Source organism: Lysobacter soli (genome assembly GCF_003382285.1).
Classification (GTDB): domain Bacteria; phylum Pseudomonadota; class Gammaproteobacteria; order Xanthomonadales; family Xanthomonadaceae; genus Lysobacter_J; species Lysobacter_J soli.
On record NZ_QTJR01000001.1, the window covers coordinates 172,281 to 229,951 of the forward strand.

General features: G+C 67.7%; 43 protein-coding genes and 3 pseudogenes (2 of these 46 cut by a window edge). 26 read left to right on the plus strand and 20 right to left on the minus strand.

Annotated features, from left to right (window positions below; genetic code table 11):
- Together DX912_RS00760 and DX912_RS00765 are read right to left on the minus strand one after the other, a co-directional pair.
- Positions 1-3,769, minus strand: partial view of an NAD-glutamate dehydrogenase gene (locus tag DX912_RS00760; RefSeq protein ID WP_115840557.1) — the 5' portion only. Its footprint begins 1,271 nt before the window's first position; the window shows 3,769 of its 5,040 coding nt (coding positions 1-3,769); it begins with the start codon at positions 3,767-3,769; the stop codon falls past the left edge of the window.
- Between the two features lie 239 nt (positions 3,770-4,008).
- A complete protein-coding gene (locus DX912_RS00765) occupies positions 4,009-5,202 on the minus strand; it encodes an acyl-CoA dehydrogenase family protein (protein ID WP_386837508.1) in 1,194 nt (397 codons plus the stop codon).
- A 220-nt stretch (positions 5,203-5,422) separates the two neighbouring features.
- Between DX912_RS00765 and DX912_RS00770 the strand changes: the two are divergent.
- The 3 genes and pseudogenes from DX912_RS00770 to metH all read left to right on the plus strand — a co-directional run.
- Positions 5,423-6,352 (plus strand): annotated as a pseudogene (locus DX912_RS00770) (ArsR/SmtB family transcription factor); the annotation flags it as partial.
- A 26-nt stretch (positions 6,353-6,378) separates the two neighbouring features.
- Positions 6,379-7,476 (plus strand): homocysteine S-methyltransferase family protein, encoded by a 1,098-nt coding sequence (locus DX912_RS00775; protein WP_181902652.1) that lies wholly within the window; start codon positions 6,379-6,381, stop codon positions 7,474-7,476.
- 47 nt (positions 7,477-7,523) lie between these two features.
- Positions 7,524-10,223, plus strand: a complete 2,700-nt coding sequence (gene metH, locus DX912_RS00780) for a methionine synthase (RefSeq protein ID WP_425477887.1) — start codon at positions 7,524-7,526, stop codon at positions 10,221-10,223.
- 75 nt (positions 10,224-10,298) lie between these two features.
- Here metH and DX912_RS00785 read toward each other — a convergent pair whose 3' ends face one another.
- From DX912_RS00785 to DX912_RS00810, 6 genes are all read right to left on the minus strand, one after another.
- Positions 10,299-12,392, minus strand: coding sequence for an acyltransferase family protein (locus DX912_RS00785; protein WP_115840560.1), 2,094 nt, complete (start codon positions 12,390-12,392; stop codon positions 10,299-10,301).
- A 49-nt stretch (positions 12,393-12,441) separates the two neighbouring features.
- Entirely contained in the window at positions 12,442-13,128 is a 687-nt protein-coding gene (locus DX912_RS00790) for a DUF2058 family protein (RefSeq protein ID WP_115840561.1), read from the minus strand.
- A gap of 93 nt (positions 13,129-13,221) precedes the next feature.
- Positions 13,222-13,461 (minus strand): SlyX family protein, encoded by a 240-nt coding sequence (locus tag DX912_RS00795; RefSeq protein ID WP_115840562.1) that lies wholly within the window; start codon positions 13,459-13,461, stop codon positions 13,222-13,224.
- Position 13,462: 1 nt separating this feature from the next.
- Positions 13,463-14,803 (minus strand): UDP-glucose dehydrogenase family protein, encoded by a 1,341-nt coding sequence (locus tag DX912_RS00800; protein WP_115840563.1) that lies wholly within the window; start codon positions 14,801-14,803, stop codon positions 13,463-13,465.
- Positions 14,804-14,898: 95 nt separating this feature from the next.
- Positions 14,899-15,684, minus strand: a complete 786-nt coding sequence (bamJ, locus tag DX912_RS00805) for a BamJ family beta-barrel-assembly machinery protein (RefSeq protein ID WP_115840564.1) — start codon at positions 15,682-15,684, stop codon at positions 14,899-14,901.
- A gap of 172 nt (positions 15,685-15,856) precedes the next feature.
- A complete protein-coding gene (locus DX912_RS00810; protein WP_115840565.1) occupies positions 15,857-16,792 on the minus strand; it encodes an FKBP-type peptidyl-prolyl cis-trans isomerase N-terminal domain-containing protein in 936 nt (311 codons plus the stop codon).
- A gap of 404 nt (positions 16,793-17,196) precedes the next feature.
- Here DX912_RS00810 and DX912_RS00815 point away from each other — a divergent pair, with 404 nt between their 5' ends.
- The 7 genes from DX912_RS00815 to DX912_RS00845 all read left to right on the plus strand — a co-directional run bounded on the left by DX912_RS00815 (position 17,197) and on the right by DX912_RS00845 (position 22,404).
- The gene (locus DX912_RS00815; protein ID WP_115840566.1) at positions 17,197-17,604 is read left to right on the plus strand and encodes a hypothetical protein; all 408 of its coding nucleotides are present in this window, start codon (positions 17,197-17,199) and stop codon (positions 17,602-17,604) included.
- A gap of 3 nt (positions 17,605-17,607) precedes the next feature.
- Positions 17,608-17,976 carry a GntR family transcriptional regulator gene (locus tag DX912_RS00820; RefSeq protein ID WP_115840567.1) on the plus strand — a complete coding sequence of 123 codons (369 nt, stop codon included), beginning with the start codon at positions 17,608-17,610 and terminating at the stop codon, positions 17,974-17,976.
- On the plus strand, positions 17,973-18,863 hold the full coding sequence (locus DX912_RS00825) for an ABC transporter ATP-binding protein (RefSeq protein WP_115840568.1): 891 nt from the start codon (positions 17,973-17,975) through the stop codon (positions 18,861-18,863). The genes DX912_RS00820 and DX912_RS00825 overlap by 4 nt, the downstream gene beginning before the upstream one ends.
- The gene (locus DX912_RS00830; RefSeq protein ID WP_232338557.1) at positions 18,860-19,918 is read left to right on the plus strand and encodes a hypothetical protein; all 1,059 of its coding nucleotides are present in this window, start codon (positions 18,860-18,862) and stop codon (positions 19,916-19,918) included. Before DX912_RS00825 ends, DX912_RS00830 begins: the two co-directional genes overlap by 4 nt.
- 221 nt (positions 19,919-20,139) lie before the next feature.
- Positions 20,140-20,832, plus strand: coding sequence for a GDSL-type esterase/lipase family protein (locus DX912_RS00835; RefSeq protein ID WP_181902654.1), 693 nt, complete (start codon positions 20,140-20,142; stop codon positions 20,830-20,832).
- 23 nt (positions 20,833-20,855) lie between these two features.
- Positions 20,856-21,689, plus strand: a complete 834-nt coding sequence (locus DX912_RS00840; RefSeq protein WP_115840570.1) for a DUF4097 family beta strand repeat-containing protein — start codon at positions 20,856-20,858, stop codon at positions 21,687-21,689.
- Between the two features lie 28 nt (positions 21,690-21,717).
- On the plus strand, positions 21,718-22,404 hold the full coding sequence (locus tag DX912_RS00845) for a YggN family protein (RefSeq protein WP_147298533.1): 687 nt from the start codon (positions 21,718-21,720) through the stop codon (positions 22,402-22,404).
- Positions 22,405-22,606: 202 nt separating this feature from the next.
- Here the strand turns inward: DX912_RS00845 and DX912_RS00850 are convergent, their stop codons facing one another.
- A complete protein-coding gene (locus DX912_RS00850) occupies positions 22,607-24,034 on the minus strand; it encodes a class II fumarate hydratase (RefSeq protein WP_115840572.1) in 1,428 nt (475 codons plus the stop codon).
- Between the two features lie 144 nt (positions 24,035-24,178).
- Here DX912_RS00850 and purB point away from each other — a divergent pair, with 144 nt between their 5' ends.
- The 13 genes from purB to pilH all read left to right on the plus strand — a co-directional run bounded on the left by purB (position 24,179) and on the right by pilH (position 38,040).
- Positions 24,179-25,549 carry an adenylosuccinate lyase gene (gene purB / locus DX912_RS00855; RefSeq protein ID WP_115840573.1) on the plus strand — a complete coding sequence of 457 codons (1,371 nt, stop codon included), beginning with the start codon at positions 24,179-24,181 and terminating at the stop codon, positions 25,547-25,549.
- A gap of 88 nt (positions 25,550-25,637) precedes the next feature.
- The gene (locus tag DX912_RS00860) at positions 25,638-25,976 is read left to right on the plus strand and encodes a VOC family protein (RefSeq protein WP_181902655.1); all 339 of its coding nucleotides are present in this window, start codon (positions 25,638-25,640) and stop codon (positions 25,974-25,976) included.
- Positions 25,973-26,374 carry a VOC family protein gene (locus DX912_RS00865; protein WP_115840575.1) on the plus strand — a complete coding sequence of 134 codons (402 nt, stop codon included), beginning with the start codon at positions 25,973-25,975 and terminating at the stop codon, positions 26,372-26,374. Before DX912_RS00860 ends, DX912_RS00865 begins: the two co-directional genes overlap by 4 nt.
- A complete protein-coding gene (locus DX912_RS00870; RefSeq protein ID WP_115840576.1) occupies positions 26,371-27,642 on the plus strand; it encodes a cupin domain-containing protein in 1,272 nt (423 codons plus the stop codon). Before DX912_RS00865 ends, DX912_RS00870 begins: the two co-directional genes overlap by 4 nt.
- Entirely contained in the window at positions 27,639-28,547 is a 909-nt protein-coding gene (locus DX912_RS00875) for a GNAT family N-acetyltransferase (RefSeq protein WP_115840577.1), read from the plus strand. Before DX912_RS00870 ends, DX912_RS00875 begins: the two co-directional genes overlap by 4 nt.
- A gap of 256 nt (positions 28,548-28,803) precedes the next feature.
- Complete coding sequence (locus tag DX912_RS00880) at positions 28,804-31,635, plus strand: 2-oxoglutarate dehydrogenase E1 component (RefSeq protein ID WP_115840578.1); 2,832 nt, start codon at positions 28,804-28,806, stop codon at positions 31,633-31,635.
- Positions 31,636-31,701: 66 nt separating this feature from the next.
- A complete protein-coding gene (gene sucB, locus DX912_RS00885) occupies positions 31,702-32,931 on the plus strand; it encodes a dihydrolipoyllysine-residue succinyltransferase (protein ID WP_115840579.1) in 1,230 nt (409 codons plus the stop codon).
- Positions 32,932-33,107: 176 nt separating this feature from the next.
- Positions 33,108-34,550 (plus strand): dihydrolipoyl dehydrogenase, encoded by a 1,443-nt coding sequence (gene lpdA / locus DX912_RS00890; RefSeq protein ID WP_115840580.1) that lies wholly within the window; start codon positions 33,108-33,110, stop codon positions 34,548-34,550.
- A gap of 90 nt (positions 34,551-34,640) precedes the next feature.
- Positions 34,641-35,495, plus strand: coding sequence for a class I SAM-dependent methyltransferase (locus tag DX912_RS00895; protein WP_115840581.1), 855 nt, complete (start codon positions 34,641-34,643; stop codon positions 35,493-35,495).
- 29 nt (positions 35,496-35,524) lie between these two features.
- Positions 35,525-36,118 carry an LOG family protein gene (locus DX912_RS00900; RefSeq protein WP_115840582.1) on the plus strand — a complete coding sequence of 198 codons (594 nt, stop codon included), beginning with the start codon at positions 35,525-35,527 and terminating at the stop codon, positions 36,116-36,118.
- A 151-nt stretch (positions 36,119-36,269) separates the two neighbouring features.
- Positions 36,270-36,566 (plus strand): GIY-YIG nuclease family protein, encoded by a 297-nt coding sequence (locus DX912_RS00905; protein ID WP_115840583.1) that lies wholly within the window; start codon positions 36,270-36,272, stop codon positions 36,564-36,566.
- A gap of 25 nt (positions 36,567-36,591) precedes the next feature.
- Entirely contained in the window at positions 36,592-37,584 is a 993-nt protein-coding gene (locus DX912_RS00910) for a YhdH/YhfP family quinone oxidoreductase (RefSeq protein WP_115840584.1), read from the plus strand.
- Positions 37,585-37,674: 90 nt separating this feature from the next.
- A complete protein-coding gene (gene pilH / locus DX912_RS00915; protein WP_115840585.1) occupies positions 37,675-38,040 on the plus strand; it encodes a twitching motility response regulator PilH in 366 nt (121 codons plus the stop codon).
- A gap of 12 nt (positions 38,041-38,052) precedes the next feature.
- Here pilH and DX912_RS18680 read toward each other — a convergent pair whose 3' ends face one another.
- Entirely contained in the window at positions 38,053-38,175 is a 123-nt protein-coding gene (locus DX912_RS18680) for a hypothetical protein (RefSeq protein WP_267896484.1), read from the minus strand.
- A 125-nt stretch (positions 38,176-38,300) separates the two neighbouring features.
- Entirely contained in the window at positions 38,301-39,203 is a 903-nt protein-coding gene (locus DX912_RS00920) for a DnaJ C-terminal domain-containing protein (RefSeq protein ID WP_115840586.1), read from the minus strand.
- Positions 39,204-39,427: 224 nt separating this feature from the next.
- On the opposite strand from DX912_RS00920, the gene DX912_RS00925 reads away from it, so the two are divergent.
- Positions 39,428-39,913 (plus strand): peroxiredoxin, encoded by a 486-nt coding sequence (locus tag DX912_RS00925; protein ID WP_115840587.1) that lies wholly within the window; start codon positions 39,428-39,430, stop codon positions 39,911-39,913.
- Positions 39,914-39,953: 40 nt separating this feature from the next.
- Here DX912_RS00925 and pbpC read toward each other — a convergent pair whose 3' ends face one another.
- Positions 39,954-42,359: a penicillin-binding protein 1C gene (pbpC, locus tag DX912_RS00930; RefSeq protein ID WP_425477868.1), complete on the minus strand. Its 2,406-nt coding sequence runs from the start codon at positions 42,357-42,359 to the stop codon at positions 39,954-39,956.
- 187 nt (positions 42,360-42,546) lie between these two features.
- Positions 42,547-47,508: an alpha-2-macroglobulin family protein gene (locus DX912_RS00940; RefSeq protein WP_115840589.1), complete on the minus strand. Its 4,962-nt coding sequence runs from the start codon at positions 47,506-47,508 to the stop codon at positions 42,547-42,549.
- A 146-nt stretch (positions 47,509-47,654) separates the two neighbouring features.
- On the opposite strand from DX912_RS00940, the gene DX912_RS00945 reads away from it, so the two are divergent.
- Positions 47,655-48,650: a glycosyltransferase family 9 protein gene (locus DX912_RS00945; RefSeq protein ID WP_115840590.1), complete on the plus strand. Its 996-nt coding sequence runs from the start codon at positions 47,655-47,657 to the stop codon at positions 48,648-48,650.
- 60 nt (positions 48,651-48,710) lie between these two features.
- Positions 48,711-49,505, plus strand: coding sequence for an MOSC domain-containing protein (locus tag DX912_RS00950; RefSeq protein WP_115840591.1), 795 nt, complete (start codon positions 48,711-48,713; stop codon positions 49,503-49,505).
- Between the two features lie 105 nt (positions 49,506-49,610).
- Here DX912_RS00950 and gyrA read toward each other — a convergent pair whose 3' ends face one another.
- From gyrA to ligA, 7 genes and pseudogenes are all read right to left on the minus strand, one after another.
- Positions 49,611-52,298 (minus strand): DNA gyrase subunit A, encoded by a 2,688-nt coding sequence (gene gyrA, locus DX912_RS00955; RefSeq protein WP_115840592.1) that lies wholly within the window; start codon positions 52,296-52,298, stop codon positions 49,611-49,613.
- A 350-nt stretch (positions 52,299-52,648) separates the two neighbouring features.
- Positions 52,649-53,707: an S-methyl-5-thioribose-1-phosphate isomerase gene (mtnA, locus tag DX912_RS00960; RefSeq protein ID WP_115840593.1), complete on the minus strand. Its 1,059-nt coding sequence runs from the start codon at positions 53,705-53,707 to the stop codon at positions 52,649-52,651.
- Between the two features lie 80 nt (positions 53,708-53,787).
- The gene (locus tag DX912_RS00965) at positions 53,788-54,561 is read right to left on the minus strand and encodes a DUF3011 domain-containing protein (protein WP_115840594.1); all 774 of its coding nucleotides are present in this window, start codon (positions 54,559-54,561) and stop codon (positions 53,788-53,790) included.
- 90 nt (positions 54,562-54,651) lie between these two features.
- Positions 54,652-55,377, minus strand: a complete 726-nt coding sequence (locus tag DX912_RS00970) for a DUF3011 domain-containing protein (protein WP_115840595.1) — start codon at positions 55,375-55,377, stop codon at positions 54,652-54,654.
- A gap of 83 nt (positions 55,378-55,460) precedes the next feature.
- Complete coding sequence (gene epmA, locus DX912_RS00975) at positions 55,461-56,432, minus strand: EF-P lysine aminoacylase EpmA (protein ID WP_425477869.1); 972 nt, start codon at positions 56,430-56,432, stop codon at positions 55,461-55,463.
- Positions 56,433-56,436: 4 nt separating this feature from the next.
- Positions 56,437-56,682, minus strand: a pseudogene (locus DX912_RS18770) (BRCT domain-containing protein); the annotation flags it as partial.
- Positions 56,683-56,864: 182 nt separating this feature from the next.
- Positions 56,865-57,671 (minus strand): annotated as a pseudogene (gene ligA, locus DX912_RS00980) (NAD-dependent DNA ligase LigA); its annotated part runs 1,117 nt beyond the window's last position; the annotation flags it as partial.

Sequence of the window (57,671 nt, forward strand, 5' to 3'; positions counted from 1 at the left end):
TCTTCTTCTGCACCTCGCCGTTGAGCAGGATCTTGATGTTCACCTCATGGTCGGAGGTGTCCACGCCGGCGGAGTTGTCGATGAAGTCGGTGTTGAGCAGCACGCCATGCTGCGCGGCCTCGATGCGGCCAAGCTGCGTCATGCCGAGGTTGCCGCCCTCGCCCACCACCTTGCAGCGCAGCTCGCGACCGTTGACGCGCAGCGCGTTGTTGGCGCGGTCGCCGACGTCGGCGTTGGTCTCGCTCGTCGCCTTCACGTACGTGCCGATGCCGCCGTTCCACAGGAGGTCGACCGGCGCCTTGAGGATCGCGCTGAGCAGTTCCGCCGGGCTCATCGCCGACACCGTCGGATCGATGCCGAGCGCCGTCTTCGCTTCGGCGGTGAGCGGGATCGACTTGGCCGAACGCGGGTAGATGCCGCCGCCCTTGCTGATCAGCGAGCGATCGTAATCATCCCAGCTCGAACGCGGCAGCTTGAACATGCGCGCGCGTTCCTTGAACGTCGACGCGGCATCCGGGTTCGGGTCGATGAAGATGTGGCGGTGGTCGAACGCGGCGACCAGGCGGATGTGCTTGCTCAGCAGCATGCCGTTGCCGAACACGTCGCCGGACATGTCGCCGACGCCCACGACGGTGAAGTCTTCCTTCTGGCTGTCGCGTCCCATCGCGCGGAAGTGGCGCTTGACCGACTCCCACGCGCCGCGCGCGGTGATGCCCATGCCCTTGTGGTCGTAGCCGACCGAACCGCCCGAGGCGAACGCGTCGTCCAGCCAGAAGCCGTGCGCGCGCGCGATGCCGTTGGCGATGTCGGAGAACGTCGCCGTGCCCTTGTCGGCGGCGACGACCAGGTACGGATCGTCGCCGTCGTGGCGCACGACGTTCTCCGGCGGAACGACCTTGCCGCCGGCGAGGTTGTCGGTGATGTCCAGCAGGCCGTTGATGAAGCGCTTGTAGCAGGCCACGCCCTCGTTGAACCACGCGTCGCGGTTCACGGCCGGATCCGGCAGCTGCTTGGCGATGAAGCCGCCCTTCGAACCGACCGGCACGATGACGGTGTTCTTCACCATCTGCGCCTTCACCAGGCCGAGCACTTCGGTACGGAAGTCCTCGCGGCGATCCGACCAGCGCAGGCCGCCACGCGCCACCGGGCCGAAGCGCAGGTGCACGCCTTCCACGCGCGGGCCGTAGACGAAGATCTCGCGGTACGGACGCGGCTTCGGCAGGTCCGGCACCTTCGAGGAATCGAACTTGAAGCTGATGTAGTCGGCCGGGCCGCCGTCAGCGCGCAGGCCGGACCCGCCTTCACCCGGCGCGTACTGGATGTAGTAGCTCGTGCGCAGTGTGGCGTCGATCACGCCGATGAAGCTGCGCAGGATGCGGTCCTCGTCCAGGCTGGCGACGCGATCGAACAGGCCCTTCAGCGCTTCGCGCGTGGCTTCGATCTGCGCTTCGCGCTTGCCGGCGCGCGCTTCGAGCATCGGCTCCAGCGCGGCGAGCGTGGCTTCATCGCCACCGGCCAGCACCGAAAGTTGCGCGCGGAACGCTTCCACGCCGGCCTTGATCTGCGCCTTGGATTCGCTGCCGGTGATCGGATCGAACTTCGCTTCGAACAGCTCCACCAGCAGGCGCGCGAGCAGCGGGTAGCGGTTGAGCGTCTCTTCCACGTAGCTCTGCGAGAACGGTACGCCGACCTGCAGCAGGTACTTGCAGTAGCCGCGCAGCATCGCGACCTGGCGCCACGACAGGTTGCCGGTGAGGATCAGGCGGTTGAAGCCGTCGTTCTCGGCGTTGCCGCGCCAGATCTGCGCGAAGGCTTCCTCGAAGTTCTCGTCGAGGCTGGACACGTCGAGGTTCGGGTTCGAGGTCTCGACCTCGAAATCCTGCACGAACAGCGTCTGGCCGTTCGCGTTGAGGCGGTACGGGTGCTCGGAAATCACCCGCAGGCCCATGTTTTCCATCATCGGCAGCGCGTCCGACAGCGGGATGTCGTCGTTCTGGCGATAGAACTTGAAGCGCAGGCCGCCGTCGCCGTTGTGCGCGCGGTACAGGCTCAGGCGCAGGTCGTCCGGGCCGTTGAGCGCGGCCAGGTGCTCCACGTCGTCGGCGGCCACGTCGGCGCTGACGTCCTCGATGTAGCCCGCCGGCAGCGCGCGACCATAGGTGTTGGCGAGCGTGAGGCCGCGCTGTTCGCCGTGGCGCACGACCAGGCGCTCGCGCAGGTCGTCCTGCCAGTTGCGCACGAGCTTGGACAGCTCGGCTTCGATCTTCGCGCTGTCGGTCTCGATCGCCTCGCCCGTCTTCGGACGCACGATCAGGTGCACCTGCGCGAGCGGCGATTCGCCGCCCAGCGTGACCGAGGAATCGACGTGTTCGCCGTGCAGTTCGCGCTTGAGCATCGACTCGATGCGCAGGCGGACGTCGGTGTTGAAGCGGTCGCGCGGGATGTAGACCAGCACCGAGAAGAAACGGCCGTAGCGGTCGCGGCGCAGGAACAGCTTGCTGCGCACGCGCTCCTGCAGGCCGAGGATGCCGGTGGCCGTGCGCAGCAGTTCCTCTTCGCTCGACTGGAACATCTCGTCGCGCGGCAGCGACTCCAGGATGTGGCGCAGCGCCTTGCCGCTGTGGCTATCGGGCTTCAGGCCCGACTGCTGCATCACGTAGTTGTGGCGCTGGCGCACCAGCGGGATGTCCCACGGGCGACGGTTGTAGGCGCTGGAGGTGTACAGGCCGAGGAAGCGCTCCTCGCGGATCGGCTTGCCCTTCGCGTCGAAGGTCAGCACGCCGATGTAATCCATGTAGCCCGGACGATGCACCGTCGCGCGCGAGTTGGTCTTGGTCAGGATCAGCGCGTCCACCGCGCCCGACTGCGGCATGTAGTGCGCGGCGAGCGAGGTCAGAAGGCGCGGCTTGCCGACGTCCTTTCCGCGCAGCAGCCCCATGCCGCTGGACTTGACCGCGCTGAGCACTTCCTCGCCGCCCTTCTGGACGACTTCGTACTCGCGGTAACCGAGGAAGGTGAAGTGGTTGTCGGCGGCCCAGCGCAGGAACTCCTGCGCCTCGCGCTTGCCGGCTTCATCGACCGGCAGGTTCCGCTGGCCGAGTTCGTCGGCCACGGCGAGCATCTTCGCCTTCATCTGCGGCCAGTCGCGCACCGATGCGCGCACGTCGGCCAGCACGGCTTCCAGCGCCTTCTGGATCTTCGGCATCGCCTCGGCCGGCTGGCGGTCGATTTCCAGGTGCATCAGCGATTCGGGCTGGCCTTCGCCGACGGACAGGATCTTGCCGGTCTTGTCGCGATCGAACGGCACCACCGGATGGCCCAGCACGTGCACGCCGATGCCCTGCTCGGCCAGCGCCATCGTCACCGAGTCGACGAGGAACGGCATGTCGTCATTGGCGATCTGGATGACGGTGTGGGTCGATTCCCAGCCCTCGCCCTTGAGCGTCGGGTTGAACATGCGCACCAGCGCCGCACCGGGCTTGCGGGCGCGGGCGAAATCGAGGAAGTCGGTGGCCAGTTCGGCCCAGCCCTGCGCGTCGTGCTGCGGCAGCTCGTCGCTGCTCATGCGCTTGTAGAAGGCGTTGATGAACGCTTCTCCTTCGGCATGGCGCGACTTGGGCAGCTGCTTGCGCATCGCCTCGACGATGGGCTCGAGCGAAACGGTGTCGTCCTTCTGGACGTCGCGGGCGGCGCTCTTCTTCGACGGAGCGCGTTTGGCCGTCTCGACCTTGGCGGCGGGTTTGGCGGAAGCGTTACGTTTGGTGCTCATGGCAACGGAAGTTCCAATGAAAGAAGGCCCACGCTTTCACGTGGGCCGGGGGATACGGTTCAGTACGGGCGGTTCGCGGACACGATCTGGCGCGAAGCCGTTTTGGCGGCTTTGTCGCGCGGACGACGATCGCGGCCGCGATCGACAGGACAGGCGGTGGGGCGTGACGATCCGAAACGTTTCATGTCGGGTTCGTGCGGTCTTCTGTTTTGCCGAAACTGTGTCGCCCGAACGGCCTGTCACCGCAGGCCGGTTTCGTTGCGGGCGATCACCAGGCGCTGGATCTCGCTGGTGCCTTCGTAGATCTCGGTGATCTTCGCGTCGCGGAAGTAACGCTCCAGCGGCATTTCCTTCGAGTAGCCCATGCCGCCGTGGATCTGCACCGCCTGGTGGGTGATCCACATCGCGGCTTCCGACGCGGTGAGCTTGGCGATGGCCGCCTCGTTGCTGAAGCGTGCGCCGCCCTTGTCGAACTCGCCCTTCTGCCAGGCCGCACGCAGCGTGAGCAGCGTGGCCGCGTCGAGCTTGCACTTCATGTCGGCGATCTTCGCCTGCGTCATCTGGAAGGTGCCGATCGCCGCGCCGAACGCCTTGCGCTCGCGGACGTATTCCAGCGTCTTCTCATAGGCCGCGCGGGCGATACCGATGGCCTGGCTGGCGATGCCGATGCGGCCGGCGTCCAGCACGCTCATGGCGATCTTGAAGCCGTGGCCGACTTCGCCGAGCACGTCCTCGGGCTGGGCGACGTAACCGTCGAATTCGATCTCGCACGTGGCCGAGGCGCGGATGCCGAGCTTGGGCTCGGTCTTGCCGCGATGGAAGCCGGCGCGATCGCCGTCGACCATGAAGGCGGTGATGCCGCGCGCGCCCTTGTCCGGGTCGGTCATCGCGAACAGCACGAAATACTTGGCGACCGGGCCGGAGGTGATCCAGCTCTTCTTGCCGTGGATGACGTAGGTGCCGTCGGCCTGCTTCGTCGCCTTGCAGCGCATCGCGGTGGCATCGGAGCCCGACTGCGGCTCGGTCAGCGCGAAGGCGCCGATCTCGCGGCCTTCGGCGATGGCGCGCACGTACTTCTGCTTCTGCTCCTCGGTGCCGAACTTCAGGATGCCGTTGCAGAACAGCGAGTTGTTGACCGACATGATGGTCGAATGCGCGGCGTCGCCGGCGGCGATCTCGATCATCGCGAGCACGTAGCTGATCGGGTCCATGCCCGCACCGCCGTATTCGGCCGGCACTTCGATGCCCATCAGGCCGTTCTCGCCGAGGGTGCGGATGTTCTCGAGCGGGAACTCGCCCGTCTTGTCGTGGTGCTCGGCGCTGGGAGCAATCTTTTCCTGGGCGATGCGGCGGGCCACATCCTGGATCATCAGTTGCTCTTCGGTGAAGCGGAAATCCACAGAGACACCTCGTGCTTGAGTCTTTGGTTCGATGGGCAAAACAGACTGCGAATTGTAGCCGTCCCGTGCGCGATTCGCAGGGGCGCGAGCGCATCGCAGCGCCAATACGGGCGCGATTCCGCCCGTTTCCGAACAACCGGCCCGACGCGAAGCGCGAAAGCGAGCGCTATCACCACGCTTCGTGCCGCGCCGCTTGACCCTGGGTACCCCGCGGACCGAAACTTATCGCTATATCGCGATAGGTTGATGAAGCATGGATCTGGAAGGCTGGTCTTCACGGCTCAAGGTGTTCGCCGACGCGACCCGGGTGCGCCTGCTGGCGCTGCTGGAGCGCGAGGAGCTGACGGTGGCCGAGCTGTCGGGCATCACCCGGCTGGCCCAGCCGCGCGTCTCCACCCACCTGGCCAAGCTGAAGGAGGCCGGCCTGGTGCGCGACCGCCGCTCCGGCGTCTCGGCGTACTACCGCTTCGACGACGCCGCCCTCGACGGCGCACAGCGCGCCCTGTGGACCACCCTGCGTGAGGGCAGCGACGACCCGCTGCTGCGCCAGGACGCCGAGCGCGTGGCCGACGTGCTGGCCTCCCGCGCCGCGGACCAGAACTGGGCCGACACGGTGGCCGGCGACATGGAGCGCCATTACTCGCCCGGCCGCACCTGGGAAGCGATGGCTCGTTCGGCGCTGCCGCTGCTGGAACCGGGCGACGTGCTCGACGTGGCCTCCGGCGACGGCGTGCTCGCCGAACTGCTCGCCCCCCATTCGCACCGCTACGTCTGCCTGGATTCGAGCACGAAGGTCGTGCTGGCCGCGTCCGAGCGCCTGCGCAAGCTGAAGAATGTCGAGGTGCGCGAGGGCGACATGCACGCCCTGCCCTTCGAGGACGCGCATTTCGACCTGGTCGTGCTGATGCACGCACTGACCTACGCCGAGCACCCCGCGCAGGCGGTGGTCGAAGCCGCGCGCGTGCTGCGCCCGGGCGGTCGGCTGCTCCTCACCAGTCTGGCCCGACACGAGCACCGCAACGTGGTCGAGGCCTACGGCCACGTGAACCTGGGCTTCAGCGAGAAGGACCTGCTGAAGTTCGCCACCAAGGCCGGCCTGGACGTGGGCAGTTGCGAGACCGTCACGCGCGAGCGTCGCCCCCCGCATTTCGAAGTGATCGCGCTGATCGGCCGCAAGCCCGGCGATGCGCGCAAGACGAGGAAGTCCTGATGGAAACCCTGCCCTGGCTGAACCCCGAACGCGCGCAATCGCTGCAGCAACTGCTGCGCGAACGCATCCTGGTGATCGACGGCGCGATGGGCACCATGATCCAGCAGCACGAGCTGGACGAAGCCGCCTACCGCGGCGAGCGTTTCGCAAAGGGTTACGACCACGCCTACGACCACGTCGAGCACGCCCACGGCGACAACTGCGGCTGCTCGCGCGACCAGCGTGGCAACAACGACTTGCTGAGCCTGACGCAGCCGCAGATCATCCAGGGCATCCACGCGCAGTACCTCGACGCCGGCGCGGACCTGATCGAAACCAATACCTTCAACTCCACCACCGTGTCGCTCGCCGACTACGGCTTGGAGCACCTGGCGCGCGAGCTCAACGAAGCCGGCGCGCGACTGGCCCGCGAAGCCTGCGACGCGGCCGAGGCCCGCGATCCGTCGCGCCCGCGCTACGTGATCGGCGTGCTCGGCCCGACCAGCCGCACCGCGTCGCTGAGCCCGGACGTCAACCGTCCCGGCTTTCGCGCCATCACCTTCGACGAATTGCGCGTGGCCTATCGCGAAGCCGCCGACGGCCTGATCGACGGCGGCGCCGACGTGCTGATGGTCGAAACCGTGTTCGACACGCTCAACGCCAAGGCGGCGCTGTTCGCGATCGAGGAAGCGTTCGACGCACGCGGCGTGCGCCTGCCGGTGATGGTGTCGGGCACGATCACCGACGCCTCCGGCCGCACGCTTTCCGGACAGACCGCCGAAGCGTTCTGGTATTCGCTGCGCCACGCGCAGCCGCTGGCGATCGGCCTGAACTGCGCGCTCGGCGCGAAGGACCTGCGCCCGCACGTCGACGTGCTCGCGCAGGTGGCCGACGCGTACGTGAGCACGCACCCGAACGCGGGCCTGCCCAATGCGTTCGGCGGTTACGACGAAACGCCGGAAGACATGGCCGACGTGCTCGGCGAGTTCGCGCGCGCCGGCATGCTGAACCTCGTCGGCGGCTGCTGCGGCACCACGCCGGCGCACATCGCGGCGATCGCGAAGGTGGTCGAAGGCATCGCGCCGCGCACGCTGCCGTCGCTGGTCGCCGCTGCCTGATCGCCCCCCGCCCTCATTCGACTTTCCGCGCACCGCGAACGGATTCCCTGCCTGTAATGACCATGTCCCTCCCCCGCCAGACGCGCCTGAGCGGTCTCGAACCGCTGCAGATCACCCCGGAATCCAACTTCATCAACGTCGGTGAGCGCACCAACGTCACCGGCAGCGCGCAGTTCAAGAAGCTGATCCTGGAAGGCCGGCTCGACGAAGCCGTCGTAGTCGCGCGCCAGCAGGTCGAGAACGGCGCGCAGGTGATCGACGTCAACATGGACGAAGGCCTGCTCGATTCCGAGCGCGCGATGGTCGACTTCCTCAACCTCATCGCCGCCGAGCCCGACATCGCGCGCGTGCCGGTGATGGTGGACAGCTCGAAGTTCAGCGTAATCGAAGCCGGGCTGCGCTGCCTGCAGGGCAAAGGCATCGTCAATTCGATCTCGATGAAGGAAGGCGAAGCCGAGTTCCTGCGACAGGCACGTCTGGTGCGCCGCTACGGCGCCGCCGTCGTGGTGATGGCGTTCGACGAAGCCGGCCAGGCCGACACGATGGAACGCAAGGTCGAGATCTGCTCGCGCGCGTACAAGCTGCTGACCGGGACGATCGGCTTCCCGCCGGAAGACATCATCTTCGACCCGAACGTGTTCGCCATCGCGACCGGCATCGAGGAACACAACGACTACGCCGTCGCGTTCATCGAGGCGACGCGCGAACTCAAGCGGCGGTTCCCGTTCAGCCACATCTCCGGCGGCGTGTCGAACGTGTCGTTCTCCTTCCGCGGCAACGAACCGGTGCGGCAGGCGATCCACGTCGTGTTCCTGTACCACGCCATCAGGGCCGGCATGGACATGGGCATCGTCAATGCCGGTGCCTTGCCGCTGTACGACGACCTGGACGCCGAGCTGCGCGAGCGCGTGGAAGACGTCGTGCTCAATCGCCGCAGCGACGCAACCGAGCGCCTGCTGGAAATCGCCGACCGCTACAAGGGCAAGAAGGGCGAGAAGAAGGTCGAGGACCTCGCGTGGCGCGAGAAGCCCGTGCGAGAGCGCCTGTCGCATTCGCTGGTGCACGGCATCGACCAGTACATCGAAGCCGACACCGAGGAAGCGCGCGCGCAGGCGACGCGTCCGCTGGACGTGATCGAAGGCGCGCTGATGGACGGCATGAACGTCGTCGGCGACCTGTTCGGGGCGGGCAAGATGTTCCTGCCGCAGGTGGTGAAGTCCGCGCGCGTGATGAAGAAGGCCGTCGCGTACCTGCTGCCGTTCATCGAAGCCGAAAAGCTGCGCACCGGTGACGTCGGCAAGTCCAACGGCAAGATCGTGATGGCGACCGTCAAGGGCGACGTGCACGACATCGGCAAGAACATCGTCGGCGTCGTGCTCGCGTGCAACAACTTCGAGGTGATCGACCTGGGCGTGATGGTGCCGGCGCAGGTGATCCTCGATCGCGCGAAGGCCGAGAACGCCGACCTGGTCGGCTTGTCCGGCCTGATCACGCCATCGCTGGAGGAAATGAGCCATGTCGCGCGCGAGATGCAGCGACAGGGCTTCGAGATGCCGCTGCTCATCGGCGGCGCGACGACCTCGCGCGCGCACACGGCGCTGAAGATCGATCCGCACTACAAGGCACCGACCGTGTGGGTGAAGGACGCCTCGCGCGCGGTAGGTGTCGCGCAATCGCTGATCAGCCCCGACCTGCGCGGCAACTTCGTCGCCGCCAACGACACCGACTACGCCGAGATCCGCCAGCGCCACAGGCAGCGCGGCGACGGCAAGCGCCTGGTGTCGCTGGAGAAGGCGCGCGCGCAGCGCTTCGACGGCGGCTGGACCGACTACGTCCCGCCCGCGCCGAACCAGCCGGGCCTGCATGTGTTCGACGACTACCCCCTCTCTGAACTCGTCGAGTACATCGACTGGACGCCGTTCTTCAACACGTGGGAGCTCGCGGGCAAGTACCCGGCGATCCTGACCGACGAGGTCGTCGGTGCGCAGGCGAGCGAGCTGTATCGCGATGCGCAGGCGATGCTCAGGCGCATCGTCGACGAGCGCTGGCTGACCGCGAAGGCGGTGTTCGCGCTGTGGCCGGCGAACGCGATCGGCGATGACGTCGTCGTCGATGCGAACGGCACTCCCACCACCCTGCACTTCCTGCGCCAGCAGGTCGACAAGCCGATTGATCGCCCGGACTTCTGTCTGGCTGATTTCATCGCTCCGAAGGAGAGCGGCCGGCAGGACTGGATCGGCAGTTTCGCGGTGACGGCGGGCATCGGCATCGAGGAACACGTCGCGCGATTCGAGGCCGACCACGACGACTACAACGCGATCCTGCTCAAGGCGCTGGCGGACCGCTTCGCCGAAGCGCTCGCCGAGCGGTTGCACGAGCGCGTGCGCAAGGAGTTCTGGGGCTACGCGGCGACCGAAGCGCTCCGCAACGATGCGTTGATCGACGAAGCCTACGTCGGCATCCGTCCGGCCCCGGGTTATCCGGCTTGCCCCGAGCATAGCGAGAAGGCGACGCTGTTCCGCCTGCTCGATGCGGAGACCAACGCCGGCGTGCGCCTGACGGAAAGCTTCGCGATGTATCCTGCCGCGGCCGTGTCCGGCTATTACTTCAGCCATCCGCGCAGCCAGTACTTCGTCGTCGGTCGCGTGTCGAAGGAACAGGTCGAGGATTACGCGCGACGCAAGGGCGTCAGCCTCGCGCAGGCCGAACGCTGGCTCGCATCGAACCTGGATTACGATCCGGAGTGACGACAGGTGGGGCGTCTTCGTCGGCCCCCCGTCCTCACAGCTGCACCAACACGAAGGCCGCCTGCGCGGCCTTCGTCATTCCTGACGTGCGTTCCCCGACCCAGCGGATGGCGTCGCCGAAAGATGCGCCATGAAACCAGGCAACAGCTTGCGGTTCGCGTACCCGCTGATGTGGTCGGCATCGAAATACAGCGGACGGCCGTTGTCCTCGACGACGCAGGTCGCATCGGGACAGAGGATCGGGAACGGATCCCATACGCTTGCCCCCGGCAACTGCGCGGCCATTCTGGCCAGGGAGTCCAGGACCGGCTTGCGCAACGCTTCCAGTTCGCCACGCGGCATCGTCAGGCCATCGCGGCACGCGGGATTTCCGCGGCTGAACCAGTCGGCGCATCGGTACGGCGTCGAGCGGAACACCGGCTTGGGCGCTTCGAACACGATGGCGACCCCACGTTCGGCCAGCGGCTTGAGCATGTCGAGCGCCACCTGCTCCGCCTCGTGCCGGCTGGCGATGGCCTCGGGCCCGAACATCGCGAGATTCACTTCCTGCGGAGCGACGCCACCCCACTGATCGGAATAGCGCGGCAAGCGCAGCGCTGCCAGGAACAACACATCGCCCGGCTTCGCGCGCGACTGCACGTCGGCAAGCGCCGCATCGCCGAACTGCCGGCAGTGCGGAGCCTTGTAGTCGCGCGACGGCTGCAGGCTTGCGAACGAGCAGCCCGCGCGCGTGTACAGGTAAACGTCGCGCCCGGAGTCCACCGCCAGCCTCGCGTAGAGGCCCATGTAAGCGGCGGCGTGCGAATCGCCGATGACGAACATCCGTCCGGCGGCGGGCGGCAAGGTGCAGGAGGACTTGGAGTAGATGCGAAGGTCGGCACCGGCGACGGTTTCCAGATGCCCCGAGGCGGCGCAATCGGGATAGACCGGTCGCGTTTCGCGGCCCATCGGATACCAGTCGTCGGCGTGCTGCGCGGTGACGCTCAGCGAGAGGTCCGGCTGCATCCGCCCGACTTTCCGGTACACGCCCATGAAGGCGAAGATCGCGATCACGCCGACGCCGATCACCGCGAGCTTGTGTGCGTTGCGGAACACCGCGGCGCGACGGAACGGCGTCTCGACGAAGTAATACGAAAACGCGGCAAGGCCAAACGTCACGAGCAGCGCCGCAATCTGCGTCGGCAGCGACTCCAATCCGACCGTCCAGCGCATCAGCACGAACACCGGCCAATGCCACAGGTAGAGGGAATACGACAGTCGCCCGATCCAGCGCACACCGCCGTTCTCCAGCAGGACGCGCAACGGTCCGCCTGCGTCGGAGCGATGAAGGAAGCCGAGCAAACCGAGCGTACCGAGCACCGCCGGCACCGAATCGGGCCACGGCGAATGTCCCGCCCGCGCGGTCGCCAGGCTGACGGCCAGCAGCGCCAGCGACACGAATGCGCCAGCGGTGGCGACTAAAGCCGGAATCCGCGTCGTGCCAGCTTCCCCCTTCGCCTGCGAAAGCACCTGGAACAGCAGCACGCCTGCCGCAAGTTGCCAGAACCGTGTGGTCAGCATGTAGAACGCGAGCGCCGGCTTTGCCTCGGCGATGTGGATCACGTACGGCAGCGATGCGATCAGGCCCGTGGCGAACAGGGCCATCGACCACTTGCGGCCGCGCGCCCCGAAGGCCCACGCGAAGAACAGGAGTGGAAACAGCACGTAGAACTGCTCTTCGACGCCGAGCGACCACGTATGCGTATACGGATTGAACTCGACCTTCGGCGAAAAATAATCGCCGTCGGTGCGCAACAGGACGAAGTTGCTCAGGCCCACGAACGCCCAGCGCCCGACCGCGTTGCTGGTGTCGCTCAGCCAGGCTTGCGGAATGAAGAGCGCGCTCGCGATGCCCGTCAGCGTCAGGCACGCAACCAGCGCCGGGGCGATGCGCCGGATGCGCCGGGAGTAGAAGTAAGCTAGGTACTCAACCAGCCGCGGCCGGTGGAGGTGCGCCATCGAGGCGCTGACCACGAAACCGGAAATGACGAAGAACACATCGACGCCCGTGAAACCGCCGGGGAGCAGACGGGCGTCAAGGTGGTAGGCGATGACCGAAAGCACGGCCAGCGCGCGCAGTCCGTCGATGTAGGGAAAGTAACGCTGGCGCGTGTCGTCCGTGGCAGGCATGCGTTGGGTTCGGATATGTCAGTGGCGGCGCGTCACGCCGGAAGCGTGGTCACCACACCAGGTCGTCGGGCACCTGGTATTGCGGATCGGCGTAAGGATCCTCGTTCGCCGGCGCGTTCGGGTCGACCTTCAACGCCACGGCGGGGGCGAAGATCGCTTCGGCCTGCGCGAGCAGTTCGGCGGTGACCAGCAGGTAGCGGCCGTCCATCTGCAGCACGCCGAGTTCGCCGGCGTTGAGCTGCTTGAGCTGCGCCTCGTTGACGTAGATGCGCTTGATCTTTCCGCCGTACGGGAAGTGGCGGGCGATCTCGGCGGTCGCGTCGTTGAGCGCCTTGTCCTTGACCAGCTCGGCGAGCTTCGCGCGCGCTTCGCGACGCTGGCGCGCTTCTTCCTGCTTGGCGGCTTCCGCGGCGATGCGCTCGTCCTTCTCGCGCTGGGCGCGGATGGCGTAGGCCTTCGCCAGGTCGATGTCCTCGCGCGACTGCGGCTTGCCGCCGTGTCGCGCGCCCGGCTTGCGGTTGTCGGGTTTGCGTCCGTCCTGGCGGCGATCGCCAGCCTGCGGCTTTCCGCCCTGCGGCTTCGCACCATGCGGCTTCGCACCTTGCGGCTGGGCGCCTTGGGGCTTGCCGCCCTGCCGGTTGTCCGGCTTGCCGCCCTTCGCGTGCGCGGGGCGCTCGGGCTTGGGCGCGGGCTTGAAGCCCAGGCCCATCAACTGGTCGCGGAGGCTGTTGCTCATGTGCTGCTGCGAAAGGAGGGTGACTGCAGACCCGAAGTATAGGCAGCCGGCGGCCGTGGCGCGCGGCTTTCCACGGTGAACCGTGCGCCGGCTTCAGTAATGCGGCGGCGGCGGTTCCTGCGAGGGCTCCGCGGCGAACGGGTTGGATGCGAGCGCGGCCCGCATGTGCCGCAGTTCCTCCAGGACACGATGCATCGCCAGCGCGTTGCGCGCCTCCTCGCCGCGCGTGGCGGCGAGTGCATCGCTCAGTTCGGACAGCGCCTGTTCCTGGAACGCAAGGCGCGTTTCCAGGTCGACAAGGCGCTGCTCGAGGTCGTCGCGTTGGTCGGGCATGTCAGTGCGTCTGGATCGAGCGGCCGCGCCCGATGCCGTAGTACGCCAGCCCGGCCGATTCGACTTCGTCCGGGTGGTACAGGTTGCGACCGTCGAAGATGACCGCGTCGTTGACCGATTGCTTCAGGCGCGCGAAGTCCGGACTGCGGAACTGCTTCCATTCGGTGACCACGACCAGCGCGTCCGCGTCGGCCAGCGCGGCGCGGGCCGAATCGCACAGCGTCAGGTCATCGCGGTCGCCGAAGATGCGGTGGGCTTCCGCGGTCGCTTCCGGGTCGTACGCACGCACCTTCGCGCCGGCGTCCCACAGCTGCTGCAACAGGCGACGGCTCGAGGCTTCGCGCATGTCGTCGGTGTTCGGCTTGAACGCCAGGCCCCAGACCGCAAAGGTCTTGCCCGCGACGTTGCCGTCGTAGTGGCGCTGGATCAGTTCGAAGAGATGTCCCTTCTGCTGCTCGTTGACGCCTTCCACCGCGCCCAGCAACTGCGCGGTGTAGCCGTGCTGCAACGCCGTGCGATGCAGCGCCTGCACGTCCTTCGGGAAGCACGAACCGCCGTAACCGGCGCCCGGATAGATGAAGTGCCAGCCGATGCGCGGATCAGAACCGATGCCTTGGCGGACCATCTCGACGTCCGCGCCCACGCGCTCGGCGATGTTCGCGATCTCGTTCATGAAGCTGATCTTGGTCGCCAGCATCGCGTTGGCGGCGTACTTGGTCAGCTCGGCCGAACGCACATCCATCACCACGATGCGTTCGTGGTTGCGATTGAACGGCGCGTACAGGCGCTTCAGGCGCTCCACTGCCATCGTGCTGGACGAGCCGATCACAATGCGGTCGGGCCGCATGCAGTCGTTGACGGCGTCGCCTTCCTTGAGGAATTCCGGGTTCGAGGCGACTTCGAACGTCACGTCGGTCCCGCGCGTGCGCAACTCATCGGCAATTGCCGCGCGCACCTTGTCGGCGGTGCCGACCGGCACCGTCGACTTGTTCACCACCACCGCAGGGCGCTCCAGATGCTTGCCGATCGTGCGCGCCACCGCCAGCACGTACTTCAGGTCCGCGCTGCCGTCTTCGTCCGGCGGCGTGCCCACGGCGATGAAGATCACGTCGCCGTGCGCGATCGCCGCCGCCGCGTCGGTCGTGAACGTCAAGCGGCCCGCCGCGTGGTTGGCCTTCACCATCGGCTCCAGGCCGGGCTCGTAGATCGGGATCACACCGCGATTTAGGCCTTCGACCTTGGCCTGGTCGATATCGACGCAGACCACGTCATGGCCGACGTCGGCAAGGCAGGTTCCGGTGACCAGGCCTACGTAGCCGGTTCCGAAGATGGTGACGCGCATGCAGTTACTCCGAGCGTGGCGAGGGGTGCACGGTAACCAGTCGCGAGTGAAGAGCCTGCTCGCTTCCGGTGAACGTCATCCCGGATACACGTGTGTTACTTGCCCTGCCCCGGCTTGCCGATGTCGAGCAGTTCGACTTCGAACACCAAGGTCTGATTCGGGCCGATCGGGCCGGCGCCCTGCGGACCGTACGCGAGCTTGCTCGGGATCCAGAAACGGAACTTGCTGCCCACCGGCATCAGCGTGAGGCCTTCCTGCCAGCCCGGCACCATCTGGGAGAGCACGAACGTCGCCGGCTCGCCACGATCGTACGAACTGTCGAAAGTCTTGCCGTCCAGCAGCGTGCCCTTGTAATGCGCGCTCACCACGTCGGTCGGCTTGGGCTTGGGACCCTTGCCTTCGGTGATGACCTGGTACTGCAGGCCCGAGGCGGTGGTCGTCACGCCCGGCTTCTTCGCGTTCTCGGCGAGGAACTTCGCACCGGCTTCGGCGTTGTTCTTCGCGTCGGTTTCGAGCTTGGCGATCTGCTGCGCGCGGATCTTCTGCGCGAAGGCTTCGCGGATCTCACCGGCCTGCTTCTCGTCGAGCAGCGGCTTGCCGCCTTCCAGCGACGTCTTGAGCGCCTTGTGCAGCGTGTCCAGGTCGATCTCGCCCTTCACCGGCTCGAGCGAGCGCGCCATGTCCATGCCGATCATGTAGCTGACCTGTTCCTTCTCCGTCTTAAGGCCCGCGATGGCCTTCGCACCGTCCTTGCCGGCTTCGGTCGTGGCGGTGTCCTTCTTGGCTTCGGCGTTGTCGGCCGGCTTGTTGCAGGCGGCGGTCAAGGCGGCGAGCGAAGCGACGGCCAGGGCGAGGCCGGTGTGGCGCGGAGTGAACTTCATCGGGGAGCTCCAGGAAGGAAAGATCGCCGGAACGGAACTCCGTCCGGCGTTGCGGCCTGACAAACTGCCAGCGGCGAACTGAACGTCAGGCGTACCACGCAACGCGCGGCACGCCCGTCGATCCACGCACACTGCGAGCGGCGCGCGTCGTGGACGAGCGCCGGAACGCTTCTTACAGAATGCCCATCAGTTCGACGTCGAACACCAGCGTGGCGTTCGGACCGATCGGGCCGCCCGGCGTGCCGTTCGCGCCGTAGGCGAGATCGCCCGGGATCCAGAAGCGGAACTTGCTGCCCACCGGCATCATGCCGACGCCTTCGGTCCAGCCGGCGATGACCTGGTTGAGCGCGAATTCGGCCGGCTGGTTGCGCGCGTAGGAGCTGTCGAACACGGTGCCGTCGAGCAGCTTGCCTTCGTAGTTGACGCGCACGCGGTCGGTGGCGGTCGGACGCGGGCCCGACCCCTGGCGCAGCACCATGTACTGCAGGCCCGAACCGGTCGTGATCACGCCCTTCTGCGTCTTGTTCTCGGCGAGGAACTTCGCGCCCTCGGCCTTGTTCTTGTCGCCCAGCTGCGAGGCCTGCGCCTGCATCTTGGCCTGCACCTTCTGCTGGAACGACTGGCGGATCGCGCCGAGTTCGGCGTCGCTCAGCAGCGGCTGGCCCTTGTCGAACGACGTGCGGATGGCCTGGATCACCACCGGCAGTTCGAGTTCGTCCTTGATCGGCGCGAGCGAGCGGCCGACGTCGGCGCCGACCAGGTAGGCGACCTTGTCCTTCGGCACGTCCGGCGCCTTCGTGCCGGCCGGCGCCTGGCCGGTACGCACGGCGATGCGCTGCATCAGCGCGGGGCCGACGGTCTGCGCTTCAGTCTCGGTGATCAGCGGCTTGCCGCCGTCGAAGGCGTTCTGGATCGCGCGCTGGAACGCGGCCAGGTCGATGTCGGGCGACAGCGGCGTGATCGACTGGGCGATGTCGGTGCCCACCATGTAGCTGGTCTTTTCGCGTTCGGTCGTCAGCACGTTCTTTTCCTGAGCAGAGGCCGCCCCGCCGATCAGCGTGGCCGCAGTGGTAAGCAACACGGCGGCGCCGCGCATCAATGCCTTCATGGGGAACCTACTCCGTATGGGTGTTGTGTCCGGCACGTGCCGGCGCCTTGCATACGCTCATCGAAACAGGCGCGGGCAAGCCCGGCATTGTCGCGGCACCAGCCCTCATCGGCAATCGCCAGCCGTGTCTACACGCGAATCTACGCACGAGGTCGTGAAGCGATCGGTGCGTGCGCGGCGGGGATTTGCGTGCATCGGCGCGAGCGCCAGCCGACATCCACCGCAAAGACACGGGCTCATCCGAACGGGATGCTTGCGGATTGGCCCACGGCTCCCGCCTGAACAGGCCAGCTCCCCACCGCCCGTCGGCTATGCCATCAGTTGGGTAGAAGCCGGTTGACTGGTCGTAATTTGGTGTTATAGTTGCCTACAACACCGGTCTACTAACGAGCAGGACGTTCACCATGAACCGCAGGTTCCAGAACTCCCTCACGGCACTCCTGGCTTCCGCTTCCGCCCTGGCGCTGTGCCTGGCGCTGGCGATGCCGTCCCCGCACGAGGCCCGCGCCGAACACATGGCCGTGCAGATGGGGCCGTTCGACGCGACCTTCACGCCGTCGGACGCCTCGCGCAGCCAGCAGGACCATCTCGACGCGCTGACCCGGAGCATCGAACGCCAGGCCGACAAGGTCGAAACCCTGGCCGACGCCGCCACCCTGGCCGCCGAAATCGCCACCGCCACGGCCCTGGCCCAGGCGGTGAAGACCGCCGGCGAGAACGACACCGAATCCGAACACAAGGCACGGACCGCCGCCCGGCATCGCCGGCAAACCCTCGTCATGCCTTACATCTCATTCGCACCGCGGGGCTGAACCATGACCGCAATCCAATGGAGCGACGGCGCTCCGATCTATCGCCAGCTGAAGGATCGCGTCATCGCGATGATGCTCGACGGGATTCTGAAGCCGGGGGACGCTCTGCCCTCCGTGCGCCAGGTCGCCGCCGAATACCAGCTCAATCCCATCACTGTCTCGCGCGCCTATCAGGAACTGGCGGACGAGGCTCTCGTCGAGAAACGCAGGGGTCTTGGCATGTACGTGACCGAAGAGGCGGCAAAGAAACTGCTGTTCAACGAACGCGAACGCTTCCTGCGCGAGGAGTGGCCGCTGGTGCTCGAACGCATCCTGCGACTGGGCCTCACCGCCGAAGACCTGCTCACCCCGGCCAAGGCAGGCTCGCCATGAACGCCTCCGCTTCGCTCGTCTCCGCAGCCGCCCCGGTCGTAAGCGCCCGCGGCCTGCGCAAGGCCTACAAGAACAAGCTCGCGCTGGACGACACCGCGTTCGAGATCCCCGCCGGCCGCATCGTCGGCCTGATCGGTCCGAACGGCGCGGGCAAGACCACCGCGCTGAAGGCGATCCTCGGACTGATTCCGTTCGAAGGCGAGCTGCGCGTGCTCGGTCGCGATCCGCGCACCGAACGCGACGAACTCATGCGCGATGTGTGCTTCATCGCCGACGTCGCGGTGCTGCCGCGCTGGATCCGGGTGAAGGAAGCCATCGACTTCGTCGCCGGCGTGCATCCGCGCTTCGATCGCGCCAAGTGCGAACGCTTCCTCGCCCACACCCAGCTCAAGCCGCAGATGCGCGTGCGCGAACTGTCCAAGGGCATGATCGTGCAGCTGCACCTGGCGCTGGTGATGTCCATCGACGCGCGCCTGCTTGTGCTCGACGAACCTACGCTCGGCCTGGACATCCTCTACCGCAAGCAGTTCTACCAGCGCCTGCTGGAGGACTACTTCGACGAGGAGAAGACCATCCTGGTCACCACGCACCAGGTCGAGGAAATCGAGCATATCCTCACCGACGTCATGTTCATCCGCGACGGCAAGGTCGTGCTCAACAACGACATGGAAACGCTGGGCGAGCGCTTCACCGAAGTGATGGTCAACGGCGACCGTACCGGCGAGGCCCGAGCACTGCAGCCGATCGACGAACGCGCCCTGCCCTTCGGCAAGACGGTGATGCTGTTCGACGGCGTACCGCGCGAACGACTGGCCGGACTGGGCGAAACCCGCACGCCGGGCCTGGCCGACCTGTTCGTCGCCACGATGAAGGGGACCTACGCATGAACGCGATCAACGAATCCCAGGAATTTCCCCGCTCCGCCGCGGTAGCGGCGACGCATCCCACGCACACGTTCAAGATGCTGCTCCGGCGCGAGTTCTGGGAGCACAAAGGCGGTTTCCTGTGGGCCCCGCTGGTGGCCGGCGCGATCCTGCTGGTGCTCACGCTGATGGGCATTGGCGCGGGCGAAGTGCTGCTGCGCAAGGTGCCCGACCGCGCGACGATCAACGTCGAAGGCGGCAGCTTCCAGGTAAACGGACTGGATCTTTCGCAGCTCACCGCGAAGATGAGCCCGAGCGAGCTGCACGAGTTCGGCGGCGTGATCGACGCCAGCCTGTACATGGCAGCGAGCTGGCCCTTCATCGTGCTGGCCTTCGTGGTGTTCTTCTATTGCCTGGGCAGCCTGTACGACGATCGTCGCGACCGCAGCGTGCTTTTCTGGAAATCGCTGCCGATCTCCGATCGCGACACGGTGCTGTCGAAGGTCGCCAGCGCGACATTGATGGCGCCGGCCATCGCCGCCATCGCGGCCATCGCGACGGTGTTCGGTTCGATGGTGGTCTACAGCTTCGCGGTGCTGCTGCACGGCGGTAACCCGGTCACGATGCTGTGGGGCCCGGCGAGTCCGCTCAAGGTGAGCATGCACCTGCTCGCATCGATCCCGGTGTACGCACTGTGGGCGCTGCCGACCGTGGGCTGGCTGATGCTCTGCTCGGCCTGGGCCAAGAGCAAGCCGTTCCTGTGGGCGATCATGATCCCGATCTTCGCCGGCATCTTCGTCAGCTGGTTCGACCTGATGCAGCTGTTCGACCTGGAAACCGGCTGGTTCTGGAAGAACGTCGTGGCCCGCAGCCTGCTGAGCGTGGCGCCGGGTTCGTGGTTCGACGCGGCGCAGCTGGGCGACGTCGACGTCGACGGCCCGCAGGCGATCCACTCGGTGCTGAGCCTGCGCACGATGTACTCGGTCCTCGCCACGCCGCAGCTGTGGGTGGGTGCGCTGGCCGGCGCGGTGATGATCTTCGGCGCGATCCGCCTCCGCCGCTGGAGGGATGAGGGATGAGCCGCGCTGCTGCGGACCACTGGTCCGCAGCGCGGCGAATGACTGGCCAGGGATGGCCAGTCAGGGCGATCCGAAGCCCGCACCGTAACGCCAGGGAAGGCGGCAGCGATCACACCGAAGTGGAAGCCGCGCCACGACGCCGGATGACTGTCTATCGCACGTCGGGCACTCGCAGAAACCTCAAAAACGGCTACGCCGCCCCGATCACCAAGGACCCCCCGATGCGCCCGAAGTTCGCCGCCCTGCTCTGCTTCGCACTGTTCTCCGCATCGCTTCCCGCGCTGGCCGCCAATCGCGCCGCCGACGCGTCCCCCGACACCGTCCTGATCGTCGGCGACAGCCTCAGCAGCGCGCACCGCATGGAGGCGACGCAGGGCTGGGTCTCGCTGCTGCAGGCGCGCCTCGCCACCGAAACTGAAACCCCGCCCGCCATCGTCAACGCGAGCCGCGGCGGCAAGACGCTGACCGACGCGCTGGGGGAACTTCCCGGCCTGCTCGAACAGCACCATCCCGATGTCGTCGTGCTCGAGCTCGGCGGCAACGACGCGATCCTCGGCGTGAAGCGCGATGCCATCGAACGCGATCTCTCGCGCCTGATCGAACTGTCCCGCGCGCAGGGCGCGAAGGTGGCGATCCTCGGCTTCGTCGTACCGCCGGCCTTCGACAAGGACGGCTCGGCGAATCTGCTGCGCGAGGCCTACGCGACCGTCGCAAAAAGCGCCGACATCGCGCTCCTGCCGTCGCTGCTCGGCGACATTTCCGCGACGCCGGCGCTGCTGCAGGACGACGGCATCCACCCGAATGCGGCCGCGCAGCCGCGCGTGCTCGACAACGCCTGGCCGACGCTGCGACCGCTGCTGCTGGGCGATGCGACGGGCAATGCAACCGTGCGCACCTCGGGCGCATCCAAGTAGGGCCTATCACGGAGAGACCCGCCATGCGCAAGCCCACCGTCGCCTTTGCCCTGCTTCCCCTCGCCCTGTTCGCCGGCCAGGCCTTCGCCGACGAATGCAAGCACTCCGAACCGCACAACCTCACGCTCGACTTCAACGGCGTGAAGACCGTGATGTTCGACATGGGCCCGCACGACCTCACCGTCACCGCATCGCCCGGCGCGAAGGGCGCCGTGCAGGGCAAGGCCTGCGCGTCCAATCCCGACCGATTGAAGGAACTGACGCTCACGCAGAAGCGCGTGGGCGACAAGATCATCGTCACGGCTGAGCGCGCGGACACCATCAGCATCAGTTTCGGCAGCGCGAACTACGCCTACCTCTCGCTCAACGCGACCGTGCCCGACAACGTGCTGGTGCAACTGGACGTCGGCTCGGGCGATGCGCGCGTCAGCGGCGCGGCGGCGATGAGCGCCGATGTCGGCTCCGGCGATGTCGAGGCCCGCAACATCCGCGGCCTGGTCACCGCCGACGTCAATTCCGGTGACATCGAGCTGGACACGATCGGTTCGCTTCGCGTGCTGTCGGTCGGTTCGGGCGATCTGACGGCACGCCGCGTCAAGACGAATGTCGACGTCGGCAGCGTAGGCTCTGGCGACATCGACCTTCGCGATGTCGGCGGCAACGTCAGCATCGAAAGCATCGGCTCCGGCGGGCTGGAAGCACAGAAAGTCGGCGGCAACGTCATCGCCGGCAAGATCGGGTCCGGCGGCCTGGACGCGCACGACGTCGCCGGCAACCTCACCGTACGCCGCGTCGGCAGCGGCGGCGTCGACCACAGCGGCGTGAGGGGCACCGTCAGCGTGCCCTCCGACGACTGATCCATCCACATCACCCGGGATGTTCGCCATGAACCTGCGTCTTTTCGCCCTCACTGCAGTCCTGTCCAGCGCGACGCTGCTGTCCGCATGCGATGCCACGACGTCTTCGCAACCGGCCGCGCAGAAGGCCGCAGACACCGGCGGCGTCGTGTCCGGTGCGGTGCAGAAGGCGTTGACGCAGGCGAAGAAGGAAATCGCCGAAGGCAACGTCAGCGTCAACAACAGCGGCACCGGCGGCAAGCGCGTCGAAATTTCACCCAAGGGCGATCTGCTGATCGATGGAGACCCGGTGGCGGTAACCCCGCAGCAGCGCACGCTGCTGCTGGAGTATCGCGGTCGCATCATCGATGTCGCGAACGCGGGCGTGACGATCGGCATGCACAGCGCCGACCTCGCCACGCAGGCGGTGACGCAGTCGATCAAGAGCGTCTTCACCGGCGGCTCGGGGGACGACATCGAGCGCAACGTCGAGGCGCAGGCGTCGAAGGTCGAAGCTGCGGCGATGGCGCTGTGCGACGCGCTGCCGGCGATGATGGAATCGCAGAACCGCCTCGCCGCGGCGATGCCGGAGTTCAAGCCCTACGCGAACATGACGCAGGCCGACATCGACGAGTGCCGCAGCGACGCGAAGCACAGGGGCGAAAAGGTGGCCGATTCGGCCGCCTCGGCGGCGGAGGAAGCGGCGAAGGCGGCCGAGGCGCCGACGAAGCAGTAAGTCTGGGGGGCGCGCAAGCTCGTGTCGCGGCGCCCCTGCTTTTGCCGTCATTCCCGCGCAGGCGGGAATCCAACGGACAGACGCATCACGGCCTTCGAAGGCCGTGACCGGGTGGATGCATGGATCCCCGCCTTCGCGGGGATGACAGCTAAAAATCGGGGATGACAGCTACGGGATGGCAGCTGAAAGAGACAGCGGCTGGTTAACCACCACCCCCACTCCCCTCATGGATCCCGCCGCGCGTAAGCGCCGCCGGATCCAGCAGTTCGCGCAGCTGCTTCAGCGATAGCCCGCTGCTCTCCGCTGCCACATCCAGCACCGGCCGGCCTTCCTTGTAGGCCTGCTTCGCGATCGCGGCGGCCTTCTCGTAGCCGATGATCGGATTGAGCGCGGTGACCAGGATCGGATTGCGGTCCAGCGCCTCGCGCACCCGATCCGGTCGCGGCTTCAGCCCGGCGATGGCGTCGTCGGCCAGCAGGCGCATCACGTTGCCCAGCAGCTGGATCGAATCGAGCAGGTCGTAGGCGATCAGCGGCAGCATCACGTTGAGCTGGAAATTGCCGCTCTGCCCCGCCACGGTGATTGCCGTGTGGTGGCCCATCACCTGCGCGCAGACCATGCAGGTCGCTTCGGGAATCACCGGATTGACCTTGCCCGGCATGATCGAACTGCCCGGCTGCAGTGCCGGCAATTCGATCTCGCCCAGCCCGGCCAGCGGGCCTGAATTCATCCAGCGCAGGTCGTTGGCGATCTTCATCAGCGCCACCGCCAGCGCGTTGAGCTGGCCCGACAGCTCCACCGCATCGTCCTGCGATGCGATGCCTTCGAACTTGTCGTCGGCCGATTCGAACTTGACGCCCGACAGCGCCGAAAGCGCCTTTGCCATGGCCTTGCCGAACCGCGCATCGGCGTTGATGCCGGTGCCGATCGCGGTGCCGCCGATGGGCAGCCGACGCACGCGGCCCAGCGCATCCTCGATGCGCGCCTGTGCCGACGCCAGCTGCGAGGCCCACGCGCCGAATTCCTGCGCGAAGGTGAGCGGCATCGCATCCATCAGGTGCGTGCGGCCGGTCTTGGTGACCTTGCCCAGCGCCTTGCCCTGGCGTTCGATCGTCCGGCGCAGGTGCTTGAGCGACGGCAGCAGCTGTTCGGTCGTGGCGATCAGCGCGCTGACGCGGATCGCGGTCGGGATCACGTCGTTGGAACTCTGGCCGAGGTTGACGTGATCGTTCGGATGGATCGCCTTGGCGACCTTGCCGCCGGCATTGGCCAGCGCCGCGATGACCTCGTTGGCGTTCATGTTGCTCGACGTACCCGAGCCGGTCTGGAACACGTCGATGGGGAACTGCGCGTCGTGCTCGCCCGACGCGACGGCCAGCGCTGCGGCGCGGATCGCCTGCGAGGCGCCCTTGCCCAGCAGGCCGAAGCCGCCGTTGACCTCGGCCGCCGCGGCCTTGATGAGGCCCAGCGCGCGGATGAACTCCCGCGGCATGGGGCGGCCGGAGATCGGGAAGTTCTGCACCGCCCGCTGCGTCTGCGCGCCCCACAGGGCCTGCGCGGGCACCTGCAACTCGCCCATGCTGTCTTTCTCGGTGCGGAAGCCGCTGTCGCGGCGGGCCTGCTTGGCCATAGGGGGTCCTCCGGTTCGGATGCGCCGAGCTTACGCCGGGCACGTTACGCGTGTTTCACCCTGCCCGGCCGGTCGCGAAGGGTCGCCCCGGGGAGCAGTAGTAGAATCGCGGTTTGCCTTCGCCATCTCCCACTGAAGCCCGCCATGTCCGTTGAAGCCCAGCTGCTCGCCCTGTCCCCGCTCGATGGCCGCTACGCCGGCAAGGTCGACGCGCTCCGCCCGATCTTCTCCGAGTACGGCCTGATCAAGGCGCGCGTGAAGGTGGAAGTGGAATGGCTACTGGCGCTGGCTGCAGAACCGGGCATCGTCGAGCTCGCGCCGTTCTCCGATGCCGCCGCCGCGCGCCTGCGTGCGCTGGTGGACACGCTCACGCCAGCCGATGCCGCGCGCGTGAAGGAGATCGAGCGCACCACCAACCACGACGTCAAGGCCGTGGAGTACTTCATCAAGGAACGCCTGAAGGACGACGCCGAGCTCGGCCCGGCGCTGGAGTTCGTGCACTTCGCCTGCACGTCCGAGGACATCAACAACCTCAGCTACGCGCTGATGCTCAACGAGGCGCGCCAGTACGTGCTGCTGCCCAAGCTCGACGAGCTGATCCAGAAGCTGCGCGCGATGGCGCACGAACACGCCGCTCTGCCGATGCTGTCGCGCACCCACGGCCAGACCGCCTCGCCGACCACCGTCGGCAAGGAAATCGCCAACGTCGTCGCGCGCTTGCAGCGCCAGGGCGAAACGCTCGCCGCCGCGCGCATGCCGGGCAAGATCAACGGCGCGGTCGGCAACTACAACGCGCACGTCGCCTCGTATCCGGACATCGACTGGCCGGCCTTCTCCGAACGCTTCGTGCATTCGCTCGGCCTGAACTGGCAGCCGTACACCACGCAGATCGAACCGCACGACGGCATCGCCGAAATCTGCGACGCCCAGCGCCGCATCGACACCATCGCGATCGACCTGTGCCGCGACGTGTGGGGCTACATCTCGCTGGGCTACTTCAAGCAGGCGGTGAAGGCCGGAGAAGTCGGCTCCTCGACCATGCCCCACAAGGTCAACCCGATCGACTTCGAGAACGCCGAAGGCAACTTCGGCATCGCCAACGCGCTGTTCGAGCATTTCGCGGCCAAGCTGCCGATCAGCCGCTGGCAGCGCGACCTCACCGACTCCACGGTGCTCCGCGCGCTCGGCACCGCGTTCGGCCACGCGCTGATCGGCTTCGACGCCCTGCTCCGCGGCCTGGGCAAGCTCAGCGCCAACCCGCAGCGCCTGGCCGAAGACCTCGACGCCGCGTGGGAAGTGCTGGCCGAAGCCGTGCAGACGGTGATGCGCCGCCACGGCCTGCCGAACCCGTACGAACAGCTCAAGGCGCTCACGCGCGGCCAGGGGATCAACGAAGCTTCGATGCGCGAGTTCATCGGCACGCTGGAGCTTCCCGCCGCCGACAAGCAGCGCCTGCTCGACATGACGCCGGGCAGCTACGTGGGCCTGGCGGAGAAGCTGGCGCGCGAGATCTGATCGGATTTCGCACGACCACTGCACGTAAACAGGATCCCTCATGACCGGCGATGCACCCGCCAACGGAATGACCGATCACGCGCAGGGCGTGCTCGAAATCGTCGGACCGGACATCGAGGGATCGCTGGCCTTCTACGCGGCGCTCGGCTTTGAAGTCGCGCGGCGCAGTGGCACGTTCGCCGTCGTGCACCGTGGTGACTTGCGCCTGTTTCTCGCGCAAGACGACAACGCGGCGACGGCTCCCCGCTGGACGAGCCTTCGCGTGATGGTCGTCGACGTCGACGCGTTGCACGATGACGCGCGTGCACGTGGCGTCGCGATCCTGCACTCGCCGCAGGATCGCCCGTTTGGCCTGCGCGAGTTCGTGGTGCGCGATCCGAACGGCCTTGACATCCGCTTCTGCCAACCCATCGCATCGATGCCATGAAGCTCCTCGTCAACATCGACGTGCCGGACGTACGCGAGGCGGAAGCCTTCTACACCGGCGCGTTTGGGTTGACGCCCGCACGGCGCTTCGGCGACGACGGCGTGGAACTGCTCGGCTTCGAAGCGCCGCTCTACCTGCTGCGCAAGGACGCCGGCTCCATCGGCGCCGGCAAAGCAGCACGCGACTACGCCCGCCACTGGACGCCCGTCCATTGCGACGTCGCCGTCGACGACCTCGACGCCGCACTCGCCCGCGCGCTTGCCGCCGGTGCGACGCAGGATTCCCCCATCCGCCAGGCCAACTGGGGCCGCATCGTCACCATCGCCGATCCGTTCGGACACGGCTGGTGCCTGCTGCAGTTCCTCGGCCGCGGCTACGACGAAATCGCCACGCCATGAACCGAAAGATCGCACCGAAGAAGAACGCTCCCGTGCGCACGACCGCCACCAAGACGGCGAAGTCGGCGCGCGCCGAACTGCCCATCGAAATCGACGCCCGTACGCTGCCGCCGCTCGGCATGACGCCCGAGCGCTTCCTGCGCGATTACTGGCAGAAGCGCCCGCTGCTGATCCGCAATGCGTTCCCCGATTTCGAGACGCCCGTCCTGCCGGAAGACCTCGCCGGCCTCGCGTGCGAGGAAACCGCGCTGTCGCGCATCGTCATGCACGACCGCGCGAACGATCGCTGGACGCTGCGCCATGGCCCTTTCGACGAAGACGAGTTCCCGGGCATGCCGCACCAGGACTGGACGCTGCTGGTGCAGGACGTCGACAAGTGGGATCCGGACATCGCCGCGTTGCTGGAGCAGTTCGGCTTCCTGCCGCGCTGGCGCATCGACGACGTCATGATTTCCTTCGCCGCGCCGGGCGGTTCGGTCGGCGCGCACGTGGACCAGTACGACGTCTTCCTGCTGCAGGCCTACGGGCATCGTCGCTGGCAGATCGACGCAGGCGCGAATCCGCCGCTCGACTTCCGCCCCGACGTCGAACTGAAGCTGCTGCGCGAGTTCAACCCGACGCACGAGTGGGTGCTGGGCCCGGGCGACATGCTGTACCTGCCGCCCGGCGTGCCGCACAACGGCGTTGCGGAAGACGCGTGCCTCACCTTCTCCGTCGGCATGCGCGCGCCGTCGGCGGCGGAACTGCTGGGCGATTTCGTGGACACGCTCGCGAGCGATGCGGACGATGCGCTGCGCTACACCGACCCCGACCTCGCGCCGTCCGCCGATCCCAACGAGATCGACACCGCCGCGATGAACCGCGTGGTCGAGGCGCTGAACCTGCTGCGCATGAACGATCCGGATCGCCTGGGCGACTGGTTCGGCCGCTTCATCACCGTGTACCGCGCGGGCGGCGAGGTGCAAAGCGGCGGCCAGGCGCGCTCGCGCATCGAGATCGAATGGGACCTGCAACACGGCGCCAGCCTGTTCCGGCACCCGTATTCGCGCATGGCGTGGCGGCGCGCGCATCGAAAGGGCGAGCCGGCGCGGCTGTACGTCAGCGGACACGACTATCCCCTGCCCGCCGACGACGCCGCGCTGATCGCCGACGCCGCGCAGCTCGACGGCGCCGGCTACGCGTCGCTGTCCGACGCCGGCCGCGATCTCGTGCAGGAGCTGATCCAGTCCGGCCACTTCAACCTCGCGCTGCCGGACGAAGAGGAATGAGCCGCCCGGACGCCGTGTTCACCGTCCAGGCGGTCGCCTTCGAGCAGGCCGCCGCGGAGCTGCGTGCCGTGCGCGACGTGGTCTTCGTGCAGGAACAGGGCGTCCCGGTGGAAATCGAACGCGACGCGCTCGATCCGTTGAGCCGGCACGTGATCGCCCGCGACGCGCAGGGCCGGGCCATCGGCACCGGCCGGCTTACGCCTGATCGGCGTATCGGACGCATGGCGGTCATCCCGGAATGGCGCAACCGCCGCGTCGGGGAGGCGCTGCTCAAGGCGTTGCTGGTCGAGGCCCGCACGCTCGGCTGGAACGAGATCACGCTGCACGCGCAGGTCGCCGCGCTGGCGTTCTACGCGCGACAGGGCTTCCTGCCGTACGGTGACCGCTTCGTCGAAGCGGGGCTGGACCACCAGTCGATGCGGCTCGTGCTGGGCGGGGTCAACCCCGTACTGCGGCGCGACGCTGGGCTGGCGGCGCTGCTCGGGGTCATCGAGGGCGCGCGCCGGCAGCTGCTCGTCTACAGCCGCGACCTCGATCCGGGGCTACTCGACACGGCCGAAGCGATGGCCGCCCTGCGGCGGTTCGCGGTCGGCGGCGGCGAGGTGCGCGTGCTGCTGCATGATCCGGACGCACCCCGGCGGGCGCTCGCCCCGCTGATCGGCCTGTCGCAGCGGCTGCCGAGTGCCTTCACGTTCCGCGCGATCGAGGAGCCGGTGGATCGCGACTACGCTTCCGCCTACGTGGCCAACGATGGCGGCGGCTGGTACTTCCGGACGCTCGGGCACCGCTTCGACGGCGAAACCCGGCTCGACGACGAAGCTCGCGCCCGCCAGCTGCGGGCCCATTTCACGCCGGTCTGGGAGCGGGCGCGCCCGTGCACCGAGTACCGGGCGCTGGGGATCTGAACGAATCCCCCGTCCCGTCCGGCGTTTACTCCGGCCTTGAACCCGCACGCCGCGCCCAAACGCTATTCACGGGCCAAAGCCGTCCGCGCGCCAACGCCCGCTTTTCGTCATCCGCCGGCATTCGCACTTCGACGTTGGTGTTAGCCGTTTGTCGGCGGTCAAGGGCTATAATTCCGAATCTTGGCGCCTGAATAGCCGCGCTCGCGCGCATCCAGGCTCACTCCGCCTTTCCCCACCGAGTTTCCCGATCGCCATCGTGGACAGTCTCCTGAAGCAGTTCTCCCAGTCCTCCCAGCTCGGCGCCAACGCCGCTTTCGTCGAAGACCTGTACGAGCAGTACCTGGTTGCTCCCGACAGTGTCGATCCCAAATGGAAGGCATATTTCGACGGCTTCAAGGGTCGCGAGGCCGGCGACATCCCGCACTCGGCGGTGATCGAGCAGATCGCGGAAGCCGGTCGCCAGGCCGCGCGCGGCGTGGTCTCCGTGGCCGCGGGTGCCGGCGATGAGCGCGAGCGCCACGTCGGTCGCCTGATCACGGCCTACCGTTCGCGTGGCCACCTGGGCGCCGACATCGACCCGCTGGGCCTGTGGCAGAAGCCCGACGCGCCGGATCTCGACCTGGCGTTCCACCAGCTCACCAGCAACGACCTCAACGCCGAGTTCAGCACTGGCGGCGTGGGCGGCCACGACCGCATGAAGCTGGGCGACCTGTTCGCCCTGCTCAAGGCCACCTACACCGGTCCGATCGGCGCCGAGTTCATGCACATCTCCGACGCCGACCAGCGTCGCTGGCTGTATGAGCGCCTGGAAAAGGCCGGCGGCAAGTTCGGCCGCACCGCCGAGGACAAGAAGCGCATCCTGGAGCGCCTGACCGCCGCCGACGGACTGGAGCGCTACCTGGGCACGAAGTACGTCGGCCAGAAGCGTTTCTCGCTGGAAGGCGGCGACGCGCTGATCCCGCTGATGGACAGCACCATCCGTCGCGCCGGCGAACAGGGCGCCAAGGACGTCGTCATCGGCATGGCCCACCGCGGCCGACTGAACGTCCTGATCAACACGCTCGGCAAGCCGCCGCGCCACCTGTTCGACGAGTTCGAAGGCAAGTTCGAGCACGTCCACAGCGACCTCGCCCACCAGGGCGACGTGAAGTACCACATGGGCTTCTCGGCCGACGTCGCCACCCCGGGCGGTCCGGTGCACCTCGCGCTCGCGTTCAACCCGTCACACCTGGAGATCGTCGACCCGGTGGTCGTCGGTTCCGTGCGTTCGCGCCAGTCGCGTCGCGGCGACAAGGGCGCGCAGCAGGTGCTGCCGATCCTGATCCACGGCGACGCCGCGTTCGCCGGCCAGGGCGTGGTGATGGAGCTGTTCCAGATGTCGCAGGCGCGCGGTTTCCGCGTCGGCGGCACGGTGCACATCGTCATCAACAACCAGGTGGGCTTCACCACCAGCGCCGTGCAGGACGCCCGCTCGACGCTGTACTGCACCGACGTCGCGAAGATGGTCGGCGCTCCGGTGCTGCACGTGAACGGCGACAACCCCGAAGCGGTCGTGTTCTGCGCCGAACTGGCGCTGGACTTCCGCAACACGTTCGGCAAGGACGTGGTCATCGACCTGGTCTGCTACCGTCGCCACGGCCACAACGAGGCCGACGAGCCGGCGGCGACGCAGCCGGTGATGTACCAGGTCATCCGCAAGCACAAGACGCCGCGCGAGCTCTACGCGCAGCAGCTGGTCGCCGAGGGCACGCTCAGCGCCGACGAGGCGCAGGCGCTGGTCGACGGCTACCGCCAGAAGCTCGACGACGGCGTGGTCACGACCGAAGTGGTCGAGGTCAAGCCGGACGAGTTCACCATCGACTGGTCGAAGTACCTGTCGGGCAAGCTCAGCGACCCGGTCGACACCACGTTCGACCGCAAGAAGCTCGACAAGCTCGCCGTCGCCATCAACGACGTGCCGGCCGACCTCAAGCTGCACCCGCGCGTGGCGAAGATCTACGAGGACCGCCGCAAGATGGCGGCCGGCGAGCAGCCGGGCGACTGGGGCTTCGCCGAGAACCTCGCCTACGCGACGCTGCTGGACGAAGGCTACAAGCTGCGCCTGGTCGGCCAGGACTGCGGCCGCGGCACGTTCTTCCACCGCCACGCGATCCTGCACGAGCAGACCAACGACGAGTACGTCCTGCCGCTGCGCCGTCTGGTGAAGAACCCGACCGACGTGACGATCATCGACTCGCTGCTCAGCGAGGAAGCGGTGATGGGCTTCGAGTACGGCTACGCCACCGCCGATCCCATGACGCTGGACATCTGGGAAGCGCAGTTCGGCGACTTCGCCAACGGGGCGCAGGTGGTGATCGACCAGTTCCTGTCCTCGGGCGAGGCCAAGTGGGGCCGCCTGTGTGGCCTGGCACTGTTCCTGCCGCACGGCTACGAAGGCCAGGGCCCGGAGCACAGCTCCGCGCGCCTCGAACGCTTCCTGCAGTTGTGCGCGCTGGAGAACATGATCGTCTGCACGCCGACCACCCCGGCGCAGGCGTATCACATGATCCGCCGCCAGATGCGCATGACCACGCGCAAGCCGCTGGTGGTGATGACGCCCAAGTCGCTGCTGCGCCACAAGCTCGCCGTCTCGACGCTGGACGAACTGGCCAAGGGCGAGTTCCAGCACCTGATCCCGGACGCCTCGGCGGACGTGAAGAAGGTCAAGCGCGTCGTGGTCTGCGGCGGCAAGGTCTACTACGACCTGCTGGAAGAACAGCAGAAGCAGGGTCTGGACGACGTGGCGATTCTGCGCGTCGAACAGCTCTATCCGTTCCCGCGCGCAATGCTGCAGGCCGAACTGAAGCGCTTCAAGAACGCCACCGACGTCGTGTGGTGCCAGGAAGAGCCGCAGAACCAGGGCGCGTGGTACCAGATCCGCCACCACCTGGCGGCCTGCCTGCAGTCCGGCCAGACGCTGCACTACGCCGGTCGCGCGCGCTCCCCGTCGCCTGCCGCCGGCCACCTCGCCGACCACGTCGCCGAGCAGACCGCGCTGGTCGCCGATGCACTGAAGAATCCGCTGCGTGGCGAGATCACGGCCGAATAACGGCCGCTCGCCACACTCCGCCCACACACACGACACACCGCTTACGTCATCCAGGATGCGCGCCCCATGAGCACCGAGATCAAAGTCCCCGTTCTGCCCGAATCCGTCTCCGACGCCACCATCGCGACCTGGCACAAGAAGGTCGGCGACGCCGTCAAGCGCGACGAGAACATCGTCGACCTGGAGACCGACAAGGTCGTGCTCGAGGTGCCCTCGCCCGTCGACGGCGTGATCAAGGAAATCAAGTTCCAGGAAGGCGACACGGTGACCAGCCAGCAGCTGATCGCCGTCGTCGAGGAAGGCGCGGCCGCCGCTGCTCCGGCCCCGGAAGCCAAGGCCGACAAGGCCGCGATCGACGCCAAGAACGTCGCCGCCACCACCGCCGAAGCCCAGCCGGTGACGCCGAAGGCCGCCGCGGCCGAAGCCACCAAGGCCGCCGGCGGCGTCGACCAGCTGCCGCCCGGCGCGCGCTTCACCGCCGTCACGCAGGGCATCGATCCGTCGCAGGTCGAAGGCACCGGCCGTCGTGGTGCGGTGACCAAGGAAGACCTGGTCAACTACGCCTCGGGCAAGACCGGCGGCGTCGCCGGTGGCGCGCGTCCGGAAGAGCGCGTGCCGATGACCCGCATCCGTGCGCGCATCGCCGAGCGCCTGATGCAGTCGAAGAACTCCATCGCCATGCTCACCTCGTTCAACGAGGTCAACCTGGGCAAGGTCATGGCCATGCGCAAGGAGCTGGGCGAGCAGTTCGAGAAGGCCAACGGCATCAAGCTCGGCTTCATGAGCTTCTTCGCCAAGGCCGCGGCCAACGCGCTGCAGAAGCACCCGGTGGTCAACGCCTCGGTCGACGGCAACGACATCATCTACCACGGCTACGCCGACATCTCGATCGCCGTGTCGACCGACAAGGGCCTGGTCACGCCGGTGCTGCGCAACGTCGAGCGCATGGGCTTCGCCGAGATCGAGAAGGGCATCGCCGAGTACGCCAAGAAGGCGCGCGACGGCAAGCTCGGCCTGGACGACCTGCAGGGCGGCACCTTCACCATCACCAACGGCGGCACGTTCGGTTCGCTGATGTCCACGCCGATCGTCAACCCGCCGCAGAGCGCGATCCTCGGCATGCACGCCATCAAGGAGCGCGCGATCGTCGAGAACGGCCAGGTCGTCGCCGCGCCGATGATGTACATCGCGCTGTCCTACGACCACCGCATCATCGACGGCAAGGACGCGGTGCTGTTCCTGGTCGACATCAAGAACCAGCTCGAGAACCCGCACCGCATGCTGCTCGGGATGTAATCCCGCTTCGAGCCCCTCTCCCGGCGGGAGAGGGGTTGGGGTGAGGGTCGGCGAAGCGACACGCCGGCCCTCCGTCGAGAACGACCGGCTCGCGCCCCACTCCGCCGTCCCCCATTCCGGCGCAGCGCGCCACCTTCATGCAGTCGCAACGAAGGGCAAGGCACAGGACATACGCAATGAGCGAACAGCAAACCTTCGACGTCATCGTCATCGGCGCCGGCCCGGCCGGTTACCACGCGGCCATCCGTGCCGCACAGCTGGGCCTGAAGACCGCGTGCATCGACGCCGCGCTCGGCAAGGACGGCAAGCCGGCGCTGGGCGGTACCTGCCTGCGCGTGGGCTGCGTGCCGTCGAAGGCGCTGCTGGACAGCTCGCGCCAGTTCTACAACCTGGGCCACCTGTTCGGCGAACACGGCATCACGGCGAAGGACGCGAAGATCGACGTCGCCACGATGATCGGCCGCAAGGACAAGATCGTGAAGCAGTTCACCGGCGGCATCGCGATGCTGTTCAAGGCGAACAAGATCACGCCGTTCTACGGCTTCGGCCAGCTGCAGCCGGGCAACGTCGTCACGGTCAAGCAGCATGACGGCAGCACCGTCGAGCTCAAGGGCACCAACGTGATCCTGGCCGCCGGTTCGGATTCGATCGAACTGCCGTTCGCCAAGTTCGACGGCGAGAACATCGTCGACAACGTCGGCGCGCTGGACTTCACCGCCGTGCCCAAGCGCCTGGGCGTGATCGGCGCCGGCGTGATCGGCCTGGAACTGGGCAGCGTGTGGAAGCGCCTGGGCGCCGAGGTCACCATCCTCGAAGCGCTGCCGGACTTCCTCGCCGCCGCCGACGCCGAAGTCGCCAAGACCGCCGCGAAGGAATTCAAGAAGCAGGGCCTGGACATCAAGCTGGGCGCGAAGGTCAGCAACACCGAAATTTCCGGCAAGGGCAAGACGAAGGAAGTCGTCGTCACCTACACCGATGCCGAAGGCGAGAAGACGCTCACCGTCGACAAGCTGCTGGTGTCGGTCGGCCGCCGCGCCGCCACGCGCGGCCTGCTGGCCGAAGGCACCGGCGTGAAGCTGGACCAGCGCGGCATGATCGAAGTCGACGCGCATTGCCACACCGGCGTCGATGGCGTCTGGGCCGTGGGCGACTGCGTGCGCGGCCCGATGCTCGCGCACAAGGGCTTCGAGGAAGGCATCGCCGTCGCCGAACTGATCGCCGGCCTGCCGGGCCACGTCAACCTCGACACGATCCCGTGGGTCATCTACACCGAGCCGGAAATCGCCTGGGTCGGCAAGACCGAGCAGCAGCTCAAGGCCGAAGGCACGCCGTACAAGGTCGGCACCTTCCCGTTCGCCGCGATCGCACGCGCCGTCGCCATGGGCGAGCCGGCCGGCTTCGTGAAGGTCATCGCGCACGCGGAAACCGATCTGATCCTCGGCATGCACCTGGTGGGCGTCGGCGTGTCCGAACTCGTGCACGAAGGCGTGCTGGCGATGGAGTTCAAGGGTTCGGCCGACGACCTCGCCCGCATCTGCCACGCCCACCCGACGCTGTCGGAGGCGATCCACGACGCCGCGATGGCGGTGTCCAAGCGCGCCATCCACAAGGCGAACTGATCGCCGCCGGCCGCGCAACACCCGCGTGCGCCGCAACCAGGCCGCCATCACTTCCCAGTGCTGGCGGCCTTTTGCTTTGAAGGAGATCCCGTGACCGGCACTCCGATCCGCAACGTATCCGACACCTCCGCCTGGGTCGCGATCTATCGCGCGATGGAGAGCGAGCGTCCCGATGCGATCTTCCACGATCCCTTCGCCCGCCGGCTCGGCGGCGAACGCGGCGAAACCATCGTCCGCACGCTCCCGCGCGGCGCATCGATGAGCTGGCCGATGGTCGTCCGCACCGCAGTGATGGACGAGATCATCCTGCGCTGCGTGCGCGAAGGCGTGACGACGGTCCTCAACCTCGCCGCCGGTCTGGACGCCCGCGCCTACCGGCTGGACCTGCCGCCCACGCTGCGCTGGATGCACGTGGACCTTCCCGAATCGGTCGACGACTTCCGCCAGCAGATGGCGGGCGAGACGCCGCGCTGCTCCGTTGAATTCATCGGCGCGGACCTGCGCGATGCGGCCGTCCGCCGCGACGTCTTCGCCCGCGCTGCCGCGAACGGGCCGGTACTGGCGATCACCGAGGGGCTCCTGGTCTATCTGGAACCCGCCCAGGTCGCCGAACTGGCCGCCGACCTGCATGACGTCGCACGCGCCCGCTGGTGGCTGACCGACCTCGCCTCGCCGCGACTGCTGAAGATGCTCGAACGCCGCTGGCAGCCGCAGCTGAAGGCCGGCAACGCGCCTTTCCGCTTCGGTCCGGCCGAAGGCACCGCGTTCTTCGCGCCGTTCGGATGGCGCGAGCAGGAGTTCCGTTCCACCTGGGACGAAGCCCTGCGTCTTCGACGGTCCCCGCCGAACATGTGGCTGTGGAAGCTGCTCGATGCGCTGCAACCTGCGCGCAAGCGCAGAGAGATGCGACGCATGTCCGGCATCGTCCTGATGCAATCCACCTGATCCACCTTCCGTTCCCGAGAGTTGAAAACATGCGTTCCCTTTGCGTTTATTGCGGCTCCAATTCCGGCTCCAAACCCATCTACACCGAACGCGCGATCGCGCTCGGCACGCGCCTGGCGAAGGACGGCATCACCCTGGTCTACGGCGGCGGCAACGTCGGCCTGATGGGCGTGGTCGCCGACTCCGTTCTCGCCGCGGGCGGCGAAGTGGTCGGCGTGATTCCCGAACAGCTGGTCAACTGGGAAGTCGCGCACAAGGGCCTGACGCGGCTGGAAATCGTCGGCTCGATGCACGAGCGCAAGGCGCGCATGTTCGACCTGTCCGACGGTTTCGTCGCCCTGCCCGGCGGCTTCGGCACGCTGGACGAGATGTTCGAGATGCTCACCTGGCGCCAGCTCGGCATCGGCGACAAACCGTGCGCCTTCTTCGACGTCGACGGCTTCTACTCGCCGCTGATGGGCATGCTCGACCGCATGGTCGCCGAACGCTTCCTGCACCCGGACCAGCGCGACGACCTGTGGCACGGCGACGACATGGACGCGATGCTCGCGTGGATGCACGCATACAAGCCGGCGCAGGCGGACAAGTGGATGGACGAGAAGCGGCGCGGGGCGATGCGGTGAGATCGAGCAGCAAGGGCGCTTTAGCTGCGTAGTCTTTCACCGACCTGTAAATCCGTCATTCCAGCGAAAGCTGGAATCCATTTTCCGCTTTCATCGTCACTCGCCAGAGAAGCAAGATGGATTCCAGCTTTCGCTGGAATGACGAGTCTCAATGCGCAGGCAGTTGCATCCTTGCGTCTACATGCTGGCCAGTGGCGAGCGCGGCACCCTCTACATCGGAGTGACGTCCGATCTGATCAGGCGGATCTGGCAGCACAGGGAGAACGAAGCGGAGGGCTTTACTCGCCGCTACCACGTCCATCGTCTGGTCTGGCACGAGTCGCACGCAACCATGGACTCCGCCATGCGGCGCGAAAAGTCGCTCAAGGCATGGAAGCGCGCATGGAAGCTCCAGCTCATCGAATCCACCAATCCACAATGGCGCGACCTGTATCCCGATATCCTCTGATCCTGTTTCGCCAAGGATGCCCCTCATGACCATCCCCGCCACGTTCAACGCCTTCCGCATCCACAACGACGCCAGCGGCTACCGCAGCGGGCTGGAGCAGGTCTCGCTCGACGACCTCTCGCCCGGCGAAGTGGTCGTCAAGGCGGCCTACTCGTCGGTCAACTTCAAGGACGCGCTCGCCGGCACCGGAGAAGGCAAGATCCTGCGCCGGTTCCCGCTGGTCGGCGGCATCGACGTCGCCGGCCACGTCGTCGCGTCCACCGACGCGAAGTTCAAGGAAGGCGACGCGGTGCTGGTCACGGGTTGCGGCCTCAGCGAAACGCGCGACGGCGGCTACGGCGAATACGCACGCCTGGAATCGAAGTGGGTGATTCCGTTGTCCAGCGGCCTCAGCCTGCGCGAGAGCATGATCCTGGGCACCGCGGGCTTCACCGCCGCGCTCGCATTGCTGCGCATGACCGAAAACCGGCAGACGCCGGATCTGGGTCCGCTCGCGGTGACCGGCGCGACCGGCGGCGTTGGCTCGCTCGCGGTCGACATCTTCAGTCGCGCCGGCTTCGAAGTGCACGCCATCAGCGGCAAGCCCGAGCACGCGGACTACCTCAAGGAAATCGGCGCAACGCAGGTGCTCGGTCGCGATGCGCTCGCGACGACGCGGCCGATGGAATCGGCGCAGTTCGGCGGCGGCCTGGACAATGTCGGCGGCCCCATGCTCGGCAGCCTGCTCGCGCAGACCGCGCCCTACGGCAACGTCGCCAGCGCCGGGCTTGCCGCCACGGCCGAGCTCGACACCACGGTCATGCCCTTCATCATCCGCGGCGTGTCGCTATTGGGTGTCGCCTCGGCCGGCACCGCGCGCGACATCCGCGAACGCGTCTGGCAGCACCTGGCCGACGACTGGAAGCCGCAGCACCTGGATCGCATCTGCACGCGCGAGGTCGGTCTGCAGCAATTGCCGGAGGTCTTCCCGACGATGCTGGCCGGCGGATCGCTGGGACGTACGCTGGTCGTGATCTGACGCACGGATTGGGCGCGCCGAACGTTCGCCGCCCGCTGTTGCGACAGCCCTGACGCTGGCTACAATCCCCAAACGTTCAGGGGGACACATATGGCGCGCATTCTCATCGTCGACGACTCGCCGTCGCAGCTCATGGGCATCCGGCGCATCGTCGAGAAGCTCGGCCATGAGGCCCTCACCGCCGAGGACGGCGCCGCGGGCGTCGAGGCCGCCAAGCGGGAGCTCCCCGACATGATCCTGATGGACGTGGTGATGCCGAACCTCAACGGGTTCCAGGCCACGCGTTCGATCACCCGCGACCCGACGACCTCGCACATCCCGGTCGTCCTGGTCACCACCAAGGACCAGGACACCGACCGTGTCTGGGGCATGCGCCAGGGCGCGAAGGCCTACCTCACCAAGCCCTTCAGCGAGGGCGACCTGTCCGACGTGATCGGCCAGGTGATGAAGCGCTGAACGGCGAAGGCGTCAGAACCAGAGCCGGTCGATCGCTTCGACCAGGATCGCGAAGGCGGTGATCCCGCAGACGCCCCACAGGAAGCAGATCGCATTGCGCATCCACCGCGCGCCGGGTTGAAGTTGGGAGTTCATGCCGCGATGGCACCAGACGACCTCCCGCCGCTCCATCGGATTAATCCGAAAGCCGCCTGATCCGAGCCCAAATACCACAAAGGCGCCGCAAGGCGCCTTTCTCGTTTCCACGCCGGGACGTCCCGTCAGGCGCGCCGCCAGTCGTCGCCGAATGCGTCGCGCAGCTGCTCGTACGCCTCGCGTTCCGCCTCGGTGTTGGCGCGCGGTGCGAGGACTTCCAGCTCCACGATCTGGTCGCCCGGCGGCTGCCTGCCGGTCGGGTCGTTCGGCAGGCCGCGGCCGCGCAGGCGCAGCTTGCGGCCGGCTTCCGAATTGGCTGGGATCTTGAGTTCCACCGGGCCACCGAGCGTCGGCACGCTGACCGTCGCGCCCAGCGCCGCTTCCCACGGTGCGATCGGCAGCACGTGGATCACGTTGCGACCGTCCACTTCGAACTGCGGGTTGGCGGCGTACTCGATCTCCAGCAGGAGGTCGCCGTGCGCACCCTGCCCGGCCAGCCGGATCACCTGCCCCGGCCGGATGCCCTTGGGCACGCGCACGTCGAGCGTGCGGTTGTTGACCGAGATGCGCACCGTGCCGCCTTCGTACACCGTCTCCAGCGACACGGCGAGCTTGGCGCGCGAATCGCCGCGCGGCTGCGGGCCGGCGCCACGCTGCTGGCCGAAGCCGCCTCGACCGAACAGGCTTTCGAAGAAGTCGGAAAATCCGCCGCCCGCGCCACCGCCGGCGAAGATCTCCTCGAAGTCGGGGCTGCCGTAGCCGTTGCCGCCGAACCCGCCCGGCGGAGGCTGCACGTCGTCGCCCGGACGATAGCCGCGCGCGCGCAGCTGATCGTAGGCCGCGCGCTTCTGCGGATCGCGCAACGCCTCGTACGCTTCGTTCACCGCCTTGAACTTCTCTTCGGCGCCGGCTTCTTTGCTGACGTCGGGATGGTACTTGCGCGCGAGCCGGCGGTACGCCGTCTTGATTTCGGCGTCGCCCGCACCGGGCTCAACGCCCAGGGTTTCGTAGTAATCCTTGAACTGCATCGATCGTCCGTCCCGTAAAGGCTGCCCGCGGCATGGCCGCGAAGGCGGGAGGTTAGCGCAATCGCGGCGAAGCCGAGGTCGCGAGGGATCCACGGAGCCGCGAATGGCGGTAACCCTTTGAAATAGGCGCACGCGCGCGGGCTTTCAAGCATGCGTTGACGCGGGGTTTCCCGGCGCAGGGTCTAGAATCGGGCGATCTTCCGCACCTCCGCACAGGAACCGCCATGACGATCCAGATCGGCGAACGCATCCCCGAAGTCCCGCTGCAGCGCATTCGCGAGGGGGTGGAAACGGTCGATACCAACGCCCTGTTCGACGGCCGCCGGATCGTGCTGTTCGCGGTGCCCGGCGCGTTCACGCCGACCTGTTCGGAAAAGCACCTGCCCGGCTTCGTGGAGCATTTCGACGAATTCCGCAGCCGCGGCATCGAAGTCGCATGCGTGGCGGTCAACGACCCGTTCGTGATGCAGGCGTGGGGCGAAAGCCAGAACGTGCCGGACGGCCTGATGATGCTGGCCGACGGCAATGGCGACTTCGCGCGCGCGCTCGGCCTGGAACTCGATGCGAGCGCCTACGGCATGGGCCGTCGCGCCAAGCGCTTCGCGCTGTACGCCGACGACGGCGTGGTGAAGCTGCTCAACGTCGAAGCGCCGGGCGAGTTCCGCGTGTCCTCCGCCGAGCATGTGCTCGAGCAGCTCAAGCACCTGTAATCCTGTCGGGAGGAAGCGTGCGCTCTCGCTTCTTCCCGGCTCACTCGCTTCCCGCCTGAAGGCGGAATCCCAGACTCGACCACGCCCCGCTGTCGGCCAGCGCCGTCAGCGTGTGCTCGCCGGGCTGCTCGAAATCGTGGACGAACGCGCCCTCGCCCACGGATTCGCCGATGAGCCGGCCGTCGAGCAGCCAGCGCACGCGCGCATCGCCGCCGAGCGCGCGCAGCGACAACCGCACCGCCTGCGCGCCACCGGGCGCAGGCGCGAGCGTCGCACGATCGTTCAGACCTTCGATGCGCAGCTCCTGCACCGCATCGCGTCCGTCGGCGACACAGTCGGGCGATAGCCGCGGCAAACGCGCCGCCGCACGCGCCGCGCTCGACAGCCATGGCGAGGCGAGCGCCGGCCAGCGGGCGATCTCGCGCGACTCACGCACGTGAGTCGCGCTGCAATCGGCCGACAACCGCAGGCCGGTGCGCGCGTCGACATCGAACCGCTCCACGCCCGCACTCCACAGGCGCGCGTCGCGTTCGGCGAAGGTCGGCGGCACCGAGCCGTCGAGCGTCCAGGCCTCGCGTCGCTGACGGCACAGCTGTGGTGCCTCGGGATCGGGCGGAAGGCCGAGCGGCCAGCAGATGTCGAGCGTCGCTACGCTGGCCGGCGGCGGACGCGGCGCGGCGTCGGCGCGCTGCCGCGGCAGGCTGTCGATCACTTCGAACATCAGCGGCAGCGCGGTGATCGCGCCGTACTGGCCGGGCAGCGGCGTGCCGTCGGGACGGCCGACCCACACCCCGACCGTGTAGCGCCGCGTGCCACCCAGCGCCCAGGCGTCGCGGAAACCGAAACTGGTTCCGGTCTTCCACGCCACGCGCGGCCGGCCGCGCGGATCGAACGTGTCGGCCGCGCTGCCGGGGCGCGGATTGGCTTCGAGCATCTCGCGCACGATCCACGCTGCGCCGGGCGACAGCAGGCGCCGATCCACGCGCGGCGCATCGCGCGTGTAGCGGACGCGACCGGCGACGCCGTCGCGATTGAGCGCGGCATACGCGCCGACCAGATCCTCCAGTCGCGCGCCGGTGCCGCCGAGGATCATCGACAGGTTCGGCGTCGCGCCGGGCGGCCACTGCAGTCGGATGCCCGCATGCGCGAGCCGCGCGGAAAAGCGCGACGGACCGACGCGGTCGAGCAGATCCACCGCCGGCACGTTGAGCGACAAACGCAACGCCTGCGCAGCGCCGACGGGACCGTTGAACGCCGCGTCGAAATTGCCCGGCCGGTAATCGCCGAACGCCTGCGGCGCATCGACCAGCAGGCTCTCGGAATGGATCAGCCCGTCATCGAGCGCCAGGCCGTACAGGAACGGCTTGAGCGTCGAACCGGGCGAACGCCACGCCTTCACCATGTCGACATGACCAACGCGCGCGGCGTCGGCAAACGCGAGCGAGCCGACATAGGCACGCGCTTCGAGCGTGGCGTTGTCGACCACCAGCAGCGCGGCGGACGTGCGTTCGGGCAGTTGCGAGAAATACGCCGCGACGCGGTCTTCGAGCGTGCGCTGCAGATCGAGGTCGAGCGTGGACGCGATGCGCACCGCGTCCGGTTGTTCGAAGCGAAGGCGCTGCGCCAGCAGCGGCGCGTAGCGCGGTGGCTGCAGCGATCGCGCGACGACCGGCTCCACGCGCGCGTCCGTCACCTGCGCGGGCGTCCACACCTGCATCTGCTGCATGCGCGCGAGCACCTTGTCGCGCGCGACGCGGGCGCGCTCGGGTTCGCGGTCGGGACGAAGGCGGCTGGGCGACTGCGGCAGCACGGCGAGCAGCGCGGCTTCGGCGTGCGACAGGCGCGAGGACGGTTTCCCGAGATACGCCCAGCTCGCCGCTTCCACACCTTCGACCGTGCCGCCGAACGGTGCGTGGTTGAGGTAAAGCGAGAGGATCTCGCGCTTGGACAGATGCACTTCCAGTTGCAACGCGCGCAACATCTGCCGCAGTTTGCGACCGGGCGTGCGCTGGTTCGACGCGCGTGCCTCCTGCCTCGAATCGAGGATGCGCGCGACCTGCATCGTCAGCGTCGAGCCGCCGGACACGACGCGCCCGCTGCGCGCCCATTGCCCGGCCGCACGCAGCATCGCCACGGGATTGATGCCCGGATGCCGCCAGAACCAGCGGTCCTCGTAGGTCAGCAGCGCCTGCACGTACAGCGGCGACACGTGCTCCGGCTCGATCGCATAGCGCCAGATGCCGCCGGTGTCGGCGAACGCGCGCAGCGGCGTGCCGTCGGCGGCGGTGACGACGGCGCCGCGGTCGCGCGCGTCCGGAAGCGGCAGCGGGAACGCGAGGTCGGCGAGCATCGCCGCGATGAGCAGCAGCTGCGCGCCGAGGAGCGACTTCAGCGCGGCGCGGCGGCGCTTCGACGAATGCTTCGCAGGAGTGCGGGTCTCAGTCACGCGTCAGCCTGCCCGTCGCCGTTACACCTTCCAGAGCCGTCATCCCGGCGAAAGCCGGGATCCAGGCTGTCACGCGCTCCGAAAGCGACGCGATGGCAAACGGACACGCACCCAGCTTGGATCCCGGCCTTCGCCGGGATGACGGCCTTCGGGTGGCGGGCAAAGTCCTGCAACACCACGTCGAACCTCACTTCCCTCCCGGCTGCGTCACCGTGATCACCGACGGCGCCACCTTGCCGACGCCGCGCAGGTCCGGCCGGTACATGTCCTCCACGAGCGACGGCGGCACCGTGTACGTGCCCGGCGTCACCGCGCGCACGAGGTAGAACACGCGCGCGGTATCGCCGACGTCTAGCTTGAGCGCCGCCACGTAGCGGTCGTCGCGGAACTCCTCGTGGCGGACTTCGGCCGCATCGTCGCGGTCGCTCAGCTCGATTCCGTCGATCACCACGCCTGCCCACTGCTTGCCGTCGCCGAGGTTGAAGTTCTCGATCTCCAGCCCTGCCGGCAGCAGGTCGGTGAGCAGCGCGTCGGGCATTGGCCTGCTCGCGCGCACGTTCACCTGCACGATCAGCGCTTCGCCTTCGGCCAGCGTGCCGCCGGTCCAGGGCTGTCCGTCGGTCGAGTAGTACTTGCGGTCGATGTCGATGACCGATTTGTCCGGCGCCGGTGCGCTGCGTGGCACGCCGGCGACTTCGAAGCTCGCGTACAGCGGCGGCTCGCCCTCGGGCGTGAAGCTCACGCCGCGCGCGATGGCCGCGGCGTCGAACAGCTTCCCCACCAGGCGCGCCCGACCGGCCGCGCTGGTCGCGTCGCCGACCTTCCATTCGCCCGAGACCTGCTTGCCCTGGTCGGCCATGAGCGCCTTGCCCAGGCGCGCGATGGCGACCTGCTCCTGCGTGCTCAGCCACAGCCAACCATCATTGCGCCGCGCGTCGAGCTCCTTGCCCAGCGCCACCGAACGCGCATCGAACTCCGGCCGGTCGAGCTTGTGCTCGTGCACCAGCGCGATCATCAGCGCATCGTCGCGCAGGCGGCTGCCGTAATCGCCGAGGTAATCCGGCCGATCGGCCGCATCGCGCGCGAAACCCTCGGCAATCGCCTTCGCACCGCGCGTCTTGTCGCCCTGCAGCGACAGCGCGATGCCCAGATGCACCAGCGGGAGGCCGGTCAGACTGTTCTTGCGTTCGTTGTCGTACAGCGCGCGCAGCGTGCCCAGCGGCGCGCGGTTGACGCGTGCGAGCGCGTAGCCGGCGTAGGCCTGGTAGGCGAACTTGAGGTGTTCTCGACGGTCGTAGCCGAAGAACGGCGCGCCGCCGGAGAGCAGATCCTCGTTGAGCACCTTCAGCGCCTTCTGCAGCATCGCGTCGGGCACGGCGAAGCCGGCATCGCGCGCGTCGAGCAGGAACTCCACGACGTAGGGCGTGATCAGCGGATTGACGTAGTCGCCGTCGCCCCACATCGAGAAGTGGCCCGAGCCGATCTGCATCGCGGCCAGACGCCCGAACGCGCCTTCCATCCGCGCCCGACGCTTCGCTGCGTCCAGGCCCGTCGTGCCGAGCATCTTCGCCGTCGCATCGTCGAGTTCGAGCGCGGCGAAACCCTTGCTGGTCGTCTGCTCGGCGCAGCCGTAGGGATACTCGAGCGCGCCCTGCAATGCCGTGGCGAACGGGATCGGCGGCAACGCGCCGACCGTCAGGCGTGCGTTGACCGATTCGGGCATCAGGCCTTCGGCAAGCGCCTGGTCCAGCGCGATCTGCCCCAGCGAATCGAGTACCTTCGTCCGCGCGCGCACGACCGACGGCCATGCCGGGCGCACCGGCAGGTCGTAGCGGCGATCGACCTTCACGCCGTTTCCGTCCACGCGTACGCGGACCTGCGCGACCGTCATGCCCGGACGTGCCTGCAGCGGGAAGGTGTAGGTGGTCTTCGCCTCGGACGCGAGCTGCGCGGTGCGCGTGCCATCGGCGATCGCGATCGGCCCCTCGCCCGTCACCTGCACCTTGAACGTGCCGGCGCGGCCGGTGAAGTTCTGCACGTCCAGCGTGACGTTGCTCTTGTCGCCCGGCGCCAGCACGCGCGGCAGGCTGGCTTCGGCCAGCACCGGCGCGCGCACGATAATCTCCGCCGCACGGCTGCCGTACTTGCTGGCCGAATACACGAGCGCGGAGACCCGCAGCGTGCCGTTGAAGTCCGGCACCGGCAGGCGCACGCGCGCGTTGCCCTTCGCGTCGAGCTTCACCGGACCGGCGAACAGGTCGACGGTCTGGACCTTCGCCGTCGGACGCCGCGCCTGCGGCAGCGCAGCCAGCGCCATGTCGCCGCCGAAGCGGATCTTCGCCATGCTGCCTTCGAAACTTTCGATCACGCGGCCGTAGACGTCGTATGCGTCCACGCCCAGGCGACGCTGCGCGAAGAAATGCGCCGCGGCGTCGGGCACGGGGAAGCGCGTGATGTTGAGGATGCCCACGTCCACCGCCGAGACGGTCACGAACGCGTCCTGCCCGGCCAGCTGCGGCGCGCTCACCGTTACCGGCAGGTCGCGTTCGGGCTGCATCTGCTTCGGCACGGACAGGCCGACGGCAACCTTGCGATCGCGACGATCCATCGGCACGAACGCCACGCCCACCGCGCGCGCCGGCGTGATCTTGCTGGGCGCGCTGCCGCCGCGGAACACCAGCGCGGTGACGTAGACGTCGTGGCGTTCCCAGTCCTTCGTCACCGGGATTTCGAACGTGCTGCCGGCCTTGGCATCGATGTCCTGTACGTAGAGCATGCGGTCGGTCTCGACCATCAGCAGGCCCTTGCCGGCGTGCGGCGGCGTCAGCGTCACCTTCAGCGTCTCGCCGGCGCGGTACGAGGTCTTGTCGAGCGCGAGCTTGACCTTGTCCGGGCGCGCATCCAGGCCGCGGTTCTCGTCGTTCCAGCTCCACCCTGCGGTAAACGGATAACGCGTCGTCAGTTTCGTCGCCGGGTCGAACACGTCGAGGCGGTAGTCGCCCCACTCGACCGGGACATCGACGCGCGCCGATCCGCCGCCCACGTCGACGGTCTTCGTCTCGATGTCTTCATAACGGCGGGTGAAGTCGTAATCCCAGCCGTCGTCGCGGTGGTTCCAGTGATAGTCGCGATGCTCGCGCACCAGCGTCACGCGCAGCGCATTGGCCGGGCGCGGCTGCGCGTCGCTGCCGTAACGGCCGATCTCGAATCCGAGCGTGGTGTTCGCGTCGGCACCTTCCTTGTCGTCGAACAGCGGGCGCACGCCGACGATCGCATCGGCCGGCCACAGCACGCGCTTGAGGCTGCGATTGACGCTGCGCCCGCCGGTTTCGTACACGCTGCCGGTGACGATCGCGGCGATGGTGCTCGTCGGCTTGGCTTCCTCGGGAAGCGCGATGTCCTGTTCGAGCTTGCCCTGTTCGTCGAGCTCGGTGTCGACGACGTCCGACGCTTCCTTCGGCAACGACAGCGTGGGATCGCCGAAGAACCAGCCCGGCAGCTGTTCCAGCGGATGCTGCTCGACCGCCACGGCCAGTTTCGCCGTGAAACGATTGCCCGACGCGGGTGCGCCGTACAGATACGCGCCATCGACCTGCAGCCGCAGCGGCTCGCCCGGCTTCAGCATGGGCTGCGCATCGAGGTCGAGCTTGAGGCGCTCGGGCAGGAACTCCTCCACGCGCAACGTCATGCCCTGCACGGCGTCCTTGCTGCCGGGATCGGTGCGGAATTCCACGCGCCAGCGGCCGGTCGCAGCATCCACCGGAATGACCTGCGCGTGACGCACGTAGCCTTGTGCATCGGGTTGCAGGCGCGTTTCCAGGAATGTCTTGCCGTCGGGCTGCACGTAACGCAGGAACACCGGCTGTGACGTCTTCCCTGCTTTCGCCGCGACCGGATTGCCGTCCTGGTCGCGCAGCAGCGCCGACAAACGCACGGTTTCGCCCGGGCGGTACAGATCGCGCCCGGACCACGCGAACACGTCGAACCACGCCTGCTCGCCGCCGCTCACCGCGAACTCGGACAGGTCCAGCGCCGGCTGGTTGAACGGCAGCATCGAGACGTCGCGACCCTTGCTCGCCACCAGCACGTACGCCGCATCGAGCTTGTACTTCAGCAGCGCGTTGCCGTTGCCGTCGGTTTCGGCCTTGAGCACCGGTTCGCCGCGCGAGTCGAGAATGCGCAACTCCACGTTCGGTACCGCCGCGCCCGACTGCAGCGACGCGGTATGCACGAACATCGTGTCCTTGTACGCGCGTACGTGAAGGCCGAGGTCGCTGATGGTAAAGAAGGCGGTCTCGTACTGATCCTGGAACTGCCCGGCGCGCTTCATCACCGCGAAGTACAGGCCGGGTTCCTGCAGTTCCTTGATGTCCTGCACCGGCAGGTACGTCAGCACGCGTTCGTTGGGTTTGCCGCCCAGGACGAAGCGGTTGACGTAGACCGGTTCGGCGAGACGATCCAGCGGCGTCTTCTCGCTGTATTCGCTAGCCAGTTCCCAGCTGCCGCGACGACCGCCGCGCTGGTATTCGGCGAAGAACTTCGGCAGTTCCTTCTCGCGCACGCGCAGGAACTCGACGTCCACTTCCGGCACGTTGACCGAGACCACCGGCAGGCCGCGACTCTCTCGCGCCGGAAGCACGCTGCCCTGCGAGGCGAAGCCGACCACAGGATCGAGCGGCCCCGTGTAGACCTCCTTGCGCAGCGGTTGCGCGAGGCGATCGCCCGACGCGGCGGTGAGGCCGGCCTTGATCGCGACGATGTAGTCCTTGCTCGCCTCCACGTGCGGGAAGCGCAGCACCCTGGCGTCGTCGGAGAGCACCCAGCTGCCTTTCACGACCGCGCCGTCCTTGTCGGTCACGGCGATCAGGTCGTCGAAGGACTGCGTGCCCACCAGCGGCTTGCTGAAGTCCAGCGCGATGGCGAGCTGTTCGTCGCCCTTCTGGTCCGGGTATGCGGCGACGAGCGCGAAGCCCTGCACCGTCTGCGATTTCGCCTGGATCGCCTCGCCGCTCGGCGCGGGAAGCTGGCCGTTCGCGTCGCGCTTGCAGCCGCTCAGCAGCGCGGCGGCGATGGCGAGGAATGCGAACCAACGAACCACGCGGCCATGACCCGGCCAGGCGTGAACGAATCCTTCCGATGCGCGCTTCATGCAGTCTCCCCGGTTGTGCGCCGAGTATAGATTTCGGCCACGAAAACTTCGCGGCCGAACGTCGTGCCGAACGGGTCGATGCGCCTGTCGGGGTTGTCACACGGCGTGTGCGATCATCGGCCGCATCGTCCCACCCGACCTGACGCATGCCGCGCGACGTACCGCGTCCTGTCATCACCGAACCCGACCTGCCGGCCAGACCGGCTGCCGCGTCGGAGCGCGACGTCCGGACCCGCAACCCGGTGCTGGTGATCCGTCACGGCGCGTTCGGCGACCTGCTCCAGGCGGACGGCGCGCTGCGCGACCTGCGCGAACACCATCGCGACCGCCGCATCGTCCTGCTCGCCTCGTCGCCGTACACGCGGCTGATGTCGCGCTGCCCGCACGTGGACGAGGTGATCGCCGATCCGCGCGCGCCGCTGCTCCAGCTCGGGCGCAACCTTGCCTTGCTGCGGACCCTGCGCGAGCGCGGCTTCGACCGCGTCTACGACCTCCAGGGCAGCGACCGCACCGCGCTGTACCGGCGCCTCATGCCCGAGCCCTCGCACTGGCTGCGCAAGCAGAATCCGTCCGACAGCGGCACTCCGGACAGGCTGGCCTATGCGTGGATGCTGGCGCAGGCGGGCATCCGGGTCCGCCACGCGGACGCGCCCGATCCGGGCTGGATGGCCGACGATGCGAGCGGGCTCCTCGCCGCCGCCGGCGTTCCTTCGAACTACATCGTGCTGATCCCCGGCAGCGCCGCCCGGCACGTGCACAAGCGCTGGCCTGGGCACACCGAACTCGCCCGGCGCCTGGCCGAACTCGGACACGCGGTGGTGGTCGTGCCGGGGCCGGACGAACTGGAACTGGCCCGCAGCCTCCCGGCCACCGTGCTCACCGCGCCGGAGGGATTCCTCGACTGGTTCGCCCTTGCCGGCGTGCTGCGGCGCGCGTCATTCGTCGTGGGCAACGACACCGGGCCGACGCACCTGGCCGCGGCGCTCGGCGTACCGGGACTCGCCCTGTTCGGGTCGCACACATCAGTCGAACGCACTGGCATCCGCATGCGCGCCTTCGATGCGATGCAGGTGCCGGACCTGGCGCAGCTGCCGGTCGACGTGGTGCTGGCGGAAGTGATGCGGCGCCTGCCGCGGCGCTGACGCTTTACCGCGTTCGCCACGGCGGTCACGATGGGTGCGTCCCCGCGCGTCCGACCCGCCATGAAGCTGAGCGACCTGTACCTGTATCCCGTCAAATCCTGCGCGCCGCTGGCGCTGGACGAGGCGCACGTCGAAGCACGCGGACTGGCCGGCGACCGCCGCTGGATGATCGTCGACGGCGACGGCCGCTTCATCACCGGCCGCCAGTTCCCCGAACTCACGCTCGTCCGCGCGCGACCCGGCGATGACGGCCTGACACTCGACGCACCGGGATTGCCGACGTTGGACGTCGCGATTCCGGTGCCGTCGGAGCATTCGGTCGTCGAGATCTGGAAGAAGCCGGTCGCCGCCACGTTCGCGTCGTCCGAAGCGGGCGAATGGTTCAGCCGGTACCTCGGCACGACCGTGCGACTGGTCTACATGGACGACACGGTGCAACGGCAGGTCGACCCGGCGTTCGCGCGCGAAGGCGACATCGTCGGCTACGCGGACAGTTTTCCGATCATGCTGCTGGGCCGCGGCTCGCTGGATCGGCTCAACTCGCAGCTCGACGTGCCGGTCTCGATGACGCGCTTCCGTCCGAATTTCGTCGTCGACGTGGAGGCGCCGCACGCCGAGGACGCGTGGACGCGCATCGCCATCGGCGAGATGGAGTTCGACGTCGCGAAGGACTGCACGCGCTGCAACTTCGTCAACATCGATCCGGCGACCGGGCGTCGGTCGCACGACGGCCAGCCGTTGAAGACGCTGACGGGCTATCGGCGTTTCGATGCCGGCGTGACGTTCGGGCGCCACCTGATTCCGCGCTCGGCGGGCGTGGTGCGTCGCGGGGATGAGGTGCGGGTGCTGGGTTGATCGACGGGCTCGCGACGCGGTTGAGTGGCGGCTTCCCCCTCACGCGTCCATAAACGAAAACGCCGCCCGAAGGCGGCGTTTTCGTTGACACGATAGTCGGATCGATCAGGTCGCGGCCGGCGAATCCGTTTCGCCCGACGCCTCGGCCGAAGCCTCTTCACCCGCGACCGCCAACGCGCCATCGATCGACGCATCACTGCCGTTCTCCTCGTCCTGGTCGAGCGAGGCGTCCACGCGTTCGATCGTCTGCAGGCTTTCCTCTGCCGACAGGCGCATCAGCGTGACGCCCTGCGTGTTGCGGCCGACCTGCGAGATCTCCGCCGCGCGCGTGCGCACCAGCGTGCCGCCGTCGGAAATCAGCAGCACGTCGTGGTGGTCGGACAGCTGCACCGCGCCGATCAGCTTGCCGTTGCGCTCGGTGGTCTTGAGCGCGATCACGCCCTGGCCGCCGCGGCCCTTGCGCGGGTATTCCTCCAGCGCCGTGCGCTTGCCGTAGCCGCGTTCGCTGGCGGTGAGGATGTCGCCATCGCCTTCGACGACGATGAGGCTCACGACGTAAGCGCCGCTGGTGTTCTTGCCACCGTTGTCGTCGCCTTCCTCGCCCTCCTCGCCTTCGGCCAGGCGGATGCCGCGCACGCCGGTGGCGGTGCGGCCCATCGAACGCACTGCGTCCTCGGAGAAGCGGACGGCCTTGCCGTTGCTCGCGAACAGCATGATGTCGCATTCGCCATTGGTCATCGCGACATCGACCAGCGCATCGCCCTCATCGAGGTTGATCGCGATCTTGCCGCGCTGCAGGCGGAAGGCGAACTCGGTCAGCGGCGTCTTCTTGACCGTGCCGTTGCGCGTGGCGAAGAAGACGTAGCGGCCTTCCTCGTACTCGCGCACAGGCAGCACGGCCTGGACTTGCTCGCCGTTTTCCAGCGGGATCCAGTTGATGATCGGACGGCCGCGCGCGTTCGGGCCGGCGTCGGGCAGCTGGTGCACCGGCAGCCAGAACACGCGACCGGCGCTGGTGAAGGTCAGCAGCGTGTCGTGCGTGTTCACCAGCCACAGGTGGTCGATGAAATCCTCGTCCTTCGTCGAGGCCGCGTTGCGCCCCTTGCCGCCGCGCTTCTGCGCGCGATACGCGCTGACCGGCTGGCGCTTGGCGTAACCGGAATGCGACAGCGTCACCACCACGTCTTCCGGCGCGATGAGGTCGAGGATGTCGAGGTCTTCCTCGCTCGCGCGGATCTCGCTGCGGCGCGCGTCGCCGAACTCTTCCTTGACGTTGCGCAGTTCGGTGCGGATCACTTCCAGCAGCACGGACGGATCCTCGAGGATCTCGATCAGGCCGCGGATGGTTTCCAGCAGCTGCTTGTATTCGTCGGTGAGCTTGTCCTGCTCCAGACCGGTGAGGCGATGCAGGCGCATTTCCAGGATCTGCTGCGCCTGCGTCTCGGTGAGCTGGTAGCGGCCGTCGATCAGGCCTACGCCATTGGGCAGGTCTTCCGGACGCGACGCATCGCTGCCGGCGGCGGCGAGCAGCGCACCGACCAGGCCCGGCTCCCACGTGCGGGCGAGCATGCGTTCGCGCGCTTCGTTCGGGTTCGCCGAGGTCTTGATCAGCTCGATCATCTCGTCGATGTTCGCGAGCGCGACCGTCAGGCCTTCCAGGATGTGCGCACGCTGGCGCGCCTTGCGCAGCTCGAAGATGGTGCGGCGGGTGACGACTTCGCGGCGATGCTTGACGAAGACTTCCAGCAGCTCCTTCAGGTTCAGCAGCTTCGGCCGGCCGTCGACGATGGCGACCATGTTGATGCCGAACACCGACTCCATCTGCGTCTGCTGGTAGAGGTTGTTGAGCACGACCTCCGCCGACTCGCCGCGCTTGACCTCGATGTAGATGCGCATGCCGTCCTTGTCGGACTCGTCGCGCAGCTCGCTGATGCCTTCGAGCTTCTTTTCCTTGACCAGCTCGGCGATCTTCTCGATCAGGCGGGCCTTGTTGACCTGGTACGGGATCTCGGTGACGACGATCGCCTCGCGACCGTTGTCGGCCACTTCGACTTCGGCGCGCGCACGCATGCGCACTCGGCCGCGACCGGTGCGGTACGCGGCGGTGATGCCCGCGGTGCCGTTGATGATGCCGGCGGTCGGGAAATCCGGGCCCGGGATGTACTGCAGCAGGCCGTCGATGTCGATGGTCGGCTCGTCGATCAGCGCGATCGTCGCGTCGATCACTTCCGACAGGTTGTGCGGCGGGATGTTGGTCGCCATGCCGACCGCGATGCCGGCCGAACCGTTGACCAGCAGGTTCGGCACACGCGTCGGCATGACGGTGGGCTCGAGTTCCTTTTCGTCGTAGTTGGGCTGGAAATCGACGGTTTCCTTGTCGATGTCGGCCATCAGCTCGTGCGCGATGCGCGACATGCGCGCCTCGGTGTATCGCATGGCCGCGGCGTTGTCGCCGTCGATCGAGCCGAAGTTGCCCTGGCCGTCCACCAGCATGTAGCGCAGCGAGAACGGCTGCGCCATGCGCACCAGCGTGTCGTACACGGCCGTGTCGCCGTGCGGGTGGTACTTACCGATGACGTCACCGACGATACGCGCCGACTTGTAGTACGGCTTGTTGCTGTGCGCGCCCAGTTCGTTCATCGCGTACAGCACGCGGCGATGCACCGGCTTGAGGCCGTCGCGCGCGTCCGGGAGCGCGCGCCCGACGATCACGCTCATCGCGTAATCGAGGTAGCTGCGGCGCATCTCGTCTTCGAGGTTTACCGGGATGATTTCCTTGGCGAGTTCGGCCATCGGGTTTCCGTGTCTGTTTGTTTGCGCGCGCCCGAACCGGAGGTTCCATCAGCGCGATGTTTCAGCCGCAAAACACCCCTTGCGGGCTGGCGTTCCAGTCCGCAGCGGGCGGTGTCGGATCGACAGGAAATGATAGCACGAAACGGGGTTTCGAGACACCCGAATCCCGGCCAGAAACAATGACTTGCGAGGGAATCCGGCGGGTTTTCCGCGATATTTGCGCGGGATCGTTCAGCACAGGCGTGCAGGCACGGCGCGACGGCCGCACCGAATCCTCGACCGGCCGTGCGGAGGGTGTCGCGGTGACCGCTCCTTGCGGCTCCTTCCCGGCGGGAGCGGAGCCGGCAATGTCAGCCGAATGCCGCCTTCATCGCCGCCTCGTCCGGCCGCTCGATCACGCCGCGCTCGGTCACGATGGCGTCGATCAGTTCGTGCGGCGTGACGTCGAACACGGGGTTCCAGGCGCCGATCTCGTCGGCCGCCGTGCGCACGCCACCGACGGCGAACAGCTCGCCGGGGTCGCGTTCCTCGATGTGGATCGCATCGCCGGACGGGGTTTCCATGTCGACCGTGGACGACGGCGCGACCACCATGAACTTCAGGCCGTGGTGGCGTGCGGCGATCGCGAGCTGGTAGGTGCCGATCTTGTTGGCGGTGTCGCCGTTGGCGCAGATGCGGTCGGCACCGACGACCACCCATTGCACGTCGCCGGAGCGCATCAGGTGCGAGGCGGCGGAGTCGGCGATCAGCGTCGGCGAGATGCCGTCCTGCTGCAGTTCCCACACGGTCAGGCGCGCGCCCTGCAGCCACGGGCGGGTTTCGCCGGCAAACACCTTGTCGATGCGGCCTTCGGCCACGCCGGCGCGAATCACGCCAAGCGCGGTGCCGAAGCCGGCGGTCGCGAGCGAGCCGGTGTTGCAGTGGGTCAGCACGCCGCTGCCCGGCGGAATCAGCGCGGCACCGAGCGCGCCCATGCGGCGGTTGGCCGCGAGGTCTTCGTCGGCGATGGCCTGCGCTTCGCGTTCGAGCACCTCACGCCAGTCCGCGCCGGCGGCGGCGAGTGCGCGGCGCATGCGCGCCAGGGCCCAGGCCAGGTTCACCGCGGTCGGACGCGCGGCATTGAGGCGCTGAAGCGCCGGTTCGAGTCGGGCAGCGGCATCGCGGCCGTCATTGGCCTCGACCGTGCGCGATGCGAGCACCACGCCCCAGGCCGCGGCGATGCCGATGGCCGGCGCGCCACGGACGGTGAGCGCATGGATCGCCTCGGCGACGGCATCGCTGTCGGCGCAGGTGACGTACTCGACCACGAACGGCAGCTTGCGCTGGTCCAGCAGTTCCAGGGCCTGCCCGGTCCAGCGGATCGGACGGATGCGGTCGTAGCGGTCGAAATCGATGGCGTTGGTATTCATGCGGCCAGTTTACAGGCCGCAGGTTTCAGGTCGGGAAACGGGCCCTCGCGCCCGCTTCCCGCACCCGTCATGCTGCGGGCTTACCGCACCTGGAAGTCGGCGCGGCAGCCGTTGCTCACCCAGATGCCGTCGCGATCCCACCCCCAGCTGCGGCCTTCAATGCACGCCGCCTTCGACTTCTGCTGCACCATCCGCGCGTCGCGACGGATGGTGACGTTGCAGCGGCGCTGGCGGTTGTCGTCGGAACCGCAGTAGAGCGTCTGCGCGGGGCCGCCGCCGTTCCAGCCGCCACCGCCGTGACCGCCTCCGTTACCGCCATTCCAGCCGCCGCCGTGCCCGCCACCGTAGCCGGTGGCGAACTCGGCGCGGCAGCCGTTGTTCACCCACACGAAGCCGCGACCGACGCCCCAGCTGCGGCCTTCGACGCAGGCCGACTTGGAGTACTGACGAACCAGTCGCGCGTCGCGACCGTCGATGGCGCACTGCTGGTATCGGTTGTCGTTGGAATCGCAGCGCACGGTGCGGCCGTCGCCACCACCGCCGCCACCGCCCCAACCTCCACCGCCGAGTGCGAACTCGGCGCGGCATCCGTTGTTGACCCAGATGCCGGTCCGGTCGTAGCCCCAGCTGCGGCCTTCGACGCAGGACGATTTCGATACCTGCCGCAGCAGCCGCACGCCGCCGCGCGTATCGGCGGCGCAGCGCTGCAACCGGTTGTCGTTGGAGTCGCAGCGAACGGCCCGGTCGGAACCGTAACGCTGCGCGTCGACCTGCGCGTGCGCGGCCTGCGCCGACAGCACGCCGGCGGCGATCACGGAGAAGAACCCAAGTACCTTGAGCGAATGCGCGAACATCGAAGCCCCCTTCGTGCGATGCGATTTTTTCTCAGACTAACCAGCGAGGCTTAACGGGGACCGCACCGGAACGGTTCCGCCCGCGGTTATTCAGCCGTTGGAAGGTTGCGGCTTCTGGTGGATCTCGAACTCGGCGCGGCAGCCGTCCTCGACCCAGATGCCGTTGTCGTCCACGCCCCAGCTGCGGCCTTCGATGCAGGCGGCGCGGGAGAGCTGGCGGAACACGCGCACGCCGCCCTTGGTATCGATTGGGCAATGGCGCGGGCGCTTCTCGACCGAATCGCAGCGCACGATCTCGCGCGGCGCTTCGTTGGCGACGTCGACCATCATGCGGAACTCGGCCCGGCAACCGCCCGACACCCACACGCCACGCGCATCGGCGCCCCAGTTCTGGCCGCGCATGCAGGGATTCTTCGAAAGCTGGCGCACCAGTTCGACGCCGGCCCGCGTTTCAGCCGGACAATGCGTCCAGCGGTTGCCCTTGGATTCGCAGCGCATCACGCGCGAACCGCTGCCGCTGCCGACGGTGCCGCCGTAGCCGAGCACGAAATCGGCGCGGCAACCGTCCTTCACCCAGACGCCCGCCGCGCTCACGCCCCAGGTCTTGTTCTCGTCGCAATCGGTGCGCGACAGCGTACGCAGCAGGCGGACGCCACCGCGGACGTCGGCCGGGCAGATGTTGTCCTCGCCGTCCTTGGATTCGCAGCGCAGGATGCGGTCGCCGTAGAAGCGGCCGCCCTCTTCCTGTGCGAACGCCTCAGGCGCGACCACCACACATGCCGCAAGCAACGTCGAGACCGCCAAGCTGCGCATCATGCACCCCTGTCTTCCAGACGCCACTGTATCGGGTCCGTGCGTAAACGGGCATCAAGGACGGGGACGATCCCGGAAGTGCGACCTCAGGCACGCGCGAAGTCGAAGGCCAGCACATCGGCGATGCGGCCGGTGCCGAGCATCGCCATCATCAGGCGGTCCATGCCCAGCGCGACGCCGGCGCACGCGGGGAACCCCGCGGACAGCGCCTCCAGCAGGCGTTCGTCGCGCGGCGGTGCGATGTCGCCGCGGCCGCGGCGTACCTCCCGGTCCCGATCGAAGCGCGCGCCCTGCTCGGCCGCGTCGGCCAGTTCGTGGTAGCCGTTGGCAAGCTCGAGCGGCCCGAGGTACAGCTCGAACCGTTCGGCGACCGGTACTTCGCCCGGCCGGATGCGGGCCAGCGCGCACTGCGAGGCCGGGTAGTCGTACACGGCCAGCAGTTCGTCCGGATCGAACGACGGCTGCAGCCGGTGCGTCATCAGCAGGTCGAGCCAGTCGTCGCGCGTCAGGCCCGTCGGGTCGATGACGACCTCGCCCAGCGCCGCGCGCAGTTGTTCGTCGTCAGCCGTCTCAACGTCGATGCCGAGCCGCTCGCGATACAGCTGGTGGTACGCGATGCGCGAGAGCGTCGCCGTCCGGCCGACCAGCGCCAGGGCGGCCTGCACCAACGCGGCGGTTTCGTCGACCAGACGCGTGTGGTCCCAGCCGAGCCGGTACCACTCCAGCATCGTGAATTCCGGGTTGTGGCGACCGCCCGCTTCGCCATCGCGGAACACGCGCCCGAGTTCGTAGCAATCGCCGAAGCCCGCCGCGAGCAGCCGCTTCAACGGATACTCCGGCGACGTGCGCAGCCAGCGCGTGCGCGGCGCGCCGTCGGTGCGGCCGCTGAATTCCAGGTGGAACGACGCGATGTTCGGGTCCGTGTTGCCGGCCACCGACATCACCGGCGTTTCCACTTCCATCACGCCGCGTTCGGCGAAGAAAGCACGCACGGTCGCGTTGAGCCGCGCGCGCAGTCGCAGTGCGTCGAACGATGCCGAAGGTTGCCAGTCGCTCACGCGCTCAGCCTCCATGCTGTGCGAGGAACGCAAGCAGCTTCGCTTCGTCCCAGATGTCCACGCCCAGTTCCGTCGCCTTGTCGAGCTTGGAACCGGCCGCTTCGCCCGCGACGACGAAACTGGTCTTCTTCGACACGCTGCCGGCGACCTTCGCGCCGAGCGCTTCCAGCTTCGCCTTGGCCTCGTCGCGGCTCATGGCCGACAAGGTGCCGGTCAGCACGGCAGTCTGGCCGTCGAGCGGACCGGCCGCGGCGACCTCGCCCTCGGGCGTCAGCGACAGCAGCGTCGCCAGCGATTCGCCGCCGCGACCGAGCAGTCGCGCGTGTTCCTCGTCTTCCAGCCATTCGGCCAACGAGATGGCCGTGTCGTTCGGCAGGCCGGCGGTGACGAAGTTGTGCTGTGGCGCGTCGAGCAATGCCTGCACGTTCGGGAACGCGCTCGCCAATTGGTCGGCGCGGATCTTCGTGATTTTTGGGATTTCCAGGTCGACCAGCAGCGTCGCCACATCCAGGCCGTCGCGCAGCTTCGCGTTGGGCGCGTGCGTGTCGGTGATCGTCACGCCGCGCGCGAGCAGGTCGTCGATCACCTGCTGGTTGCCGGGCTGGTCGAAGAAATGCCCGATCGCGCGCGCCACTTCGCCGCCGACGTCGGGCACGCGCTTGAACAGCGGCCACGGCAGGCGGCGGATCAGCGCGATGTCGCCGAACCACGCCGCCAGCGCCTTCGCCGTGCTCTCGCCGACATGCTGGATGCCGAGCGCGTAGAGGAAGCGCTCCAACGTGGTGGTGCGGCTGTGGTCGATCGCGGCGATCAGGTTTTCGGCCCACTTCGTGGCGACCTTGCCGGACTTGACCGTCTCCGGCGTCGTCCCGTCGCGCTCGTCGGCGCGACGCTTCATTTCCAGCAAGTCGTCGAGTTCGAGCTTGTAGAGGTCGGCGACTGATTGGAGGTAGCCGAGGTCGGACAGATCCTCGATGAAGCGCTCGCCCAGGCCTTCGATGTCCATCGCGCGACGCGACGCGAAGTGGCGGATCGCTTCCTTGCGCTGCGCGGCGCAGGTGAGCTCGCCCGAGCAGCGCCACACCGCTTCGCCTTCCTCGCGGACGATCTCCGAACCGCACACGGGGCATTGCGTCGGCATATGCCACTGCGGCGCGTGCGGATCGCGGTATTCGGGCACGACGCGCACGATTTCGGGAATCACGTCGCCGGCGCGACGCACGATCACCGTATCGCCGA

Excerpts from the sequence above, each read along its gene's own strand:
- DX912_RS00920 (WP_115840586.1), bottom strand. The coding sequence starts at position 39,203 with ATGCAGTTCAAGGATTACTACGAAACCCTGGGCGTTGAGCCCGGTGCG.
- DX912_RS00875 (WP_115840577.1), top strand. The coding sequence starts at position 27,639 with ATGAGCCGCCCGGACGCCGTGTTCACCGTCCAGGCGGTCGCCTTCGAG.
- DX912_RS00970 (WP_115840595.1), bottom strand. The coding sequence starts at position 55,377 with ATGATGCGCAGCTTGGCGGTCTCGACGTTGCTTGCGGCATGTGTGGTG.
- DX912_RS00835 (WP_181902654.1), top strand. The coding sequence starts at position 20,140 with ATGCGCCCGAAGTTCGCCGCCCTGCTCTGCTTCGCACTGTTCTCCGCA.
- gyrA (WP_115840592.1), bottom strand. The coding sequence starts at position 52,298 with ATGGCCGAACTCGCCAAGGAAATCATCCCGGTAAACCTCGAAGACGAG.
- DX912_RS00775 (WP_181902652.1), top strand. The coding sequence starts at position 6,379 with ATGGAAACCCTGCCCTGGCTGAACCCCGAACGCGCGCAATCGCTGCAG.
- DX912_RS00790 (WP_115840561.1), bottom strand. The coding sequence starts at position 13,128 with ATGAGCAACAGCCTCCGCGACCAGTTGATGGGCCTGGGCTTCAAGCCC.
- DX912_RS00905 (WP_115840583.1), top strand. The coding sequence starts at position 36,270 with ATGCGCAGGCAGTTGCATCCTTGCGTCTACATGCTGGCCAGTGGCGAG.
- DX912_RS00845 (WP_147298533.1), top strand. The coding sequence starts at position 21,718 with ATGAACCTGCGTCTTTTCGCCCTCACTGCAGTCCTGTCCAGCGCGACG.
- DX912_RS18680 (WP_267896484.1), bottom strand. The coding sequence starts at position 38,175 with ATGAACTCCCAACTTCAACCCGGCGCGCGGTGGATGCGCAATGCGATC.
- DX912_RS00870 (WP_115840576.1), top strand. The coding sequence starts at position 26,371 with ATGAACCGAAAGATCGCACCGAAGAAGAACGCTCCCGTGCGCACGACC.
- DX912_RS00815 (WP_115840566.1), top strand. The coding sequence starts at position 17,197 with ATGAACCGCAGGTTCCAGAACTCCCTCACGGCACTCCTGGCTTCCGCT.
- DX912_RS00940 (WP_115840589.1), bottom strand. The coding sequence starts at position 47,508 with ATGAAGCGCGCATCGGAAGGATTCGTTCACGCCTGGCCGGGTCATGGC.
- DX912_RS00820 (WP_115840567.1), top strand. The coding sequence starts at position 17,608 with ATGACCGCAATCCAATGGAGCGACGGCGCTCCGATCTATCGCCAGCTG.
- DX912_RS00850 (WP_115840572.1), bottom strand. The coding sequence starts at position 24,034 with ATGGCCAAGCAGGCCCGCCGCGACAGCGGCTTCCGCACCGAGAAAGAC.
- DX912_RS00825 (WP_115840568.1), top strand. The coding sequence starts at position 17,973 with ATGAACGCCTCCGCTTCGCTCGTCTCCGCAGCCGCCCCGGTCGTAAGC.
- purB (WP_115840573.1), top strand. The coding sequence starts at position 24,179 with ATGTCCGTTGAAGCCCAGCTGCTCGCCCTGTCCCCGCTCGATGGCCGC.
- mtnA (WP_115840593.1), bottom strand. The coding sequence starts at position 53,707 with ATGAATACCAACGCCATCGATTTCGACCGCTACGACCGCATCCGTCCG.
- DX912_RS00810 (WP_115840565.1), bottom strand. The coding sequence starts at position 16,792 with ATGAAGGCATTGATGCGCGGCGCCGCCGTGTTGCTTACCACTGCGGCC.
- bamJ (WP_115840564.1), bottom strand. The coding sequence starts at position 15,684 with ATGAAGTTCACTCCGCGCCACACCGGCCTCGCCCTGGCCGTCGCTTCG.
- lpdA (WP_115840580.1), top strand. The coding sequence starts at position 33,108 with ATGAGCGAACAGCAAACCTTCGACGTCATCGTCATCGGCGCCGGCCCG.
- pilH (WP_115840585.1), top strand. The coding sequence starts at position 37,675 with ATGGCGCGCATTCTCATCGTCGACGACTCGCCGTCGCAGCTCATGGGC.
- sucB (WP_115840579.1), top strand. The coding sequence starts at position 31,702 with ATGAGCACCGAGATCAAAGTCCCCGTTCTGCCCGAATCCGTCTCCGAC.
- DX912_RS00830 (WP_232338557.1), top strand. The coding sequence starts at position 18,860 with ATGAACGCGATCAACGAATCCCAGGAATTTCCCCGCTCCGCCGCGGTA.
- DX912_RS00795 (WP_115840562.1), bottom strand. The coding sequence starts at position 13,461 with ATGCCCGACCAACGCGACGACCTCGAGCAGCGCCTTGTCGACCTGGAA.
- DX912_RS00865 (WP_115840575.1), top strand. The coding sequence starts at position 25,973 with ATGAAGCTCCTCGTCAACATCGACGTGCCGGACGTACGCGAGGCGGAA.
- DX912_RS00965 (WP_115840594.1), bottom strand. The coding sequence starts at position 54,561 with ATGTTCGCGCATTCGCTCAAGGTACTTGGGTTCTTCTCCGTGATCGCC.
- DX912_RS00925 (WP_115840587.1), top strand. The coding sequence starts at position 39,428 with ATGACGATCCAGATCGGCGAACGCATCCCCGAAGTCCCGCTGCAGCGC.
- DX912_RS00840 (WP_115840570.1), top strand. The coding sequence starts at position 20,856 with ATGCGCAAGCCCACCGTCGCCTTTGCCCTGCTTCCCCTCGCCCTGTTC.
- DX912_RS00945 (WP_115840590.1), top strand. The coding sequence starts at position 47,655 with ATGCCGCGCGACGTACCGCGTCCTGTCATCACCGAACCCGACCTGCCG.
- DX912_RS00910 (WP_115840584.1), top strand. The coding sequence starts at position 36,592 with ATGACCATCCCCGCCACGTTCAACGCCTTCCGCATCCACAACGACGCC.
- DX912_RS00800 (WP_115840563.1), bottom strand. The coding sequence starts at position 14,803 with ATGCGCGTCACCATCTTCGGAACCGGCTACGTAGGCCTGGTCACCGGA.
- DX912_RS00900 (WP_115840582.1), top strand. The coding sequence starts at position 35,525 with ATGCGTTCCCTTTGCGTTTATTGCGGCTCCAATTCCGGCTCCAAACCC.
- DX912_RS00950 (WP_115840591.1), top strand. The coding sequence starts at position 48,711 with ATGAAGCTGAGCGACCTGTACCTGTATCCCGTCAAATCCTGCGCGCCG.
- DX912_RS00785 (WP_115840560.1), bottom strand. The coding sequence starts at position 12,392 with ATGCCTGCCACGGACGACACGCGCCAGCGTTACTTTCCCTACATCGAC.